We start from the raw sequence: 56,301 nt of genomic DNA on the forward strand, positions 1-56,301 counted from the left end.
CTGCGCGGGGATGTAGTTGAGGATCGGCGCCAGCCAGCGCTCGACCTCGGCCACCGTCATGCCCTTGCGCGCGGCATAGTCCTCGACCTGGTCGCGCTCGATCTTGCCGACGCCGAAATAGAAGCTCGCAGGGTTCGCGAAATAAAGCCCCGACACGCTACTGCCCGGCCACATCGCATAACTCTCGGTGAGCTTCACGCCGGCGCTATTCTCCGCATCGAGCAGCGCAAACAGCGTCTTCTTCTCGGTGTGGTCGGGCTGCGCGGGATAGCCGGGGGCCGGACGGATGCCCTGATATTTCTCGAGGATCAGCGCTTCCGGCGACAGCGCCTCGTCCGGCGCATAGCCCCAGAACTCCTTGCGCACGCGCTGGTGCATGCGCTCGGCAAAGGCCTCGGCGAGGCGATCGGCCAGCGCCTTGCACAGGATCGAGGAATAGTCGTCATTGGCGTTCTTGAAGCGGTCGGCCACGGCGTCCTCGCCGATCCCGGCGGTGACGACGAAGCCGCCGACATAGTCCGGCATGCCGGAAGTCGTCGGCGCGATGAAGTCCGACAGCGCGGCGTTGAAGCGGCCCTCGCGCTTCTCGAGCTGCTGGCGCAGCGTGTGCAGCGTCGCGATCTTCTGCTGGCGGGATTCATCGGCATAGAGCGCGATGTCGTCGCCATCGGCATTGGCCGGCCAGAAGCCGATGGTGGCGCGCGCCTTGAACCATTTTTCCCTGACGATCAGGTCCAGCATCTTGCGCGCGTCGTCATAGAGCGCGCGCGCGACCTCGCCGACCTTCGGGTCGTCGAGGATGGCCGGGAAGCGCCCGGTCAGCTCCCAGGTCTGGAAGAACGGCGTCCAGTCGATGTAGTCGGCCAGTTCCGCCAGATCGTAATCGTCAAAGCTCCTGATGCCGAGGAACGCCGGCTTGTTCGGCGGCACTTTTGCAAAATCCACCGGCACGGCGTTGGCCCGCGCGGCCGCCAGCGTCAGCCGCTTCTTGTCGGCCTGCGCCCGGAAATGCGCCGCGGAGATTTTCGCGTATTCGGTGCGGATGTCCGCCGCAAAGGCCTCGCGCCTGTCGGGCGACAGCAGCGAGGAGGCGACGCCGACGGCGCGGCTGGCGTCGTTGACATGCACCACCGGCCCGCCCTTGTAGTTCGGATCGATCTTCACGGCGGTATGCACGCGGCTGGTGGTGGCGCCGCCGATCAGGAGCGGCATCTTCATGCCGTTGCGCTCCATCTCGCCGGCGAGAAAGCTCATCTCGTCGAGCGAGGGCGTGATCAGGCCGGACAGGCCGATGATGTCCGCCTGCTCGGCCTTCGCCGTCTCGATGATCTTGGCCGCCGGCACCATCACGCCGAGGTCGATCACCTCGAAATTGTTGCACTGGAGCACGATGCCGACGATGTTCTTGCCGATGTCGTGGACATCGCCCTTGACGGTGGCGAGCACGATCTTGCCGGCGCCGCTGTTGCTGCCGGCGGTGACGCCGTTGGCGAGATTGCGCGCCTTCTCCTCTTCCATGAACGGCATGAGATAGGCGACCGCCTGCTTCATCACCCGCGCCGACTTCACCACCTGCGGCAGGAACATTTTGCCGTCGCCGACGAGGTCGCCGACGATGTTCAGGCCGGCCATCAGCGGGCCTTCGATCACGCCGAGCGGGCGATCGACGGTCTGCCGCGCCGCCTCGGTGTCTTCCTCGATGAACTCGGTGATCCCGTGCACCAGCGCGTGGGACAGCCGCTTCTCGACCGGCCATTCGCGCCAGGCGAGATCGGCTTCCCTGGTTTGCTTCTCCTTGCCGCGGAACTTTTCCGCCAGCGCTAGCAGCCGTTCCGAAGCGCCGGGATCGCGGTTGAGGATGACGTCCTCGCAAACTTGCCGCAGCTCGGGGTCGATGTCGTCATAGACGATCATCTGCCCGGCATTGACGATGCCCATGTCCATGCCGGCGTGGATGGCGTGATACAGGAACACCGAGTGCATGGCCTCGCGCACCGGCTCGTTGCCGCGGAACGAGAATGACAGGTTCGAGACGCCGCCGGAGATGTGCGCGCCCGGCAAATTCTGGCGGATCCAGCGCGCCGCCTCGATGAAGTCGACGCCGTAATTGTTGTGCTCGTCGAGGCCGGTGGCGATCGCGAAGATATTGGGATCGAAGATGATGTCTTCCGGCGCGAAATCGACCTGGTCGACCAGGATGTCGTAGGCGCGCTTGCAGATCTCGGTCTTGCGCGCAAACGTGTCGGCCTGGCCCTTCTCGTCGAATGCCATCACCACGACCGCCGCGCCATGGCGGCGCGCGATCTTCGCCTCGTGGATGAATTTCGCCTCGCCTTCCTTCATCGAGATCGAGTTCACCACCGGCTTGCCCTGCAGGCATTTCAGGCCAGCCTCGATGACGTGGAATTTCGAGGAGTCGACCATGACGGGCACGCGGGCGATGTCCGGCTCGGCGGCGACGAGGTTGAGGAACGTCACCATCGCCGCTTCCGAGTCGAGCAAGCCTTCGTCCATGTTGACGTCGATGATCTGGGCACCGTTTTCAACCTGGTCGCGCGCGACCTGCAGCGCGGCGGTGTAGTCGCCGGCGGTGATCAGCTTGCGGAAGCGCGCCGAGCCCGTGACGTTGGTGCGCTCGCCAATATTGACGAAGGGAATGGCCGGCGTCAGCGCGAACGGCTCGAGGCCGGAGAGCCGCAGCCGCGGCTCGATGACAGGCACCACGCGCGGCTTGTGCGGGGCGACGGCGGCGGCGATCGCCGCGATATGCTCCGGCGTGGTGCCGCAGCAGCCGCCGACGATGTTGACGAGGCCGTCGCGGGCGAATTCGCCGATCAGGCGCGACATGTATTCAGGGGTCTCGTCGTACTGCCCGAATTCGTTGGGCAGGCCGGCGTTCGGATAGGCGCAAACCAGCGTATCGGCGACGCGGCCGATATCGGCAATGTGCGCGCGCAGGTCTTCGGCGCCGAGCGCACAGTTGAAGCCGATGGTGACGGGCCTTGCGTGCCGCACCGAGTTCCAGAACGCCTCCGGCATCTGCCCCGACAGCAGGCGGCCGGACTTGTCGGTGATGGTGCCGGACACCATCACCGGCACGTCGATGCCGCGCTCTTCGGCGATCTCCGAGATCGCATACAGCGCCGCCTTGGCGTTCAGCGTGTCGAAGATGGTTTCGACCAGCAGCAGATCGACCCCGCCGTCCAGCAGTCCCTTGATCTGCTCGCCATAGGCCTGGCGCAGATCGTCGAAGGTAACGGCGCGGTAGCCGGGATTGGCGACGTCGGGCGAGATCGAGGCGGTGCGGTTGGTCGGGCCGATGGCCCCTGCAACGAAGCGCGGCTTGCCGTCTTCGGCCGAGACGCGCTCGGCCGCGGCGCGCGCGAGCCATGCGCCATCGCGGTTCAGCTCATAGGCCAGCTCCGACATGTCGTAGTCGGCTTGCGCGATCGACGTCGAGGAGAAGGTGTTGGTCGCAACGATGTCCGCGCCGGCGCGCAGGTAATCGGCGTGGATGTCCTCGATCGCCTCCGGCTGGGTGAGGATCAACAGATCGTTGTTGCCCCTGACGTCGCGATGGAAATCCGCAAAGCGCGCGCCGCGGAAGGCGGCCTCGTCGAACTGCAGGCCCTGGATCATGGTGCCCATGGCGCCGTCGAGCACGAGGATGCGCTCGCGTGCGGCGGCGAGCAGGGCGGTACGCTTCGGGGAAACCGGTACTTTCATCGATCAGGCCGCCTTCGCCGCGCCCTTTGGGCGGATGCCGAGCAGGTGCGCGATCGCGAACACGAGGTCGGCGCGGTTCATGGTGTAGAAGTGGAAGGTGTCGACGCCGTGTTTCGCAAGTTTCTGCACCTGCCCCGCCGCAACGGTCGCCGCGACCAGCTTGCGGGTCTCGGCATCGTCGTCCAGCCCTTCGAACTTCTCCGAAAGCCAGTTCGGCACGGTGGTGCCGGCGCGGGTGACGAAATTGCGCGCCTGCCTGAAATTGTGCATCGGCATGATGCCGGGAACGATCGGGATGTCGATGCCGCGCCCGCGGACGCGCTCGAGGTAGCGCAGGTACAGGTCGTTGTCGAAGAACACCTGGGTGATGGCGCGCGCCGCGCCCGCATCGACCTTGGCCTTCAGCGTGTCGATGTCGGCGTCGAGGCTTTGCGCGTCGGGATGCTTCTCGGGATAGGCCGACACCGACACCTCGATGTCGCCATGGCGCTTCTTGATCCCTGCGACGAGCTCGGCCGAGCTCTTGTAGCCGTCGGGATGGCCGACAAAGGTCGTGCCGAGACCGGTCATGGGATCGCCGCGCAAGGCCACGATGTGGCGCACGCCGATATCGTGATAGCGGTCGACGATCTCGTCGATCTCGCCGCGCGACGCGCCGACGCAGGTCAGGTGGGCAGCCGGGACGAGCGACGTTTCGGCGAGGATGCGGGCGATGGTCGAATGGGTGCGCTCGCGGGTCGATCCCCCTGCGCCATAGGTCACCGAGACGAAATTGGGCGCGAGCGGCGCGAGCCGATTGATGGTCTCCCAGAGGCTGCGCTCCATCTCCTCCGTCTTGGGCGGGAAGAACTCGAAGGAGATTTTGGGAGATTTGAGCACGCGCTGCCCATCGGGCGCGGGAATGGCAAACTCGGTCATGACGCTCGCAAAAACTCCGGAAAATGCGGACAACAGGCCTATCGCGTGGAAGCTAAAATAGGCCAAACGCCGCCAGTCAAATAGCCCATCTGGCTTGGGAAGTTGCCCAATCTTGGCAATAGTATGAGATTTGTAGCCTGATTTTTCTTCCGTTGGGCGGAGGTTAATCTGGGCCAATATTAACTAAAATGCAAATATTTCAATAACTTAAATCGTAATTGGAGCATCGCAGAAAGTTGGGCAGATGGTCTATTTTGTAAATGCAGCATGAGTTGTCCCATCCGAAGTGAGGTCGCCCCGGCGACCCTCTGCCTTTCCGCGCGGCCCTGATCTGCACCGTCAGGGCCTTTGTCGCTCAGGCGGCGCGCACTAGCTTAACCGCCATGATTCCGCTCTCCGTCCTCGACCTTTCCGTCGTCACCACAGGTACCAAACCTGCTGCGGCCTTGCGCAACAGCATCGACTTGGCGCGCCATGTCGACGGGCTCGGCTACGTCCGCTATTGGCTCGCCGAGCATCACAATCTCGCCTCCGTCGCGAGTCCCGCGCCGGACCTGATGATCGGGCAGATCGCGGCGGTGACGCAGGATATCCGCGTCGGCTCCGGCGGCGTGATGCTGCCCAACCATGCGCCGCTCGTCGTGGCCGAGCGCTTCAAGATGCTGGAGGCGCTGTTCCCCGGCCGCATCGATCTGGGCTTAGGCCGCGCGCCCGGCACCGACGGCGCCACCGCTTACGCGCTGCGCAGCCGGCTCGACCGCCGCGAAGGTGACGATTTCCTCGAGCGGCTGCACGAGCTGACCTTGTGGGAGACGCGCGATTTCCCGCCCGGCCATCCCTTCAACAACGTGGTGGCGATGCCCGACGACACGGCCTTGCCGCCGATCTGGCTGCTCGGCTCGTCCGATTACAGCTCCGAGCTCGCCGCCCAGGTCGGCATGGGCTTTGCGTTCGCGCATCATTTTGCGACCTATGACGCGATCGAGGCGATGACCCATTACCGCCGCCGCTTCAAGCCGTCGGGCTGGCGGCAGACGCCGCACGGCATTCTGGCGGTTGCAGCCGTTGTCGCGGAAACCGATCCGGAAGCCGATCGGCTCGCGACCTCGATGGATCTCAACCGCCTGCGCCGCGACCGCGGCCAGTATCTGCCGCTGCCGAGCGTCGAGGAGGCGCAGGCCTATCCCTACAGCGACGCCGAGCGCGCCTCGATCGCCCGCAACCGCTCGCGCCTGTTCGTCGGCAGCCCGGCGACGGTGATGAAGAAGTTGCAGCCGATGATTTCGGCGAGCGAAGCCGATGAGCTGATGGTGATCACCGCGGTGTACGATCACGAGGCGCGGAAGAAGTCGTACAGCCTGCTGGCGGATGCGTTCGGGCTGGCGAAGAAGGCGGCGGCGTAAAGCTTGTCGTCCCGGCCAAGCGAAGCGCGAGCCGGGACCCATAACCACCGTTCTGCGTTGGGTTCCGTGCTCGAGCTACAGCGAACTCAACAACTGCGCCCTGTGGTTATGGGTCCCTGCGTTCGCAGGGACGACAGCTACTCCTCCTTCTCGCTGAACGTCGCGCGGAAGGGGTGGGCCGGGTACACGCCGACGATGCGCAGCTCGCGCGAGAAGAATTTCAGCTCCTCCAGCGCAAACGCAAGCCCGCGGTCATCGGGATGGCCGTCGACGTCGGCATAGAACTGCGTGGCGAAGAAATTGCCGTCGACCATGTAGCTTTCGAGTTTCGTCATGTTGACGCCGTTGGTGGCAAATCCGCCCAGCGCCTTGTAGAGCGCGGCCGGCAAATTGCGCACGCGGAACACGAAGCTCGTGACCAGCGGGCCGGAGCCTTGTTTGGCCCAGTTCGGCTCGCGCGCCAGCACCACGAAGCGCGTGGTGTTGTGCGCCTCGTCCTCGACGTCCTCGGCGAGGATGTCGAGGCCGTAGATCTCTGCGGCCAGGCGCGAGGCGATCGCGGCGACGCTTCTGTCCTTGCGCTCGGCGACGTCGCGGGCGCTGCCGGCGGTGTCGGCGGCGACGATCGGCTTGATGCCGAGCTTGCGGATGATGCGCCGGCACTGGCCGAGCGCATGGACATGGCTCTCCACGGTCTTGATGTCGGAAAGCTTCGTGCCCTTCGGCGCCATCAGCTGATGGCGGATCGGCAGGAAGAATTCGCCGACGATGTAGAGGCCGGAGGCCGGCAGCAGGTGATGGATGTCGGCAACGCGCCCCGCCACCGAATTCTCGATCGGGATCATGCCGAGGTCGGCCTCGCCGCCGGAGATGGCGCCCAGCGCGTCCTCGAAGGTGGCGCAGGGCAGGGGTTTTGCGCCCGGATAGGCCTCGGCGATGGCGATGTGGGAGTTGGCGCCCGGCTCGCCCTGGAATGCGATTATCAGCTGTTTGGTCATGGTGCCTTGTAGCAGCGGTCTACGCTTTTGAAATAGCGTTTTCGAGCGAAGTGGGCACCGGTTCGCGTGAAGAAAACGCGTCCAAATCAAGGGCTAAGCCCTCGTTCAATTCGAACGAGGACTTAGCATCCGGCGGGCGGTTTCGAGGTCGGCCGGCGTATCCACCCCGCGCGGAACCGTGTCCACGATGGTGACGTCGATCCGCATCCCCGCCTCCAGCGCGCGGAGCTGCTCGAGCTTCTCCTGCTTCTCCAGCGGCGAGGGCGGCAGGGAAACGAACCGCTCCAGCGCGGCGCGGCGATAGGCGTAGAGCCCGATATGGTGGTAGCGCGGCCCCTCGCCGGTAGGCGCGGTGGCGCGGGTGAAATAGAGCGCGCGCAGCCGGCGGCCGCCGATCGGCGAGCCGACCGCCTTCACCACGTTCGGATTGAGCGCCTCCTCCTCGGTGTGGATCTCGGCGGCCAGCGTTGCGATATCGACGGCGGGGTCGTCGAGCGGCGGCAGCACGTCGCGAATGTTGTCCGGCGAGATGGTGGGGAAGTCGCCCTGCAAATTGACCACGATCTCCGCCGTGCCTTCAGGGTCGAGCAGCCGCATCGCCTCGTGGATGCGGTCGGAGCCGGACGGATGGTCCGCGCGGGTCATGACCGCTTCGCCCCCGCTCGCCCGCACGGCGGCGGCGATGTCAGGCGTATCGGTCGCCACCGCCACCCGGCCGATCCCAGCGGCTTCCGCCCGGCGCAGCACGTGGACGATCATCGGCACGCCGCCGATGTCGAGCAGCGGCTTGCCGGGCAGGCGGGTGGCCGCCATACGGGCCGGAATCAGCACCAGAACGCGGTTTTCGGGCATTGGGAACGGGCTGCCGGCGGGCGGAAAAACCGGCCGGAAATGATGGGGATCGGGCGAAAGCTGGCGCGTTTTACCGGGTTGCCAGAGGCGGGGCAAACCGATATCTGAACCCTGCTGAGGGGTGCGGCGCGAAAGCCTGATTCCTTCAGGCTATTTCATTTCCCGCGGGCCGCTTCTGCCGGCCCTGACCGACCTTCCGGCCCGGAGCCTGATCCCACTATGGACTCCTTCGAACTCAACAAAATTCTCGGCGCCGTCCTTGCAACCTGCCTCCTGGTGCTGGTGACGAGCTTTGCCGCCCAAGCCGTGTTCACGCCCAAGATGCCGGAGAAGCCAGGCTTCGAGATCGCGGTGAAGGAAGAATCCAAGGGTGGCGCCGCCCCTGCGGCCGCCCCGTCCGAGCCGATCGAAAAGCTGCTGCAGACCGCCTCCGTCGAGAAGGGCACCGCCGCCGCCAAGAAGTGCGCCGCCTGCCACACCTTCGAGAAGGGCGGCCCGAACCGCGTCGGCCCCAACCTCTACAACATCGTCGGCGAGAAGAAGGCCGAGGGCCGGGGCGGCTTCAACTTCTCCGCGGCCCTGAAGGCCAAGGGCGGCGAGTGGACCTACGACGATCTCAGCAAGTTCATCGCCAACCCGAAAGGCTTCGTCCCGGGCACCGCGATGGGCTTTGCCGGCGTCCAGAAGGACAGCGAGCGCGCCGACGTGATCGCCTACCTGCGCACGCTGTCGGACAAGCCGGTGCCGCTGCCCACGGCCTCGAAGTAGGGTTGCCGGCGTCAAACATGAGCTTTCGAACGGCCAGGCAATGCCTGGCCGTTTTGGTTTCAGGGGATCGCGCGCATTTTACCGGGGCCTTTCGCCGCAGCGGCCCGGGCTTCGGGCTGGCAAGATGAGGAAAAAGCAACATAATCGGCCGAAAGCTTGCCGTATAATGGGTCCTCGATTGATCGGGGCTTGAGGACTTGCTTGAGGACTTGGGGACGTCGACCGACTGCTCGTCCATCGCTCACAACAGGAATTCTCGTTTTGGCAATTACCCGACGACACCTTCTGCAAGGCGGCGCCATCGCCGCCGCGGCCCCGGCGCTGACGCGCCTTCCCCTCATCGACACCGCCCATGCGCAAACAGCCGCCGAGCCGGCCTTTCGCCACGCGCTGTCGCTGTTCGGCGACATCAAGTATCCCGCCGACTTCAAGCGCTTCGACTACGTCAATCCGACCGCGCCGAAGGGCGGCACCGCGCGGCTGATCTCGCTCGGCACCTTCGACAATTTCAACATCGCCGTCGCCGGCATCAAGGGCAACATCGCAGCCGCGGCGACCCAGATCTACGAAACCTTGATGTTCAAGTCGCAGGACGAGATCGTCACCGAGTACGGCCTGCTGGCGGAAGCCGCAGCCCATCCGGACGACTTCTCCTGGGTGGTCTACCGCCTGCGCAAGGAAGCGCGCTGGCATGACGGCAAGCCGGTAACCCCGGAGGACGTGATTTTCTCGCTGGAAACGCTGAAGAAGCTCAGCCCGTTCTACGGCGCGTATTACCGCCACGTGGTCAAGGCCGAGAAGAGCGGCGAGCGCGACATCAGGTTCACGTTCGACGGACCGGGAAACCGCGAATTGCCGACCATCGTCGGCGAAGTCCCGGTGCTGCCGAAGCATTGGTGGGAGGGCACCGACGAGCAGGGCCGCAGGCGCGACATCTCCCTGACCACGCTGGAGAAGCCGCTCGGCTCCGGTCCCTACCGCATCAAGGATTTCGTCGCGGGCCGTTCGGTCGTCCTCGAGCGCGTGAAGGACTACTGGGGCGCCAATCTGCCCGTTCGCATCGGCCAGAACAATTTCGACGAGATGCGCTTCGAATACTACCGCGACAACAACGTCGCGCTGGAGGCCTTCAAGGCCGACCAGGCCGACTGGATCGTGGAGAACTCGGCCAAGCAATGGGCGACGGCTTACGAATTCCCTGCGGTGGTCGACAAGCGCGTGGTCAAGGAAGAGTTCCCGATCACCGATTCCGGCCGCATGCAGGGCTTCGTACTCAACCTGCGGCGCGAGCAGTTCAGGGATGCACGGCTGCGCCGCGCCTTCAATCTCGCCTATGACTTCGAAGAGATGAACAAGCAGCTCTTCTATGGCATGTACAAGCGCATCAACAGCTATTTCGACGGCACCGATCTCGCCTGCTCGGGCCTGCCGAAAGGTCTGGAGCTGCAGCTTCTCGAAGCGGTCAAGGACAAGGTGCCGCCGGAAGTCTTCACCACGCCATACACCAATCCGGTCGGCGGCAATCCCGAAAACGTCCGCAGCAATCTGCGGGAGGCGACACGGCTCTTGAAGGAAGCCGGTTTCGAGGTGAAGGACCGCAAGCTGGTGGACGCCTCGGGCAAGCCGGTCACGGTGGAAATCCTGGTGCAGGATCCCTCTGCGGAGCGCATCGCGCTGTTCTACAAGCCGTCGCTGGAGCGTATCGGCGTCACCGCGTCGATTCGCGTCGTCGATGCCGCGCAATACGAGAACCGTACCCGCAGCTTCGACTTCGACATGATCACCGACGTGTGGGGCCAATCCCTCTCGCCCGGCAACGAGCAGCGCGAATTCTGGGGTTCGCAGTCGGCCGACGCGCCCGGCTCGCGCAACTCCGTCGGCGTCAGGAATCCGGCGGTCGACGCGCTGATCGAGAAGATCATCTTCGCCACCGATCGGCCGAGCCTTGAAGCCGCGACGCGGGCGCTCGATCGCGTGCTGCTGTGGAACCACTATGTGGTGCCGCAATTTACCTATCCGTTCGCCCGTTATGCCCGCTGGGATCGCTTCAGCCACGCGCAGCTGCCGAAATACGCCCGTTCGGGTCTGCCGTCGCTGTGGTGGTACGATACCGAGAAGGCTGCCCGGATCGGCAAGCGCTCGTGAGGGATGTTTTGCGCATGGCGGTTTTCTCTCGCCGGCATTTTCTCGGGGCTGGTGCCGGGGCGCTGGCCGCGCTGCGGCTGGCGCCGGCCGTTGCGGCCGATGAAGCCGCCGGCGCCGAGGTGCACGGCATCTCGGCGTTCGGCGATCTGAAATATCCCGCCGACTTCAGGAATTTCGACTACGTCAATCCCGCCGCGCCGAAGGGCGGGATGTTCTCCGGCATTCCGTCGTCCCGTGCCTACAACCAGTCGTTCCAGACCTTCAACTCGCTCAACTCGTTCATCCTGAAGGGCGAGGGCGCGCAGGGCATGGACCTCACCTTCACCGTGTTGATGGCGCGGGCCGGCGACGAGCCGGACGCGATGTACGGCCTTGCCGCGAGGTCGGTGCGGATTTCGCCGGACAAGCTGACCTACCGCTTCACGCTGCGCCCGGAAGCAAGATTCCACGACGGCTCGAGGATCACGGCGCACGACGTCGCCTGGTCCATCAACACCCTCAAGGCGAAGGGCCACCCGCTCATTCAGGTGCAGATGCGCGACGTCAAGGGCGCCGAGGCGCTGGACGATGCGACCGTCGCCGTCAGCTTTGCCGAGAAGCGCGCGCGCGACGTGCCGCTGTATGTCGCGGGCCTGCCGATCTTCTCGAAGAAATACTACGAGGCCCGCGCGTTCGACGAATCCACGCTCGACACGCCCCTTGGCTCCGGCCCCTACAAGGTCGGCAGGTTCGAGGTCAACCGCTTCATCGAGTTCGAGCGGGTGAAGGACTGGTGGGGCGCCGACCTGCCGGTCTGCCGCGGCCATTACAACTACGATACCATCCGCTACGAATTCTATCGCGACCGCGACGTCGCCTTCGAAGGATTTGCTGCCCGGAGCTATTTGTACCGCGAGGAGTTTACCGCCCGCATCTGGGCCACGCGTTACGACTTCCCCGCGCTGAAGGACGGCCGGGTCAAGCAGGAGCGGGTGCCCGACGAGACGCCGTCCGGCGGCCAGGGCTGGTTCATCAATACCCGCCGCGAAAAGTTCGGGGATCCGCGGGTGCGCGAGGCGATGATCAACGCCTTCGATTTCGAGTGGACCAACAAGACCATCATGTACAGCGCCTATGCGCGCACCCGCTCGCCGTTCCAGAATTCGGACCTGGTGGCGGAAGGCAAGCCTTCTCCGGAGGAGTTGAAGCTGCTGGAGCCCTTCCGCGGTCAGGTGCCGGACGAGGTGTTCGGCGAGCCTTACGTGCCGCCGGTTTCCGACGGTTCCGGCCAGGACCGCACGCTGCTGCGCAAGTCACAGCAGTTGCTGACGGCAGCGGGTTTGCCGGTGAAGGACAACAAGCGCGTTCTTCCGAACGGCGAGGTGTTCGCGATCGAGTTCATCATCGATGAGCCGTCGTTCCAGCCGCATCACGGCTCGTTCATCAAGAATCTCGGAACGCTCGGGATCGAGGCGAGCCTGCGAGTCGTCGATGCCGTGCAACTCCGGGCACGGGTCGAGGCGTTCGATTTTGATATCGCCATACAGCGGCTGACCATGTCGCCGACGCCGGGTGACGGCCTGCGTGCCTATTTCACATCGCACGCCGCCAAGACCAGGGGATCTTATAACTTTGCCGGGGTTGCCAACCCGGCGATCGACGCGCTGGTGGAGAAGGCCATGGCCGCCGAAACGCGCAGTGACCTGACCTTCGCCTGCCGCGCGCTCGACCGCGTGTTCCGTGCCGGCCGCTACTGGGTGCCGCAATGGTACAACACCAGCCATCGGCTGGCCTATTGGGACGTCTTTGGTCATCCGCCGAAGCTGCCGCGCTACACCGGCGTCGGCGAGCGGATCCTGTGGTGGCATGACGCCGCCAAGGCCGGCAAACTCGAGCAGGCGAAGCAATAATGGCAGCCTATATCGCCCGCCGCGTCCTGCTGATGTTTCCGACCCTGCTCGGCATCCTCTTCGTCGCCTTCGTCGTGGTGCAGTTCGCGCCGGGCGGCCCGGTCGAGCGGGTGATCGCGCAGCTCTCCGGCGCCGACACCGGCGGCTCCTCGCGCATATCAGGTTCTTCCCAAGGCGACTTTGCCGGCCGCACGCCGCAGGCCGGCGCCGGCGCCGATGCGGTCAATTCCAAATATCGCGGTGCGCAGGGCCTCGATCCCGAATTCATCAAGAACCTGGAAAAGCAGTTCGGCTTCGACAAGCCGGCGCCGGAGCGCTTTGCGCTGATGGTGTGGAATTACGCCCGCTTCGATTTCGGCAAGAGCTATTTCCGCGACGTCAGCGTGATCCAGCTGATCAAGGAGAAGCTGCCGGTCTCGATCTCGCTCGGCCTGTGGCTGACGCTGCTCACCTACATGATCTCGATCCCGCTCGGCGTGCGCAAGGCAGTCGCCGACGGCTCGCGCTTCGACACCTGGACCTCGGCGGCGATCATCGTCGGCTTTGCCATCCCCGGCTTCCTGTTCGCGATCCTGCTCATCATCCTCTTTGCCGGCGGCTCGTTCTTCAACTGGTTCCCGCTGCGCGGCCTCACCTCGGACGGCTGGTCGAACTTCCCCTGGTACTGGAAGATCATCGATTATTTCTGGCACCTCACGCTGCCGCTGATCGCGATGGGCCTCGGCGCCTTCGCCACCATGACGCTGCTGACCAAGAACTCGTTCCTCGACGAGATCAGGAAGCAATACGTCATGACCGCGCGCGCCAAGGGCTGCACCGAGCGCCAGGTGCTCTACGGCCACATCTTCCGCAACGCCATGCTGATCGTGATCGCGGGCTTTCCCGGCGCGTTCATCCACGCCTTCTTCTCCGGCGCGCTCCTGATCGAGACCATCTTCTCGCTGGACGGGCTCGGATTGCTCAGCTTCGAAAGCGTGCTCAACCGCGATTATCCGGTCGTGTTCGGCAATCTCTTCATCTTCTCGCTGGTCGGTCTCGTGATCGGCCTGATCTCCGACCTCACTTACATGTGGATCGATCCCCGGATCGATTTCGAGGCGCGGGAGGTCTGATGACGATGCTTGCGCCGCAGCCGGTCGAGACCTCGGCGCAGTCGCCGCTCGGCGCCGCCGTGCCGGTCACGCGGCATGCTTTTGCGCTGTCGACGCTCAACCGCCGCCGCTGGCAGAATTTCAAGGCCAACCGCCGGGGTTACTGGTCGCTGTGGCTCTTCCTCGCGCTGTTCTTGATTTCGCTGTTCGCCGAGTTGATCGCCAACGACCGCCCCTTCATGATCAGGTATGACGGCAAGCTCTACTGGCCGGCCTTCGTCAGCTATTCGGAGACGACGTTCGGCGGCGATTTCGAGACCGCGGCCGACTACCGCGATCCCTACTTGCAGAAACTGATCGCGGAGAAGGGCGGCTTGATCGTCTGGCCGCCGATCCGCTATTCCTACGGCACCCACAATCTAGACCTGCCGACGCCGGCGCCTTCGAAGCCGACCTGGATGCTGACGGAAGAGCAGTGCAAGGCCGTGGTGGAGAAGAAGGGCCTGAAGAGCTGCAGCGACCTCGAATACAACTGGCTCGGCACCGACGACCAGGGCCGCGACGTGGTGGCGCGGCTGATCTACGGCTTCCGCATCTCGGTGCTGTTCGGCCTCACCCTCACCATCCTGTCCTCGATCATCGGCATCGTTGCCGGCGGCGTGCAAGGCTATTTCGGCGGCTGGATCGATCTGTTGTTCCAGCGCTTCATCGAGATATGGACCTCGATCCCTTACCTGTATCTGCTGCTGATCCTCTCCTCGGTGCTGGTGCCCAGCTTCTTCGTGCTGCTCGGCATCCTCTTGCTGTTCTCCTGGGTTTCGCTGGTGGGCCTGGTGCGCGCGGAATTCCTGCGCGGGCGCAATTTCGAGTACATCCAGGCCGCCCGCGCGCTCGGCGTCTCCAACCGCGTCATCATGTTCCGTCACCTGCTGCCGAACGCGATGGTGGCGACCATGACGTTCCTGCCCTTCATCGTCTCCTCCTCGGTGATGACCTTGACGGCGCTGGACTTCCTCGGCTTCGGCCTGCCGCCGGGCTCGCCCTCGCTCGGTGAATTGCTGGCGCAGGGCAAGGCCAATGTGCAGGCGCCCTGGCTCGGCTTCACCGGCTTCTTTGCGGTGGCGATCATGCTGTCGCTCTTGATCTTCATTGGCGAAGCCGTGCGCGACGCCTTCGACCCGCGCAAGACGTTCCGATAGGCTTGTGGTAGTATGGTCACCAGAGGCGAGCCATGAACAGAATCGTCAAGGAGCACTATCCGGCGTCGAAGCTTCCGGAGGATTTGCGCGCCGGCGTGGATCCGGCGTCGACCGTTACGGTGACGATCGTCGAGGAAGAGCGGCCACCCGAAAAGGTGATGAGTCTCGACGAGATATTCGCTGCTCGGAAGCCGCCGTTCCGTTCGGCGGACGAGATTGACGCGGACTTGCGCCGTCAGCGAGACGAGTGGGATGACTGAATCTCGCGTCTATCTCGATGCAAATGTGTTCATCTATGCGATTGAAGGAAGTCCGGAGGTCGCCGAACCGCTTAGGCATCTCTTCGAACTGTTCCGCAGAAAGCGCGGTGCCGGTGTGACGAGCGAACTAACGCTTGCCGAAATCTTGCCCAAGGCGACGACAGAGCACCGAAGGATGTATCTCGACTTGGTCATCGGGAGCAGCACTTTCGATCTTCACCCAGTCAGTCGAGAGGTTCTCATTGAGACCGCCGATTATCGAAGAATTGCGCAGATGCCCAAACTTCCGGATGCCATTCACGCCGTGACTGCCATTCGAGCCGGTTGCCGTACCGTCCTTTCTGCAGACTCTCGGCTCAAGCTGCCTGAAGGGATTCGTGTACTCCCGCCGGCTCCCATCGGTGTATCTCGCATCGTCCAGGAGCTGTCGTAATGGACGCCAGCAACCAGCCCCTGCTCGATGTCCGCGACCTCTCGGTCGCGTTCGGCGAGACGCTCGCCGTCGATCGGGTCTCGTTCTCGATCGGCCGCGGGCAATGCACGGCGCTGGTCGGCGAGTCCGGTTCGGGCAAGTCGGTCAGCGCGCTCTCGATCCTGAAGCTGCTGCCGTACCCTGCGGCCTCGCATCCCTCCGGCACCATCCATTTCAAGGGTCGCGAGCTCCTGCGCGCCGGCGATCGCGAGATGCGCGAGGTGCGCGGCAACGACATCTCGATCATCTTCCAGGAGCCGATGACCTCGCTCAATCCGCTGCACACCATCGAGGCGCAGATCGGCGAGATATTGTCGCTGCATCAGGGCATCGGTGGATCGATGGCGCGGGCCCGCACGCTGGAGCTGTTGACGCAGGTCGGCATTCCCGATCCCGAGACGCGGCTCGGCTCCTATCCGCACCAGCTGTCCGGCGGGCAGCGCCAGCGCGTCATGATCGCGATGGCGCTGGCCAACGAGCCGGATCTGTTGATCGCGGACGAGCCGACCACCGCGCTCGACGTCACCGTGCAGGCGCAGATCCTGGCGCTGCTCGCCGATATCAGGCAGCGGCTCGGCATGAGCCTGTTGTTCATCACCCACGATCTCGGCATCGTCCGCCGCATCGCCGACATCGTCTGCGTCATGAACAAGGGCAAGATCGTCGAGCAGGGACCGGTCGAGCAGGTCTTCACCGCGCCGAAACATCCCTACACCCGCGATCTGCTCGCGGCGGAACCGAAGCCCGATCCGGCGCCGCCGCGCCCGACCGCGCCCGTGGTGATGCAGGCGGACGATCTGAAGGTCTGGTTTCCGATCAAGCGCGGCTTCCTGCGTTCCACCGTCGGCCATATCAAGGCGGTCGACGGCGTCAGCATTGCGGTGCGCAAGGGCGAGACGCTGGGCGTGGTCGGCGAGTCCGGCTCGGGCAAGACCACGCTGGGGCTGGCGTTGATGCGGCTGATCTCCTCGGACGGACCGATCGTGTTCCTCGGCAAGGACATCCAGGGCCTGCGCTTCAAGGAGATGCTGCCGCTGCGCAGCGACATGCAGATCGTGTTCCAGGACCCGTTCGGCTCGCTCAGCCCGCGCATGTCGATCGGCGACATCATCGCCGAGGGCCTCACCGTGCACCAGCCGCACCTCTCGGACGAAGAGCGCGACGCCCGCGTCGTCAAGGCGATGACGGATGTCGGCCTCGATCCGGAATTGCGCATCCGCTATCCCCACGAATTCTCCGGCGGCCAGCGCCAGCGCATCTCGATCGCGCGCGCCGCGGTGCTGGAGCCGAACTTCGTCGTGCTGGACGAGCCGACCAGCGCGCTCGACATGCTGTTCCAGGCCCAGATGGTCGACCTGCTGCGTGAACTGCAGCGCAAGCGCGACCTCACCTACATGTTCATCTCGCACGACCTGCGCGTGGTGGCCTCGCTGGCGAGTCATCTGATCGTGATGCGCCACGGCAAGGTGGTGGAGGAGGGCCCGGCGGCCGAGCTGTTCAGGAATCCCAAGAGCGACTACACCCGCGCGCTGTTCGCCGCGGCGTTCCGCATCGAAGCTGCGCCCGCGGGGACGGTGGCGACGTAAGACGGAATGAGATTGGATGCCCGGGTGGAGCGCCGAGCGCTCGTACCGCGAGCCGAAGGGCCCGACCTGCTTTTACGCCGCGATCGCTGTTCGCCTCTTGGATGATATTCTACGGGACAAAACAACAATGAATCCCCCCGTTACGTTTCCGTAACGGGGGTAATCCTTCGCATCGAAAACCGAAATCTTCGATGCTTGCCGTGGCTTTCCTGCCGATTTCCCGCCTCATGATTGCCGAATTACGAAAAGCGGTCAATAATCAATTTTAGGCTGTGCGTAACTTTCGGGTGGCGTGATGAACGTGCGTACTTCCCGGCGCATTCTGGGGATTGATCTCGGGATTGCATCCTGCGGATGGGGAATCATTGAGGTTGGCGAAGCTGTTGGGCGCATCGTCGCGGCCGGCGTTCGTTGTTTCGATGCACCCCTGATCGACAAGACCGGCGAACCAAAGAGCGCGACGCGGCGGACTGCGCGAGGTCAGCGGCGGATCGTGCGTCGCCGCCGGCAGCGAATGAGCGCCATACGACGGCTACTCGTCGAAAGCAATATACTTACCGATCAATCGCCGAATGCTCTCCGCGATGCGTTACGTCGGGCTTCTCCAAAATCGAGCGGTTCGCAAGTCACGCCGTGGACCCTTCGCGCTGCCGCGCACAATCGTCTTTTGTCCAATGACGAGCTTGCGGTTGTACTCGGTCATATCGCCCGCCATCGTGGCTTCCGCTCGAACTCAAAGAGCGAGGTTGGTGCAAACGCTGCGGATGAAACGTCCAAAATGAAGAAGGCGATGGAGGCCACACGCGAAGGTCTCGCAAAGTATCACTCGTTTGGCGACATGATCGCCAACGATCCGAAGTTCGCGGATCGCAAACGCAACCGCGACAAGGACTATTCGCATACTGCGAAGCGATCCGATCTCGAGGATGAAGTCCGCGCTATCTCGCGCGTTCAAGTCAGATTTGGCAGCAAGATCGCCGGTGAGACTTTCTTGCAAAAGTTTGCGGACGCCGCATTCTCGCAGCGCCCATTGCAAGACAGCGAAGACAAGGTGGGAGATTGTCCGTTCGAGCCGGGACACAAGCGAACTGCGCGGCGTGCCCCGTCGTTCGAACTGTTTCGCTTTCTCCAGCGCCTTGCCCATCTGCGCATCTCGGCCGGACGTGTCGAGCGTTCGCTAACGGCTGAGGAAACTGCACTTGCAACGCAAGGATTTGGTGAAGCAACCAAGACAATCTCATTCGCGTCGCTGCGAAAGACTCTCGACCTCGATCCGAACGCGCGTTTTGCGGGCGTCCCGAAGGAAAAGGAAGGCAAGCTGGATGTGGCCGCCCGCACTGGCGGCGCTGCTTACGGAACCAAAACACTTCGGGATGTCTTGGGCGACGCGCCATGGCGATCGTTGATCGGAACGCCGGAAAAGCTTGATCGCATTGCCGAAGTGCTGTCGTTTCGCGAAGATCTCAAGTCCATTGATGAGGGTCTCGCTGCAATAGGCTTGGATGCTCATATAGTTCAATGCTTGCGCGAAGCGGTGGCACGAGGCGAGTTCAAGGACTTCAACAAGGCCGCTCATATATCGGCTTTGGCCGCGCGCAATATCATTCCCGGACTTCGCGATGGGTTGGTCTATTCGGAAGCCTGCGCGCGCGTCGGCTACGATCATGCGGCGCGTCCGTCCGTTTCCCTGGAGCAGATCGGCAGTCCCGTCACGCGCAAGGCTTTCAGCGAAGCAATCAAGCAGGTCAGAGCGGTTGCGCGAGAATACGGACCCATCGATCTCGTTCACGTCGAACTCGCGCGGGAGGTGGGAAAGAGCGCTGAAGAGCGCAAGAAGCTCACGGACGGCATCGAAGCGAGAAACGTCGAGAAAGGCAAGCGCCGGAATGAAGCTGAGGAACTCCTCGGCCGCCTGCCCAGCGATGACGAACTGCTCCGATACGAACTCGCCAAGGAGCAGAACTTCAAGTGTATCTACTCCGGCGATCCGATTGACCCCGCCGGCATCTCGGCAAACGATACCCGGTACCAAGTTGACCACATCCTGCCATGGAGCCGTTTCGGCGACGATTCATATCTGAACAAAACCCTTTGTACGACGAAAGCCAACCAGGACAAGCAGGGGCGAACGCCGTTTGAGTGGTTCGAGGCGGACAAGACCGAACCCGAATGGCTCGAATATGTTGCTCGCGTCGAGGGGATGAAGGAGGTAAAGGGCCGTAAGAAGCGCAACTACAGCATCAAGGATGCGGCAGGCATCGAGGAAAAATTCAAGGCGCGCAATCTGACCGATACGCAATGGGCGACGAGGCTTCTCGCCGACGAACTGAAGCGAATGCTTCCGCCGCGCGAGAGCGAGCGTGTCGTCGTCAAACGTGCGTCTGGCGGTGGCGACGATGTCAGGGAGGAACGTCGGGTATTTACGCGTCCGGGCGCAATTACATCCAAGCTGCGGCGGGCGTGGGGTCTGGAAGGGCTGAAGAAGGAAGATGGCAAGCGGGTCGAAGACGATCGGCATCATGCGGTGGACGCGCTGGTTCTGGCGGCAACGACTGAGGGCCTTCTCAATCATCTGACCAGGGAGGTCCAGAAACGTGAGCGTGAAGGCCGGCAGGACGACATCTTCCACTGCAGCCAGCCGTGGCCGGGATTCCGGATTGACGTCGAGCGAACCATCTATGGTTTCGAAGCCGCGCCCGGCATTTTCGTCTCACGCGCCGAACGCCGCCGTGCTCGCGGCAAGGCCCACGATGCGACGGTGAGGCAGGTCCGTGGAGCCGATGGCAGAAAACTATTCAATGTGAAGCCTCACGAAATCGTCGGAGCAAGAATCGTCTACGAGCGCAAGGAAATCACTGACAAGAGTTTTAAGGAGAGCGATCTTGAGAAGATCCCCGTTCCTGCTCCCTATGGCAAGGTTTCCGACCCGAAGAAGCTGCGCGACGAAATGGTGGAAAGCCTGCGCGAGTGGATCAGAAAAGGTAAGCCGAAGGATAATCCGCCACGCTCGCCCAGCGGGGACGTTATCCGAAAAGTGCGTGTAGCGACTGATAAGAAAGTTGCGATCGAACTCAGCGGCGGCACCGTTGATCGCGGCGATATGGCGCGCGTGGACGTGTTCAGGAAAAAGAACAAGAAAGGTGCGTGGGAATTCTATGTGGTGCCGATCTATCCACACCAGATCGTTGCTTCCGTATCGCCGCCAAGTAAGGCCGTCATTGCGTACAAAGCCGAGAATGACTGGACGCCAATTGATGCCAACTTTGACTTCGCCTGGTCGTTGAACCCAATGAGTTACCTGGAACTGGTAAAATCGAATGGCGAGGTAATCGAAGGATATTACCGCAGCATGGATCGTACGACGGGGGCAATTAACCTGTCTCCGATGGCGACTAACTCGGAAACGATTCGAAGTATTGGGGTTAAGACACTCTTTAGCTTTCGCAAGTTCACTATCGACCGTCTCGGGCGCAAGTTCGAAGTACCGCGTGAGGTACGTACATGGCGTGGAGAGGCCTGCACCTGACGCAGGCGGCAAGGCTGTCGCTTGCCGACAGCCAGATTTGCGTGAAGCAAGACGCCGGCGAGGTTCGTCTCGCTCTTGAAGACGTTGCGTGGATCGTCATCGACACGCCGCAGGCAACGCTGTCGAGCGCGCTGATGAGCGCCTGCATGGAAGCGGGAATCGCATTCGTCTTCACGGACGAAAGGCACACACCTTCCGGCCTCAGCTTACCGTTTCATCGCCATCATCGGCAGGGCGCAATAGCCAAACTTCAAATTGACGCAAAAGACGGCGTGAAGAAGCGGCTGTGGCAAACCATCGTTCGGCGCAAAATACACAATCAAGCGGCATTGCTCTCGATTCTCGATCGTGAGAATGCCGAGACTCTGAAGGAAATCGCTCGGCATGTGGAACCGGGCGATCCGGGCAATGTCGAAGCTCGGGCGGCGCGTTTCTACTGGGGCCGCTTGTTTGCGGATTTTGTCCGCGATGACGACAGCGATCGACGCAACAAGATGCTGAACTACGGATACGCCGTCGTGCGTGCGGGCGTTGCCCGCGCGCTGGTTGCTTCCGGCTTTCTCCCTGCATTCGGGCTCAAGCACGACGGTGCGGCCAACGCCTTCAATCTCGCGGATGATCTCGTTGAACCGTTCAGGCCGTTTGTCGACGGCCTTACCTGGAAGACGTTTGGCGACAGCACGGAAAGGAATGGTGATCTCACCCTCGAAGATCGCCGCGCCATGGCTGGCGCGTTGCTTCTCAACTGCAAGACAGATGATGGCGAGGTATCGCTTCTGGTTGCTGCCGAAATGGCGGCTGTCGGTCTTTCCCGCGCTCTGGAATTTGAGAAGCCTGCGTTTCTTCAATTGCCCGAGCTGGAGCATTGCCCATGAAAAGCGAGGAGGTGCGATTCGTGTGGATGTTTGTGTTTTTCGATCTGCCGGTCGGGACCAAATCCGATCGACGCAACGCGACCCGCTTCAGAAAATTTCTGAAGGACGACGGGTTCATGATGCTGCAATGGTCAGTCTATTCCCGTGTCTGTCGCGGCGACGATGCCGTGGAAAAACATGGGCAACGGGTGACGAAGAACTTGCCGCCGCGCGGCAGTGTTCGTACCCTTCAAGTCACTGATCGTCAGTACGCGCGTATGAAGCTGTTGCTTGGGGAAGCAACGTTCAATGAGAAAAAAGCACCGCAACAACTGGTTCTGCTCTGATTTCCGCCTTGCGGGTCACGCGGAAATCAGAGCATTTTCAGTAGTTTGTGCCGCTCGTAGCCTACCACGGGGAAATCGGTAGGGAAGCCACGGCACAATTGTGGGCATGTACGCCAACAACGGTAGCCTACCACGGGGAAATCGGTAGGGAAGCCACGGCGAGATAGACCGGCAAGATTTGCTGCCTGTGAGCCTACCACGGGGAAATCGGTAGGGAAGCCACGGCCGGTCGCGAACGCGTACGCCCCGGCGTCTCAGCCTACCACGGGGAAATCGGTAGGGAAGCCACGGCGTCGGGGCAAAAACGTCATTCTACGAAGCCAGCCTACCACGGGGAAATCGGTAGGGAAGCCACGGCAAGACGAAGCCGCGGGCGTGGTCGGCAACGAGCCTACCACGGGGAAATCGGTAGGGAAGCCACGGCGGCCGCGACATGCGCGCTGTAGCCACCTGCAGCCTACCACGGGGAAATCGGTAGGGAAGCCACGGCCTTCAATGTTGAGGGGATGTTTTGAGGCTGAGCCTACCACGGGGAAATCGGTAGGGAAGCCACGGCCGACAGCCCGGTATTGCCGGCGGCCTTTTCAGCCTACCACGGGGAAATCGGTAGGGAAGCCACGGCATCAAGCCACGGCGCCGTCACAGATGAGCCAGGGTGGCGTCGTAACCTACTTTGCATGGGGTTGTTTTCGCGTTTTGTGTCCGGCGCGGTGCTGCACTGCGGATAAGGGCGCTGCGATAGGTTCTTACAGCCGCTTGATCGCGACTACTTCGCTGCCGCCAGCCTTGATCCGCGCGATGGCATCCTTTGTTTTCTCGATCACGGTCGCCATGTGATGCGCGTTGGCGTGCACGATGGTCTCGGCGTCGCGCGCGATGGCGACGTGGCCCTTCCAGAAGATCAGGTCGCCGTGCTTCAGGTGTTTCGATTCAGCCGCGCTCAACTCCCGGCCGAGACCGGCGCACTGCATGTCGCTGTCGCGCGGACAGCCGGTGCCGGCCGCCGTAAGCGACACCTGCACCAGGCCCGAGCAGTCGATGCCGAAGGCGCTCTTGCCGCCCCAGAGATAGGGCGTGCCGACGAAGCGTTCGGCGACCGCGACGAAATCGGCCGCGCGGGCGTCGAGCGGTCCGAGATGCTGCCGCGGCACGTAATAGCCGTCATCGATGACGGCGAAGGAGTCGTGCTCGCGACCGACCTCGACTACGGCGCCCATCGGCAATGAAAGCGCCGGCGGCGTCTTGATCGACGGGCCGGCGAAGGCGAACGTCCACAGCGCCGTGACCTTGTGCGTCGGCGTGGAAAGCCGCTTCGTCAGCGCGCTTTCCGGCAGCCAGCCGACATAGCCGTCGCTGCCGAGCTGGCCCCATGCAAAACCTTCGCCGTTGCGGTCGTAGACGGTGACGCGCTCGCCCCGCAGCGCCTGCGTCAGCTGCTCGGCATCCGAGGCGGGCGCGCGGCGCACCGGCGCGATCGCCTCCGTCACCTCGAGCATCTCGCCCTCGGCAAAGCGCGCGGCCGTGACCTTGCCTTCGAGATATTTCGCGGCGACCTCGGGCCGCGCGGGCGTCAGGCGCGGATCATCCATAGCGTTCGCTCAACAGCTTGTAGATCGCGCGCGCGGCCTGGCATTCGCCGCCTTCGGGACGGCCGGGCTTTGCCGACGGCGTCCAGCCGAAGATGTCGACATGCAGCCAGCTTTTCGCTGTCTCGACGAAGCGCTGCAGGAACAGTGCGCAGGTGATCGAGCCGGCGAAGCTGCCCGACGGCGCGTTGGTGATGTCGGCGACCTTGGAGTCCAGCCAGGAATCGTAAGCCGGCCACAGCGGCATGCGCCACAACGGATCGTTCTCCTGCCGCGCCAGCCGCGCGACGTCGGAAGCCAGCGTTTCATCATTGGTGTAAAAGGGCGGCAAATCCGGCCCGAGCGCGACGCGGGCCGCGCCCGTCAGCGTGCCCAGATCGACCAGCAGGTCCGGCTTCTCCTCGTCCGCCAGCGCCAGCGCGTCGGCAAGGACCAACCGCCCCTCGGCGTCGGTGTTGCCGATCTCGACCGTGATGCCCTTGCGCGACTTGAAGATGTCGAGCGGCCGGAAGGCGTTGCCCGCGACCGCGTTCTCCACCGCCGGGATCAGCACGCGCAGCCGCAGCTTCAGCTTCGCGTCCATTACCATCTGCGCCAGCGCCAGCACGTTGGCGGCGCCGCCCATGTCCTTCTTCATGATCAGCATGCCGCTCGACGGTTTGAGGTCGAGCCCGCCGGTGTCGAAGCAGACGCCCTTGCCGACCAGCGTCACCCTGGGATGGGCAGCATCGCCCCAGGTGAAATCGATCAGCCGCGGCGAGCGGGTCGAGGCCATGCCGACGGCATGGATCAGCGGGAAATCTTGCTTCAGCTCGTGGCCTTCGATGCAGCCGAACTTCGCGCCAAAGCGCTTTGCCACGTCGCGCGCGGCGGCTTCGAGTTCGGCCGGGCCCATGTCATTGGAGGGCGTGTTGATGAGATCGCGCGCCAGGAACGCGGCTTCCACGATCCGCGTCAGCTCCGCAGCATCCACGCCGTCCGGCGGCACCAGCCGGACATCGGGCTTGTCCGCCTTGCGATAGCGGGCAAACCGGTAGCTCCCCAGCGCAAAGGCAAGCGCGGCAAGCCGCGCATCGTGCGGCGCGTTGGCGAAGCGATAGGTGCCTGCAGGCAGCAGCCCCGGCAGCGCGCCGACGCGGAACGGATCGCGCGATTTCGCGCTCTCCTCCTCGAGGCCGAAGATCGCTTGCGCGATCGCGCCATCGGCTGCCGGCACAAGCAGGCATTTGCCGGGCTTGGCCGCAAAGCCGCTGGCCGCGGCGAATTTCTGCCCCTCGGCGGACAGCGTCTTCCTGGTCGCATCCCACGTTGCCTTGCTGGCGAAGGTGATGGGAATGGCAGAGGCGGCGGGAACGGTCTCGAATACGGAGGGCATGCTGGTCTCGGCGAATGGCGGGAGGCGGTAGGCTTCCCGCTACCTACACGCGTTTGGCCGGGCCCGGAAGCGGTGCGATTAACCGGACGTTAGGGTTAACAGTCTATTGCTGGCCCATTCGGTTCCGCCCCGAGAATGTGCCATGCGTCGTCCATCCCCTGTCCGGATATTGGGCTCCGTCGCGGTCGCCGCCTTGCTGGCCGGCGGCCTTGGCGGCTGCAAGACCATGGGCGACATCACGGGCTCGTTGACCTCGAAATCCGATGCCGCCGCCCCGGCCGATCCGCGCCGCACCGCGGAAGCCTACGGCGAGCGCTACCGCGCCAACCCCAAGGATGCCGAGGCCGCTCTCGGCTACGGCCAGGCGCTGCGCGCCACCGGCCAGCGCGCCCAGGCCGCCGCGGTGCTCGAGCAGGCCTCGCTGGCGCATCCCGGCAACAAGCAGCTGCTGGCGGCCTATGGCCGCGCGCTCGCCGACAACGGCAACTTCCAGATGGCGTTCGACGTGCTGAGCCGCGCGCATTCCCCCGATAATCCCGACTGGCGCATCCTCTCGGTGCAGGGCGCAGCGCTCGACCAGATGGGCAAGCATCAGGAAGCCCGCGGCTATTATGCGAGCGCGCTACGCATCGCCCCCGAGGAGCCGTCGGTACTGTCCAATCTCGGCATGTCCTACGTGCTGTCGCGCGAGCTGCCGAAGGCGGAGGAGACGCTGCGCAGGGCCCAGGCCACCGGCCGTGCCGATGCGCGCGTGCGGCAGAATCTGGCCTTGGCCGTCGGCCTGCAAGGCCGCTTTGCCGAGGCGGAAACCATTGCGCGCGCCGACTTGCCGCCGGACGAGGCCGCAGCCAACGTCGCCTATCTGAAGCAGATGCTGGTCCGCAAGGACGCCCCGCGCACGGCCGCCCGCGGCAAGCCGCCGGTGGTGGCGCAGGATCCGTCGGATTAATCACCGGATCGTCGTGGGCCGCAGGGTGGATCAGCCGATCCACGCCCGCCAAACTTTCCACGAGTGAGAAGGAAGGCGTAACCCACCGAACGCCGATAGATGGTGGGTTACGCCTCTCACCTACGTGCGCTTAAGCTTTTGCGCGCGTGGATCGGCTAACCCACCCCACAAACCTTACTGCATCGCCGAGATCTTGATGTAGGTCGGCCCGAGAATGACCACGAACAGCACCGGCAGGAAGAACAGGATCATCGGCACGGTGAGCTTGGGCGGTAGCGCCGCTGCCTTCTTCTCGGCCTCGTTCATGCGCATGTCGCGGTTTTCCTGCGCCATCACGCGCAAGGACTGGCCGAGCGGCGTGCCGTAGCGCTCCGACTGCTGCAATGCGAGGCAGACCGACTTGACGCCCTCGAGCCCGGTGCGCCGCGCCAGGTTCTCATAGGCGACCTTGCGGTCCTGCAGGTACGACAGCTCGGCCGTCGTCAGCGTGAACTCCTCCGACAGCGCCACCGACTGCTGCACGATCTCGCCCGCGACCTTGCGGAAGGCGACTTCCACCGACATGCCGGACTCGATGCAGATCAGCAGCAGGTCGAGCGCATCGGGAAAGGCCCGCTTGATCTGCAGCTGGCGCTTGCCGATCGCGTTCTTCAGGAACAGCATCGGCGCCTGCAGGCCGAGATAGGCGATGCCGACGCAGATGCCGATCTTGATCGGCATCGATTTTTCCATGTTCGAGATCACGAACACGTAGAGCACCGCGCCGATGAACAGCACGATAGGCGTCACCAGGCGGGCGAACAGGAAGGTGATGTAATGCGCCGGGCCGCGGTAGCCGGCCATCACCAGCTTCTCGCGTGCCGCTTCCTGGGCGAGGTACTTGGTCAGGTTGAAGTCTTCGACGACGCGGGACACGACCTGCTTCGGCGTCTGCCGCAGCGACACCTTCTCCGACTTGTTGAGGCGCTCGCGCTCGCGCTGGCGCATACGCTCGCGCTCACTCGCCACCGCCTTCATGCGCTTGGACATGTTCTCGCCGGCGAGCAGCGGCAACACCAGCGAGTAGACGGTCAGGCTCGCCGCGACCGCCGCGAGCAGCATGGTCATGAAGCGGACGTCGTGGAGTTTGGCAATCAGGAAATCGACCATGTCCGCACCATCAGAAGTCGAAGTTGATCATTTTCTTCATCACCATGACGCCGATCGACATCCAGATGACGCAACCCACGAGCATCAGCTGACCCATCGGATCGGTCCACAGCAGCGAGATGTAGTCCGGCGTGGTCAGGTAAACCAGGATCATCACGATCGGCGGCAGCGCGCCAATGATGCCGGCGGAAGCCTTGGCCTCCATCGACATCGCCTGGATCTTTTCGGCCATCTTCTTGCGGTCGCGCAGCACCTTGGAGAGGTTGCCGAGCGCTTCGGAGAGGTTGCCGCCGCTCTTCTGCTGGATCGCGATCACGATGCCGAAGAAGTTGGCCTCCGGCACCGGCATGCGCTCGTAGAGCCGCGCGCAGGCTTCGCCCAGCGGCATGCCGATCGCCTGGGTCTCTATGATGGCGTTGAACTCGCTGCGCAGCGGCTCCGGCGCGTCGGCTGCGACCACCTTGATCGATTCGAACAGCGGCAGACCCGCCTTGATGCCGCGGACGATGATGTCCACCGCGTCCGGAAGCGCGGCGAGGAATGCCTTCTCGCGCCGCTTCTTCAGGAAGGACAATAGCCAGCGCGGCACGCCGAAGCCGAAGGCGAAGCCCATGCCGATGGCGCCGGGCAGGCTGCCGGAAACCACGAAGGCGACGGCAGCACCGACGAAGCCGAGCACGCCGGAGAACATCCAGAATTTCTGCGTGGTCCAGCCGAGGCCGGCCTGCATCAGCCGCGAGCTGAGCGTGACCTTGCTCTCCCTGGCGCGCGCCTCGATCTCCTTCAGCGAGCCTTCGACCTGCTCGCGGCGCGACTTCTGCGCCTTGTTGTCGGCACGTCGCGCCGCCGGCTCTGGCTTTGCAATCAGATCGCGGCGGGCCGCAGCCTGCCGCTCGCCCGACAGCATCGGGTAGATGAAGACCCAGGCGAGCCCGCCGACCGCCGTGGCGGCGAGGAAGCCGAGTGCGAGGTTTTGCATGTTCATGAAGCGTCCCTCAGGTCTTCGGTCCCACTTCGGCGGCGTCGAGCGCCGCGGCGAGCCGCTTCTCCTCGTTGTAGTAGCGCGCACGCTCCCAGAATTTCGGTCGGCCGACACCGGTCGAGCGATGCCGGCCGATGATCTTGCCGTTGGCGTCCTCGCCCACCATGTCGTAGAGGAAGATGTCCTGGGTGATGATAGTGTCGCCTTCCATGCCCATCACCTCGGTGATGTGGGTGATGCGGCGGGAGCCGTCGCGCAGGCGAGCTGCCTGGATGATGACGTCGATCGAGGCGCAGATCATCTCTCGGATGGTGCGAGAGGGCAGCGAGAAGCCGCCCATCGTGATCATGGATTCGCAGCGCGACAGCGCCTCGCGCGGATTGTTGGCGTGTAGCGTGCCCATCGAGCCGTCATGGCCGGTATTCATGGCCTGCAGCAGATCGAACGCCTCGGGTCCGCGGACTTCGCCGACGATGATCCGCTCGGGACGCATGCGCAGGCAGTTGCGTACCAGCTCGCGCATGGTGACCTGGCCTTCGCCTTCGATGTTGGGCGGGCGGGTTTCCAGCCGCACCACATGCGGCTGCTGCAACTGGAGCTCGGCGGCGTCTTCGCAGGTGATGACGCGCTCGTCGTGCTCGATATAGTTGGTCAGGCAGTTGAGCAGCGTCGTCTTGCCCGAGCCGGTGCCGCCCGAGATCAGCACGTTGCAGCGGCAGCGGCCGATGATCTGCAAGATCTCGGCGCCTTCCGGCGTGATCGCGCCGAACTTGACCAGCTGCTCCAGCGTCAGCTTGTCCTTCTTGAACTTGCGGATGGTGAGCGCGGGGCCGTCGATCGCCAGCGGCGGCACAATAGCGTTGACGCGAGAACCGTCGGCAAGGCGCGCGTCGCAGATCGGCGAGGATTCGTCGACGCGGCGGCCGACCTGGCTGACGATGCGCTGGCAGATATTGAGCAGCTGCTGGTTGTCGCGGAAGCGGATGCCGGTGCGCTGGATCTTGCCGTCGACTTCGATGTAGACCGTGCCGGCGCCGTTGACCATGATGTCGGCGATGTCGTCGCGCGACAACAGCGGCTCCAGCGGGCCGTAGCCGAGCACGTCGTTGCAGATGTCGTCGAGCAGCTCTTCCTGCTCGGCGATCGACATCACGATGTTCTTGATCGCGATGATCTCGTTGACGATGTCGCGTATTTCCTCGCGCGCCGACTCGCTGTCGAGTTTCGCGAGTTGCGCGAGGTCGATCGCCTCGATCAGGGCGCCGAAGATGGTGGCCTTGACCTGGTAGTAGTTGTCCGACCGGCGCGTCTCCATTGCGGGCGCGGGCGGCGGCGGCTTTGCCGGGGAAAGCGGTGGAGAGGAAACGACGGGCGACGCCGCAGGCGCGGCCGGCGCAGCCGAAGGCGCCGGCACGGGGGCCGAGGGTTTTACGACCCGCTGGTCGCTATCTGTACGCTTACCAAACACGACGGCACTCCGGACGGCTTACTTGCCGCGCAGTTTCCCGATCAAGGGAGAGAGGAACGAATTCTTCGGCTTCTTGGTCTCGCCGCGGCCGGTCAGGCGCTGCGCGATCTGCAGGAACATCTCGGTGGTGCGGTGATTGGCGGAGATTTCCGCAATCATCTGCCCGTTGTTGGCGGCGGCGCCGAACATCTGCGGCTCGAACGGGATCGTTGCGATCGGCTGGCTCTCGATCGCCTTGGCGAACTCGGCTGCGGCGATCTCCGGGCGCTTGGGAACGCCGACCTGGTTGAGGCAGTAGAGCGGTGCGCGGTCGTTCGGCCGCGCCGCCTTCAACAGGTCGAAGATGTTCTTGGTGTTGCGCAGGCTGGCGAGATCCGGCGAGGCGACGATCAGGATGTCGTCGGCGCCGATCAGGGCGCGCTTGGTCCAGCCCGACCACTGATGCGGTACGTCGAGCACGATGCACGGCATCGAGCCGCGCAGCGTGTCGAAGATGGCGTCGAAGGCGTCGTCGCCGAAATCGTAGACCCGGTCGAGCGTCGCGGGCGCGGCGAGCAGGCTCAGATGGTCGGTGCATTTCGACAGCAGGCGGTCGATGAAGGCGGTATCGACGCGGTCCGGCGAGAACACCGCGTCGGCTATGCCCTGCGCGGGGTCCTGGTTGTAGTCGAGGCCGGCGGTGCCGAAGGCGAGGTCGAGGTCGGCGACCACCGAATCGAGCGCGAGGTCGCGGGCGATCGCCCAGGCGACGTTGTGGGCGATGGTGGATGCGCCGACGCCGCCCTTGGCGCCGACGATGGCGACGATGCGGCCGACCGCCTTGGCTTCGGGCGCGGAGAACAGGTTGCAGACCGAGCGCACCACGTCGAGCGCGGCGACCGGCCCGATCAGGTAGTCGCTGACGCCGCGGCGCACCAACTCGCGGTACAGTGCGACGTCGTTGACGCGGCCGATCACGACGACGCGGGTGCCGGCGTCGCAGACCGAGGCGAGCTGGTCGAGCCCGGTGAGCACGTTGTTGCGCGCTTCGGTCTCCAGAATGATCACGTTCGGCGTCGGCGCCGAGCGATAGGCCTCGATGGCGGCGGCCATGCCGCCCATCTGGATCTTCAGGTGCGCTTTGGCGAGGCGGCGGTCCTCGCCCGCCGACTGCACGGCAGCCGCGGTCTCGACCGTTTCGCAGAAGGCCTGCACCGACACCCGCGGCGCCGGCGCGATGTGATCATCGGCCGGCGGCGAGGTGGCTTCAGGCTGTTCTTCCTGGTTCTGGCGCGCGTAGCTGATCATTTGCCTGTGTCGCTGAGTTTGGCCTTTTCGGCCTCGGGATAGATGGTCGTGGTCGAGGTGCCCTTGCGATACTTCTCGAAGCCGACATTGCGCCGCATGGTGTAGGCCGGCGTCTCCGCGCGCGGCTGCACCAGATCGGACGGTTCGTCGATCATCGCAGCGAGGTTGCGCTGATGGGCGCAGCCGAAATTGTAGTACGACTTGTTCTCGAACCAGCTCGTGTTCCTGTAGGAGGGACCCGTGTCCTCCGGCCACAGGCCGCAGGGGCCCGCGGTCGCCGCGATCTTCGGATAGTTGAGCCGGATCGCCGCCATGTGACGCGGATCCTTCGGCTGGTACTGGCGAACGCTGACCGCGCGCGGCGGCACGCCGGCGGCCGCGATCATCGCCTGGATCTCGCGCAGGGTCTCGTGCGCGGCGCGCGCGTTCGGCGTGCCGGTCGGCATGTCGATGGTGATCCCGCCGGTGCCTTCGCGCAGCCAGGTCTGCGCCATCCCCATGACGTCGGCGCGCTGGGCGGCGGTCATGCCGCCCCGGCCGGTGCCGATGAATACGACGATGGAGCGGTCGGCTTCCGTCACCGCGATCGGGTGTCGCAGGCGATAGTCGTCCGGATAGGGTTCGGCCGCCACGATCGGTGCGTAGGTCTTGCAGGCGCCGAGCGTGATCGAAACGCCGAGCAGCGTTGCTGCAAGGCGCGCGGCCCGGCGGTGCCTGGCGGGTGGTTTGGCAGTCATGGTCATCGTCGTTGCCCGCCCTTAGTCCGTAATGAATCCATAGGTGCCGCGGTAATTCCTCGCCGGATCGACGCGGCCGGGCACGCCGTAGATGCGATTGATGCTGCCGAGCAGGTCCGCCTGCGGGTCGGTCGCATTGGCAAAGCCGTCATCCGGCCGCGACAGATCCTTCTGCGCCACCGCGCGCACGACATAGGGCGTCACCAGCACCATCAGTTCGGTCTGGCTGCTGACGAAGTCGCGGCTGCGGAACAGCGCGCCGAGGATCGGCAGCTGCGTCAGGCCGGGCAGTCCGTTGATCGCCTGCTTGGTCTGCTCGGCGATCAGGCCGGCCATCGCCATCGCGCCGCCCGAGGGGATTTCCAGCGTGGTCTCTGCGCGGCGGGTGCGGATCGAGGGAATGGTCAGCGAGCTGCCCTGCTGGTTCAGCGTGATCGCGTTGTCGTGCGACAGTTCCGAGACTTCCGTCATCACGCGCAGGCTGATGCGGCCCTCGGTCATCACGACAGGCGTGAAATTGAGCGAGATGCCGAACTTCTTGTACATGATCTGCGTCGTACAGACGCGCGTAACGGGATCGCAGGAATAGCCTGCCGGGATCGGGAATTCGCCGCCGGCAATGAAGGTCGCGGATTCGCCGGAGATGGCCGTGAGGTTCGGCTCGGCCAGCGTGCGCACCACGCCGGCGCTTTCCATGGCGCGGATCACGGCCTGCACGTTGGCCCCGCCGCCGAACGTGCCGGTGATGTTGTTGCCGGCGACCAGCGAGCGGCCATAGGCCGTGAACGGGTTCTGATTGTTGAAGCTCACGACCGAGGTGCCGTAATTCAGGCTGCCGTTGAGGTCGATGCCGAGCTGCTTGACGATGTTGCGCGCGACCTCGGCGACCGTGACCTTCAGCATCACCTGGTCGCGGCCGCGCACCACGATGGAATTGACGACCTTGTCCGGACCGCCGGCGAGCTTGGCGGCGAGGTCGCCGGCCTGCTGCGCCTCGATCGGGCTTGCGGCGGTGCCGGTCAGCACGATGCTGTCGCCGAGGCCGTCGATCTGGATCTCGGAATGCGGCAGGATCTGCTTCAGCGCGGCGCGCGCGCCGTTGAGATCGCGCTTCACCGCGATGTCGTAGGCGGCGATCTGCTGGCCCGCCGAATCGAAAAACACGATGTTGGTCTGGCCGACCGCGGCGCCGATGATGTAGGCGCGCTGCGCCGAGCGGACCACGGCGTTGGCGATCTTGGGATCGGCGACCAGCACGTCCTTGACGTCGCGCGGCAGGTCGATCACGACGGACTTGCCGACGCCGAGCGACAGGAAGCGCGCATTGGCCTGCCCGTCGGCGGAAGAGGGCGCAGCTCCGATGCGATAGTCGCCGGCGAATGCGGGCGCGACCGTGGCCTGGTTGAACATCAGCGCCGCGACCGCCGAAATCGACAGGGCGCGGGCCGTCAGGCTCCGCAACGTCGATCTGGTTCCCCTGCACTTCATTTCCGGTGTCCTCATCGTCACTTCTGCATCGTCGTCGGGCTGACGACGCCATAACGAACCACGTTGACGCTTTCGCCGCGCCGCGCCCGCTGGCCGTCCTCGTCGAGCTGCTCGACCATGTTGACGTCGGCGATGGAGCGCAGCGCCAGCGACAGCGTGCCGGTCTGGCGCGAGCGCGACAGCGTCTCGGTCTGCTCGGGCTTCAGCTCCAGCGTCACGGTCTTGCCGACCACCGCGTTCTGGCCTTCCTTCTCCTTCGGCGCCTGGTCGATCGCGAGCACACGCACGTTGGACAGGATGATCTCGGAGATGGCGAGGTCGGGTCCGCCCTTGCCGTCGGGATTCTTCTCGCGCCTGGTCAGGATGACGTCGACGCGATCGTTGGGCAGGATGAAGCCGCCCGCGCCCGTTTCCGGCGAGATTTCGGTGGAGACTGCGCGCATGCCGGTCGGCAGGATCGCGGCCATGAAGCCGGAGCCGTCGGCCTTCACCAGTTTGGGTTCGCGGATCGGCTCGCCGGCGATGAAGGGCGAGCGTGCGATCGAGCCCGTGATTTCCTTGGTGGCTTCGGGGCGTTCGGTCTTCTTGATGAAAGTGCCGCTGGCGGTCGCGGCCGGCCAGGTCTGCCATTGCAGATCGTCGGGCTTCACCGACTGGCCGAGGCCGATCTCGTTCTTGGCGACGAGAACGTCGACGGTCTGCAGTTGCGCGACCTGCTTGACGGGAGCCGGCTTGTCGTCCGATCCACTCGCCAGATATGCGGCAATGCCGCCGGCAACGATGGCAATGGCAAGGACTGCGATCCGTGCGGGATTCATACGCTTCACTTTCCACATTACGCTGCGACGCTTCCGCCGCTGTAACGGGAGTTGACCAGCTATTCGTCAAAGCATGGTTAATGGAGCGTGAGTAAATTGCCTTAACGCAGAGTTACTTGGCGGCTGTTGCGGAATTCAGCGCAGCGCGAGGCGGGCGAGATCGACCGCTTTCATCCATTCCGTCTCGGGATAGATCATCAGCGCGCCGATCGCGAGCGCAATGCCGTAGGGGATGCCGGTCTCCTTGGCATGAAGCCGGGCGAGCCAGGGCTGGCCGGCGAACGATACCGGCAGCGGCCATTGCCGGAACTGCAGCAGCAGCAGCGTCAGCGCCCCGCCGAACAGCGAGGCGTAGAGCAGGTAGTTCATCAGATGGGCAAAGCCGAACCAGAGCGCCGCGGCCGCCGCCAACTTGGCGTCGCCGCCGCCGACCCAGCCCATGGCAAAGCAGCCGAAAGCGATCGTCAGCACCAGTGCGCCCGCGGCGACATGCATCAGGAAGTCGTGGCCGCTCATCCCCGAGGCCACCGCCAGCACCGTGAAGCCCGCCGCCAGCGCCAGCGATACCCGGTTGGAGATCGTCATGGTGAAGAGGTCGCTCGCCGCCGCGAACGCCATCAGGGCCGGGAACAGCAGGAGGCGGGCGGTGTCGAGGATCATGAGTCTTGTGCCCGGAATTGACGCAGCTGAGGGGACGGTGCCCCCGAGTCTAGCTTGCAATGGTGAATGATCGGGAAATGGACCGGCGTCTCACCAGATGCTTGCGATGCGCGCCGCCAGCATCAGGACGGCCAGCAGCAGCGACAGGCAGACCAGCGCCGTCGACCGGTCGAGCCGGCTTGCCGCGGGAAGGGCCGCGGCGCTGATTGGCGGGGGCTTACGCATACGCAACGACAACGCTTCGAACGGGATGAACTCGAAAAAGGAAAGGCCCCGGGAACGCCCGAGGCCTTTTTGCAAGCAGCGCTCGCAACCCTCGCTTACTTGAGCGAGGTGTTGATCGAGGTGAACTTGTTGTTCAGGTTCGTGCCAAGGCCGTTGACCACCGCGATGATGGCCAGTGAAATGCCGGCAGCGATCAGGCCGTATTCGATCGCGGTCGCGCCGGATTCGTCCTTCACGAAACGGGCAAGCAGGTTCTTCATACTCAACTCCATGTACACGTGGCTGTCGAACTAAGGTTGGTCGAGCCGGCGTTCTCAGCACCGTGACCATGCGGCCACCCTAGGGTGCGACAATTGCGGCACGGTTAATTTGATCGCGCAAAACCCGGCGGAACCGGCTGTTCTCGAGCACAGTAAACGTGCCATTAAGGAAGCCGATAAAATGCGGGAAATATCTTGCAGCGACTTCTGTTCTGCGGCGCCCTCGTGATGGGCGCGAAGCACGCCGGCGTTCATGGCTCTTTAAGTACGCCCGCGTAACGCTCTCGATGGCGCTGCTGCCGGATGAGGCTCCGATGTCGAACCTGCCCATGGAAGTCGTCGAGATGCTCGGCCAGACGATCGCCAAGGTGGTCCCGGTGACGATTGCGCTGGCCCTGGTCTTCACCGCGCTGACGCACTTCTGGGCCTGCAATCCCGGAAAGCCCTGGTGGCGCAAGCGCGAGCTCGTCACCGACGTCTGTTACTGGTTCTTCGTGCCGCTGTTCGCGCGCGTGTTCCGCATCGGCCTCCTGGTGGTCGGCGCCGGCTTCTTCTTCAACATCCACGATGCGGACGAGCTGATCGCCTTCTACGACAACGGCCACGGCCCGCTGGCGACGCTGCCCTTGTGGGCGCAGGCGATCCTGTTTCTGGTAGCGGCCGACTTCATGCTGTACTGGCTGCACCGCATGTTCCATGGCGGCGGCTTCTGGAAGTATCACGCCATCCACCATTCCTCCGAGGACCTCGACTGGATCTCGGCGGCGCGCTTCCATCCCGTGAACCTCCTGCTCGGCACCATCGGCGTCGACGTGGTGCTGCTGCTGGCCGGCCTGTCGCCGAATACGATGATCTGGCTTGCCCCGTTCAACCTGTTCCACTCGGCCTTCGTGCACGCCAACCTGAACTGGACGCTCGGGCCGTTCCGCTATGTGCTGGCGACGCCGGTGTTTCACCGCTGGCATCACACTTCCCAGCAGGAGGGCGGCAACACCAATTTCGCCGGCACCTTCCCGGTCTGGGACCTGCTGTTCGGCACCTACCGGATGCCCGAGGGCCGGCTTCCGGACAATTACGGCATCGACGAGCAGGGCAGCTTCCCGAGCGAGATCGCGGGACAAATGGCCTATCCCTTCCGGCGCCAGGCCTCGGCCCCTCCCGCTTGAAATTGCAGGGAAATATCCGGCATTTTCGCGGGTCTCTTTGCGATTATTTCACACATTGCCGGCACCTTGGCTGACGTCGGGCGCCGGTTCGGCTTGCGTATCGCTTCTGCCGACCAGTCGACGCCCCGGAGTAGAGTATGGCGTACACCTTGCGTAACCGCGCTTTTGCGCGTTCCGGATTCCGATCCCTCGCGATGGGCCTGTTGTTGTGGCCGGCGCTGGCGCTTGCCGCGCCCGTGCCGCCGATGGGCGATTCCATCGCCGTCAATGTCGACCAGGCCAAGCTCGTCAAGCTGCCCGGCAAGGTCGCCACCATCGTGGTGGGCAATCCCCTGATCGCCGACGTCACGCTGCAGCCCGGCGGCATTATCGTCGTCACCGGCAAGGGCTACGGCGCCACTAACTTCATCGCGCTCGACCGCACCGGCGAGGTGTTGGTGGACCGCGTCATCCAGGTCGAAGGCCCGACCGACCAGCTGGTTACCGTCTATCGCGGCGTGGAGCGGGAATCCTACAGCTGCATGCCGATCTGCCAGCGCCGCATCACCCTCGGCGACGGCGGCGATTACTTCAAGGCGGCGATGGACCAGGCGGGCTCGCTCAGCAGTTCGGCCACGGGTCAGGCGGCCGCCGCGGCCAACAAGGCGCCGAACTAAGTCGAACATTGCGTCGAGGCCGCGCCGCGCGAATCGCGCCGCGCGGCTTTTGCTTGTCGCGACTGGTTAAGATTTCGTTGACGGCCGGGGCCCGACTGTTCGAAACGCCCGAAACATTTCAACAATCAGTTTCCGCTATTTCTGCTTCAGGTGACCGTCACCCAAGGGAATTCAAGGGATTTCAGGGATGCCCACGTCAGACGTCTCCGCCCCGCCGAAGCGATTTTTTCGCAGGTTTCGCAGGGATCGCCGCGGTTCGGCCGCGGTCGAGTTCTCGCTCGTCGCGGTTCCGTTCTTCGCGCTGCTGTTCGCCATCATCGAGACCGGCATGGTGTTCTTCGCCGGTCAGGTTCTGGAGACCGCGGTCCAGGACGCCGGGCGGAAGATCTATACCCACCAGTTGCAGGACGCCAACCTGTCCGCGGCGCAGGCGAAGTCGCAATTCCTGACCGATGTCTGCGGCGTCGCCGGGATCCTGATGAACTGCTCGGCGTCGGGCGGCGTCGGCTATGTCGACGTCGACGTGAAATATTATCCGGCCGGTACCGCCATCACGATTGCCGATCCGATCGACGCCGGCGGCAACTACGATCCGAGCGGCTTCACCTTCAGCATGCCCCCTGCCGGCTCGACCGGCACCGTGGTGGTGCGCGGGTTCTATCAGTGGCCGCTGTTCGTCACCGGCCTCGGCTACAACATCGCCAACATCAACCGCAACACCTCCAGCAGCAAGCGGCTGCTCGCCTCCACCATGGCCTTCCATGTCGAACCGTAAAGCCGCGGGATCAAACGCCATGCGCAAGCTTTCGTACCGGACCTGCAACCTGATCGGCCGCTTCGTCCGCGACCGCCGCGCCAACGCCGCGGTGGAATTCGCCGTCATCGTACCGCTGATGCTGACGATGTTCTTCGGCACGGTGGAGTTCTCTTCCGGCGTCGCGGTCAATCGCAAGGTGACGCTGGTGGCGCGCAACATGTCGGACCTCGTCTCACAGTCCTCGTCGGTGTCCGACACCGACATCACCAATTTCACCACGACCGGCAAGGCGATCATGACGCCTTACGATTCGACGCCGCTCAAGGCGACGGTGAGCGAACTCTACATCGATCCCGCCACGCTCACTGCCAAGGTGAAATGGAGCAAGGGATCGTCGCCGCGCGCCACCGACTCGACGGTGAGCATCCCGAGCGCGCTGAAGATCGGCGGCACCTATCTGATCTACAGCGAGGTCAGCTACAACTATGTGCCGGCGGTCGGCTATGTGATGGTAAAGAGCGGCATCAAGCTGTCCGATTTCACCTTTACCCGCCCGCGCCAGTCGCTCTGCGTGCTGTACAGCCAGACGGTCTGCCCGACCTGAAGCACGGCGCCGAACAACGAGACCTGCAAGAACAAGAACTGCAAATACAAAAAGGCCGCTGCATCGGGCAGCGGCCTTTTCGCATCACGATTGAGTTCCCGGCGTTCCCCGGAAGATGCGCGTCAGGCGACGCGGAGATTGTCGGCCGCAGACTTGCCGGAACGGCGGTCCGCCACGATCTCGTAGGAGATCTTCTGGCCTTCGCGCAGCGTGCCAAGGCCAGCGCGCTCGACGGCGCTGATGTGCACGAACACGTCGTTGCCGCCGTCATCCGGCTGGATGAAGCCGAAGCCCTTGGTCGCGTTGAACCACTTCACAGTTCCCATGCTCACGGGGATAGTCCTCTAGTAATAAAAGTTCGAAGCCCACTTTCGATAGGCTGGGTGAGATCGAATTTTTGGAAGGGTCGTCAGCGTCTGAACCGGCTGTGCACCGGTGGATAGCTAATGTCGTCCGGCCGAAACTCGATAAGTCAATAGTATTCGAACACAGGCCTCAAAACAATCCTGAGGCGAGCGAATTTTTGCTGCACGGCCTTTGTGCGTGCGGGTCGCGCATGCCACGAAAATGCCACGCGCGATCCCCTGTTTTGTCGCTACCTGCGGCCGCGGAACTGGCCGCCGCGCTGCGGGCCGCGCTGGGGTCCTGGACCTGCCGAGGCCGGCCGCTCGTCCTTGTGGCGGAAGATCAGGCGGCCCTTCTCGAGGTCATAGGGCGACATCTCGACGGTGACGCGATCGCCTGCCAGCGTCTTGATGCGGTTCTTCTTCATCTTGCCGGCGGTGTAAGCGACGATCTCGTGCCCGGCGTCGAGCTGCACGCGGTAGCGCGCGTCGGGAAGGATTTCGGTGACCAGTCCCTCGAACTGGATCAGCTCCTCTTTAGCCATGGTTCTCTCCAGGTCGTGGACGGTTAGGCTTGCGGACGCCGGTTGCGGTTGGGTTTGAATTTCGGCCGGCTTTCGCGATGCAAAAAGGCAACGCCCTGGATCCCGTCAGCCTGACCGCCCTGCGGGCGGGCCGACTCATGCCGGTCCCCTCGCGGAGCGGCGCCATGATTACCACCACCACGCCGTCTCCGGCGAGGGCCTTTCGAAGCTACCGCACCGTCATTGTTGCGATGCGGATGCACGCGGGGCGCAGGCCTGCCGGGGCGGTGCTGCGGGGCCGGCGCCGCGGCCTCGCGGCCGCCCTGGCTGCGGCGGTCTTCACGCGGCAGGCTGACGCGGATCAGCCGCTCGATGTCGCGCAGATATCCCATCTCCTCGGCGCCTGCGATCAGCGAGATCGCAATGCCCTCGGCACCGGCGCGGGCCGTGCGGCCGATGCGGTGGACATAGGTTTCCGGCACGTTGGGCAGGTCGAAATTGACGACATGGCTGATGCCGTCGACGTCGATGCCGCGGGCGGCGATGTCGGTCGCCACCAGCGTGCGGATCTGCCCGGAGCGGAACGCGCCGAGCACGCGCTCCCGGTGGTTCTGCGACTTGTTGCCGTGGATGGCGTCGGCAGCGATGCCGGCCTTGGCGAGGGCCTTCACCACCTTGTCGGCGCCGTGCTTGGTGCGGGTGAAGACCAGTGCGCGGTCCACCGGTTCCTGCTTCAGCAGTTCGGCGAGGTAGGCGTGCTTGGCCGCGAAATCGACCTGGATGATGCGCTGGTCGATCCGCTCTGCGGTGGAAGCGACCGGCGTCACCGCCACGCGGGCGGGATCGCGTAGCATGGACTGCGCAAGGTCTGCGATGTCCTTGGGCATGGTGGCCGAGAAGAACAGCGTTTGACGCCTGATCGGCAGTTTCGCGACGATCTTCCTGATGTCGTTGATGAAGCCCATGTCGAGCATGCGGTCGGCTTCGTCCAGCACCAGGAACTCGACCTGGGTGAGCTTCAGCGCATTGCCCTGCACGAGGTCGAGCAGGCGGCCGGGAGTGGCGACCAGCACCTCGACGCCGCCCATGAGCGCGCGGACCTGACGGCCCATCGGCACGCCGCCGATCGCCAGTGTCGAGGTCAGGCGGACGTGGCGGCCATAGGCATTGAAGCTGTCGAGGATCTGGCCGGACAGCTCCCGCGTCGGAGAGAGCACCAGCACGCGGCAGGTCTTCGGTTGCGGCCGGATGCGGCTCTCCAGCAAGCGGTTGAGGATCGGCAGCGCGAAGGCGGCCGTCTTGCCGGTGCCGGTCTGGGCGATACCGATCACGTCTCGGCCGGACAGCGCCAGCGGAATGGTTTGAGCCTGGATCGGGGTGGGCGTGTGGTAATTCTCTTCGAGAAGGGCACGCGAAATGGGATCGGCGAGGCCGAAATCCTGAAAGGAGGTCAAAGGTTTCTTTCTGTCAAAACAGCAAGCGCCCGGCGTCATGCCAGGAGCGCGCGAGGTCATCGGAGACACCCGCGTGTTTTGGGTATCGAGTTTCTGTTGGCTGATGGGGCAAGCCAGAACGCCGTGAGACGGATTCAACTACACGGGTTCAGAACACGCGGCTTGCAGTGGCCCGGTCATCACTGACGATTTCACTGATGATTCCTTGGGCCGCGCTGGATATGGCCCATGAAGCCGGCGGTTTCAAGGTGAACTTGGCCGGAATGGTTTCGCGTCGGCAAAAATTCCGCGTTGAATGAAGGACTTGGATTGCTATCCTCCGGGCCGTCCGGTGTTTACGCACCGGCAAGCTCTGCCGGAAAATTAGCCAAAAGGCCAATTTTGCTCATTGTTTAGACCGTCTGCCGTCAAAGCATACAATTTTCTTGCCCAAGAATTATGCAGGCGTGGCCGGTAATTATTTGCCGGATGCGGAATTTTATAACGATTTCAATGGTTTGGTCCGTGTCAGGCCCGTGGCACGAGTCTTGCGATTCCCTTAACGCAGGCGGCCGTGGGGCCGTTCTCGCAGCGTTTAACGCGTCTGCGTCAGGGAGATGACACCTCATGCTTACTCAATTGACTCACGATATGGCGACCATGAGCCGGCGCCGCTGGCTGGCGGCCACCGCCGGTCTGGTTCTCGGCCTCGCCGCATTTACCCAGGCCAAGGCCCAGGAAACCATCAAGGTCGGCGTGCTTCACTCGTTGTCCGGCACCATGGCCATCAGCGAAACCACGCTGAAGGATACCATCCTCTTCCTGATCGAGGAGCAGAACAAGAAGGGCGGCGTGATGGGCAAGAAGCTCGAAGCCGTCGTCGTCGACCCCGCTTCGAACTGGCCGCTGTTCGCCGAAAAGGCGCGCGAGCTCATCACCAAGAACAAGGTTTCGGTCGTGTTCGGCTGCTGGACCTCTGTGTCGCGCAAGTCCGTGCTGCCAGTCTTCAAGGAGCTGAATTCGATCCTGTTCTACCCCGTGCAATACGAGGGTGAGGAGAGCGAGCGCAACGTGTTCTACACCGGCGCGGCCCCGAACCAGCAGGCGATCCCCGCGGTCGACTACCTGATGAAGGACGAGAAGGTGAAGCGCTGGGTGCTGGCGGGCACCGACTACGTCTATCCGCGCACCACCAACAAGATCCTGGAAGCCTACCTGAAGTCGAAGGGCGTGGCGCAGGAAGACATCATGATCAACTACACGCCGTTTGGCCACAGTGACTGGCAGACGATCGTCGCCGACATCAAGAAGTTCGGCTCGGCCGGCAAGAAGACCGCGGTGGTCTCCACCATCAACGGCGACGCCAACGTTCCCTTCTACAAGGAGCTCGGCAACCAGGGCATCAAGGCCAAGGACATCCCGGTCGTGGCGTTCTCGGGGGGTGAGGACGAGCTCGCCGGCATCGACACCAAGCCGCTGGTCGGCCATCTCGCCGCCTGGAACTACTTCCAGTCGATCAAGTCGCCCGAGAACGAGAAGTTCATCAAGTCGTGGCAGGCCTACAAGAAGGATCCGAAGAAGGTGACCAACGACCCGATGGAAGCCCACGTCATCGGCTTCGACATGTGGGTCAAGGCGGTCGAGAAGGTGAAGTCGACCGACGCCGACAAGGTGATCGACGCTCTCCCGGGCATCGAAGCCAAGAACCTGACCGGCGGTACCTCGAAGATGCTGCCGAACCACCACATCACCAAGCCCGTGCTCATCGGCGAGATCAAGGGCAACGGCCAGTTCGACGTGGTCTGGAAGACCCCGGGCCTCGTTCCCGGCGATGCCTGGTCGAAGGAGCTCGAGGGCTCCAAGGACCTGATCGGCGACTGGGTCGGCAAGAAGTGCGGCAACTACAACACCAAGACCAACAAGTGCGGCGGTCAGGGCTCCTGATCCTGGAAGGCTCCTGATCTGAAGCGCACTCGCAAAATACCGACGACAACGGAGAAGGCGGCGATGCCGCCGCCTTCTCCAAATCTCCTGCCGGGGAACTCCAGTGTCTGTCTCACTCTTTGACCGCCTTCGCGCGGCGATCCTTTCATTGTGCCTGATCGCGGCCTTCGCGGTGCCAGCTCACGCCGGCGCATTCGAGGACGCGGTCGCCAAATTCGCCAACGACGAATTCTCCGATACCGCCGAAGCGATCGACGCGGTGGCGGCGTCCGGAAACAAGCTTGCCTTCCCGATCATCAGCGCGCTGAACGAAGAGCGCCTGTTTGCCGATCCCGAGAGCAAGAAGGTCTTCATCAAGCAGGCCGATGACAAGATCCTCGACGCGGCGACGGGAGCTGCCGTCGGCAAGCTGCCGGACGGCGCCAGCGAGGTGCGGCTCAACAACCGCCTGCGCCGCGCCGTGGATGCCGCGCTCGGCAGCCTGACGCTGATGTCGCCGGATCCCGTCAAGCGCATCGCTGCCGCGCAGGCGGTGTTCAAGTCGCATGACGAGAACGCACTGTCCGTCATCGACGAGGCGCTGGCCAAGGAAACCAACGCGGCGGCGAAGGTCGCCTTCACCGAGGCGCGCGCCGCCATTGTGCTTTTCAAGTCGGATGCTTCCGAGGCCGACAAGCTCGACGCCATCGCGGTCGTCAAGGCGAAGGGCGACCAGGAGGCCATGGCGGTCCTGATCAGCCTCGGCGCCGATCAGCCGCCGCTGGTTGCGAAAGCGGTCGCGGCCGCCATTTCCTCGATCCAGGGCAACCTGGCGATGTGGTCGATGGTGCAGAACGCCTGGTACGGCCTGTCGCTGGGCTCGGTGCTGCTGCTGGCGGCCATCGGGCTAGCCATTACCTTCGGCGTCATGGGCGTCATCAACATGGCCCATGGCGAGATGGTGATGATCGGCGCCTACACCACCTTCGTGGTGCAGGAAGTGATCCGCACCCGCTATCCCGGCTTGTTCGACTATTCGCTGTTCATCGCCGTACCGCTCGCCTTCATGGTCGCCGGAGCCATCGGCGTTGCGATCGAGCGCGGCATCATCCGCTTCCTCTACGGCCGGCCGCTGGAGACGCTGCTCGCAACCTGGGGCCTCTCGCTGGTGATCCAGCAGGCGGTGCGCACCGCATTCGGCCCGACCAACCGCGAGGTGGGAAATCCCTCCTGGATGAGCGGGGCCTTCGAGCTCGGCCAGATTACCATCACCTACAACCGGCTCTGGATCCTCGTCTTCACGCTCGCCGTCTTCGCGATCCTGCTCGCCATGCTGCGCTACACCGCGCTGGGGCTGGAGATGCGCGCCGTGACGCAGAACCGCCGCATGGCGGCTTCCATGGGCATCGCCACCTCGCGCGTCGATGCGCTGACCTTCGGCCTCGGCTCCGGTATCGCCGGCATTGCGGGCGTGGCGCTTTCGCAGATCGACAATGTCAGCCCCAATCTCGGCCAGAGCTACATCATCGACAGCTTCATGGTCGTGGTGTTCGGCGGCGTCGGCAATCTCTGGGGGACGCTGGTTGGCGCCTTCACGCTCGGCATCGCCAACAAGTTCCTGGAGCCGGTGGCCGGCGCCGTGCTCGGCAAGATCGCGATCCTGGTGCTGATCATCCTGTTCATCCAGAAGCGGCCGCGCGGCCTGTTCGCGCTCAAGGGCAGGGCGGTGGAAGCATGATGCCCCACATCCTCACCCGCTCGCTCGATCGCGCCTCGACGCTCTTCATCCTTGTTGTCGCTGGCATCGGCGTCCTGGTTCCGCTGTCGAATCTGCTGTTGCCGGAAGGCTCCTTCTTCCAGGTGCCGACCTATCTGGTGGCGCTGTGGGGCAAGTATGCTTGCTACGCCATCCTCGCCCTCTCGATCGACCTGATCTGGGGTTATTGCGGCATCCTCTCACTCGGCCATGGCGCGTTCTTCGCGCTCGGCGGCTACGCCATGGGCATGTACCTGATGCGGCAGATCGGCAGCCGCGGCGTCTACGGCAACCCGATCCTGCCCGACTTCATGGTGTTCCTGAACTATCCGAAGCTGCCCTGGTACTGGCACGGCTTCGACATGTTCTGGTTCGCCGCGCTGATGGTGGTGCTGGTGCCGGGCCTGCTGGCGTTCCTGTTCGGCTGGTTCGCCTTCCGCTCACGCGTCACCGGCGTGTACCTGTCGATCATCACGCAGGCGATGACCTATGCGCTGCTGCTCGGCTTCTTCCGCAACGATTTCGGCTTCGGCGGCAACAACGGCCTGACCGACTTCAAGGACATCCTCGGCTTCAACGTGCAGGCCGAGGGCACCCGCTGTGCGCTGTTCTTCCTGAGTTGCGCCGTGCTGATTGCCGCCTTCCTGATCTGCCGCGCAGTCGTCACCTCGAAGCTCGGCAAGGTGCTGGTCGCGATCCGCGACGCGGAATCGCGCACCCGCTTCCTCGGCTACCGCGTCGAATCCTACAAGCTGTTCGTGTTCACGCTGTCGGCCTGCATGGCCGGCGTGGCGGGCGCGCTCTACGTGCCGCAGGTCGGCATCATCAACCCCAGCGAATTTGCGCCGGGCAACTCGATTGAAGCGGTGATCTGGGTCGCCGTCGGCGGCCGCGGCACGCTGACCGGCGCTGCGCTCGGCGCCGTCGTGGTCAACTACGCCAAGACCTATTTCACCTCGGGCCCGCTCGCGCCCTACTGGCTGTTCATGCTGGGGGCGCTGTTCATTCTGGTGACGCTGTTGCTGCCGAAGGGCATCGTCGGCACCTTCAACGCGTGGTGGGAGCCATGGAAGGCGGGCGCCAATGCCGATACGGCCTCCGCTGTGCGCGCAGACGGCGCCGAGCCCAAACCGAATCCGGCGGAGTGAGCGCATGAACGCCATGAACCTCCGCCAGACTTCCGCGCTGCTCTACCTCGACGGGGTGCACGTCTCCTTCGACGGCTTCCACGCCATCAACAATCTGTCGCTCGCGCTCGAGCCCGGGGAGATGCGCGCCATCATCGGTCCCAACGGCGCCGGCAAGACCACGATGATGGACATCATCACCGGCAAGACCAGGCCGGACGAGGGCGTGGTGCTGTTCGACGGCTCTGTCGATCTCACCCGGCTGGACGAGACCCGCATTGCCGAGCTCGGCATCGGCCGCAAATTCCAGAAGCCGACGGTGTTCGAGAGCCAGACCGTGGAGGACAATCTGCTGCTCGCGCTCAACGTCGATCACAGCGTCAAGGGCACGCTGTTCTGGCGCGGCAATGCGGACGAATCCGGGCGCATCGACAAGGTTCTGGAGACCATCCGCCTGGCCGACGCGCGCCGGCGCCTCGCCGGCAGTCTGTCGCACGGCCAGAAGCAGTGGCTGGAGATCGGCATGCTGCTGGCGCAGGACCCCAAGGTGCTGCTGGTCGACGAGCCCGTCGCCGGGATGACCGACGTCGAGACGCACCTGACCGCGGAGCTGCTCAAGGAAATCAACCGCAACCACACCGTCATGGTGGTCGAGCACGACATGACCTTCGTGCGCGAGCTCGGCGTCAAGGTCACCTGCCTGCACGAAGGCTCGGTGCTGGCGGAAGGCACCATCGACGAGGTGTCGTCGAACGAGCGGGTGATCGAAGTGTATCTGGGTAGATAACTGGTAGGGGCGAATGGCGAATGGGGAGTAGCGAATAGGGAAGTATGGCTTTGATATCTCCATTCGCTATTCGCCATTCGCTACTCGCCAAGAGGCACCAAAGATGCTGGATGTGAAAAATATCAATCTCTACTACGGCGCGGCTCAAGCCCTGCGCGGGGTATCGCTGACGGCCGAGCCCGGCAAGGTGACCTGCGTGCTCGGGCGCAACGGCGTCGGCAAGACCTCGCTGCTCCGCGCCCTCGTCGGGCAATACCCGATCTCGTCGGGCAGCATCGTCTTCGACGGCGAAGATCTCAATCCGCTGAAATCCTACGAGCGCGCCCGCCGCGGCATCGGCTTCGTGCCGCAGGGCCGTGAGATCTTCCCGCTGCTCACCGTGGAAGAAAACCTCAAGACCGGCTTCGGGCCGCTGAAGCGCGACCAGCGCAGCATCCCCGACGACGTGTTCTCGCTGTTTCCGGTGCTGGAGAACATGCTCGGCCGCCGCGGCGGCGACCTCTCGGGCGGCCAGCAGCAGCAGCTCGCCATCGGCCGCGCGCTGGTGATGCGGCCGAAGCTGCTCCTGCTCGACGAGCCGACCGAGGGAATCCAGCCCTCGATCATCAAGGACATCGGCCGCGCGATTTCCTATTTGCGCAATCTCGGCAACATCGCCATCGTGCTGGTCGAACAATATCTCGACTTTGCCTGCGAGCTCGGCGACAATTTCGCAGTCATGGACCGGGGCGCGGTGAAGTATACGTGCCATCGCGAAAACCTCGATCCGGCCGAGATCAGCCGCCAGATGGCTCTGTGATAATGTTCTGACGCGGCCATTTCCGGCCGCTTCCGGGGGATGGATGCGGACCGAGACACGCGAGGCTTCTGCGATCTTCGCGGCCAACCGCGCGCAAGGCGCCGTGCGTTTCGACGTGCGCTGCGAGGACGGCGTGACCCGCCGCGGTGCCTTGCATGAATCCGGATCGCTGCGCGTTCGCTTTCCGTCGCCCGAAGACGACGGCCTCTCGGCCGTCTTCGTCAACACGGCGGGCGGTGTCGCCGGCGGCGACCGCTTTGAAATCGCGATATCCGCGCGCGAGGGTGCGCGCCTCACCCTGACCACGGCGGCAGCCGAAAAGGTCTATCGCGCACCGGACGCTGCCGCGCAGCTCGACATTTCGCTGAAGGCCGCAAGCGGCGCCCATCTCGCCTGGTTGCCGCAGGAAACCATCCTGTTCGACCGCGCCAGGGTATCCCGGCGGATCGAGATCGATCTGGCGGAAGACGCCTCGCTTCTGCTCTGCGAAATCGTCGTGTTCGGCCGCGCCGCCATGGGCGAGCGGATGCAGGAGGGCGAATTCGTCGACCGCTGGCGCCTGCGCCGCGGCGGCAAGACCGTCTTTGCCGAGACCGTCCGGCTCGACGGCGACATCGGCGCCAAGCTGGCGCGGCCGGCGGTCGCCAAGGGCGGCGCTGCCGTGGCCACCGCACTGATCGTGCCGGGAGACGAAGCGCTCGTGGAGCGTATCCGCGAGGCCGGCGATTCCTTCAGCGGGGAAGTCGGCATCTCCGCCTGGAATGGCTTTGCAATGGCGCGGTTCTGTGCCCAAGATGCGGCGGCGCTGCGCGCCGACATGATGACGGTGCTCGGCCGCGCCTCGCCATCGCCGCTGCCCCGCCTGTGGCTGAACTAATTATTAAAGCAGAGTGCTCGCATGAATCTTTCCCCCCGCGAAAAGGACAAGCTTCTGATCTCGATGGCCGCGATGGTGGCGCGCCGCCGGCTCGAGCGCGGCGTCAAGCTCAACCATCCCGAGGCGGTTGCGATCATCTCCGATTTCATCGTCGAGGGCGCCCGCGACGGCCGCACCGTGGCCGACCTGATGCAGTCCGGCGCGCAGGTGCTGACGCGCGACCAGGTGATGCCGGGGATTGCCGAGATGATCCACGACATCCAGGTCGAGGCGACGTTTCCGGACGGCACCAAGCTCGTCACCGTCCACGAGCCGATCCGGTGAGGTGCGCAGAACCATCAACGTCGTCATGCCCGGGCAAAGGCGCGAAGCTCGTCTTCACCCGAATGTCGCGGGCATCCACGACCTTCGGAGTGGGCATCTAGACGTGGATGGCCGGGACAAGCCCGGCCATGACGCGCGGAGAAATACGAGGTACCAAACATGATCCCCGGTGAACGCTTCATCAAGGACGGCGAGATCGAGCTCAATGCCGGCCGCAAGACTGTGACGCTGTCAGTCGCCAACACCGGCGACCGTCCCATTCAAGTGGGCTCGCATTACCACTTCTTCGAAACCAACCCCGCTCTGAAATTCGACCGCAAAAAGGCTCGTGGCATGCGCCTCGACATCGCCGCCGGCACCGCCGTCCGCTTCGAGCCCGGCCAGACCCGCGACGTGCAGCTGGTCGCGCTGGCGGGAAAGCGTACGATTTACGGCTTCCGCGGCGACGTGATGGGTAAGCTGTGAGAAATGCCGGAATTGTCTGGAGCTGAATGATGTCCGTGAAGATCAAGCGTTCCGTTTATGCCGACATGTTCGGCCCGACCACCGGCGACAGGGTGCGGCTGGCCGACACCGACCTCATCATCGAGGTCGAGAAGGATTTCACCACCTATGGCGAGGAGGTCAAATTCGGCGGCGGCAAGGTGATCCGCGACGGCATGGGCCAGTCCCAGGTGACCAACAGGCAAGGCGCTGCGGATACCGTCATCACCAATGCGCTGATCGTCGACCACTGGGGCATCGTCAAGGCCGATGTCGCCATCAAGGAAGGCATGATCAGCGCCATTGGCAAGGCCGGCAATCCCGACATCCAGCCGAACGTGACCATCGTCGTCGGCCCCGGTACCGACGTGATCGCCGGCGAAGGCAAGATCCTCACCGCGGGGGGATTCGACAGCCACATCCATTTCATCTGCCCGCAGCAGATCGAGCACGCGCTGATGAGCGGCGTCACCTCGATGCTGGGCGGCGGCACCGGTCCCTCGCACGGCACCTTCGCGACCACCTGCACGCCCGGCCCGTGGCACATCGCGCGGATGATCCAGTCGTTCGACGCCTTCCCGGTCAATCTCGGCATCTCCGGCAAGGGCAACGCTGCGCGGCCGGCCGCGCTGGTCGAGATGGTCAAGGCGGGCGCCTGCGCGCTGAAGCTGCACGAGGATTGGGGCACCACACCCGCCGCGATCGACAACTGCCTTGCGGTCGCCGACGACTACGACGTCCAGGTGATGCTGCATTCCGACACGCTGAACGAATCCGGCTTCGTCGAGGACACGGTGAAGGCGTTCAAGGGCCGCACCATCCACGCCTTCCACACCGAAGGCGCCGGCGGCGGCCACGCGCCGGATATCATCAAAATCGCCGGCCTGAAGAACGTGCTGCCGTCCTCCACCAACCCGACGCGGCCGTTCACCCGCAACACCATCGACGAGCATCTCGACATGCTGATGGTGTGCCACCACCTCGATCCCTCCATTGCGGAGGACCTCGCTTTCGCGGAGAGCCGCATCCGGAAGGAGACCATCGCTGCGGAAGACATCCTGCACGACCTCGGTGCGCTCTCGATGATGTCGTCGGACTCGCAGGCGATGGGCCGGCTCGGCGAAGTCATCATCCGCACCTGGCAGACCGCGGACAAGATGAAGAAGCAGCGCGGATCGCTGCCGCAGGACAAGGGCAAGGACAATGACAATTTCCGCGTCAAGCGCTACATCGCCAAATACACCATCAATCCCGCGATCGCGCACGGCGTCTCGAAGCTGATCGGCTCGGTGGAGAAGGGCAAGCTCGCCGACCTCGTGCTGTGGTCGCCGGCCTTCTTCGGCGTCAAGCCGGACTGCATCATCAAGGGCGGCTCGATCGTGGCGGCTCCCATGGGCGATCCCAACGCCTCGATTCCGACGCCGCAGCCGGTGCACTACCAGCCGATGTTTGCCGCCTTCGGCAAGTCGCTGACGGCGTCCTCGGTGGTGTTCACGTCCAAGGCCGCCATCACCGCCGGCCTTGCGCGCAAGCTCGGCATCGACAAGACGCTGTATGCCGTGAAAAACACCCGCGGCGGCATCTCAAAAAAGAGCATGATCCACAACGACGCGACGCCTGACATCGAGGTCGATCCCGAGACCTATGAGGTGCGCGCAGACGGCGAGCTCCTGACCTGCGAACCCGCAGAGGTGCTGCCCTTGGCACAGCGCTATTTCATGTTCTAAAACCGCCCGAGACTGAAGCAAGAACAACAAGGGAGAAGCATGATCTACGTCGTCGCCACCACGCAGGTGAAGCCGGACCAGCGCGATGCCTTCATCGCGGGCCACAAGAAATGCATCGCCGAGACGCTGAAGGAGAAGGGCTGCATCGCCTACGCCGGCCATACCGCCATCGACGATCCCAACAGCTATGTCGTGGTGGAGCGCTGGGAGAGCCGCGACGATCTCAACGCGCATGGGCGTGCGCCGCACATGAAGGTATGGCGCGAATATTCCGCGCAGCTCAAGGCGGGGCCGACGGTGATCGAGATCATCAGCGCCGACAAGGTGGATACCATCAAGGCATGATCACATGCTCCCAGGGCTAGAAGCATGATCCGCGCGACCGAAGTTCTGGGCCAGTATCGCTGGGCGGAAGCGCCCGCCGATACGGTGGTGCTCGATTTCGACGACCGGCACCGGCGGCGGATGGCGATGACCGGCACGCGCGGCCTCGAATTTCTGCTCGATCTCGAAAACGCCGTCGCCTTGCGCGGCGGCGATGCGCTGGTGCTGGAAGACGGCAGGCTGGTCGAGGTGGTGGCCGCGCCCGAGCCGCTGGTCGAGATCAGGGGCGCCGATCCTCAGCATCTGGTGCGCATCGCCTGGCATCTCGGCAACCGCCATCTGCCGACGCAGATCGCAGGCAAAGGCCTGCGCATCCGCAGGGATCACGTCATCGAGGCGATGGTGAAGGGGCTGGGCGCGCGCGTCATCGAGATCGAGGCTCCGTTCGATCCCGAAGGCGGCGCCTATGCGGCCGCGCACGGCCACACCGGTCACGATCACCACCATGACCACGCGGATCATGGCGATCCCCGTCATCACCATGACGATCATCACCATGACGAGCATTGCGAGCACGAGCATCATCACGGCGACACCCATGCTCATGACCGCAAATAGCGCGGAGCTGCCGCCCGCGCGCACCATGAGCGAGAGCGAGCTTGCTGCGCTGTACCGGCTGATGACCTGGCTGTCGCCGTCATTCCCGGTCGGCGCTTTCTCCTATTCCAGCGGCATCGAATGGGCGGTTGAGGCGGGCGATATCACGGACGCCGCCACCTTGCGCGATTGGCTCTCTGCCATGCTCACCGACGGCTCGGGGTTTTGCGACTCGGTGTTCGCAGTGCAGACCCATCGTGCCGTCACTTCTCATGATGATCCCGCGCTTCGCGCCATTGCCGAGCTCGCGGCCGCCTTCGTGCCATCGCGCGAGCGCCAGCTCGAAACGACGACGCAAGGCCGCGCCTTCATCGACACGTCGCGCGCGGCATGGCCGTGCGAGGGGCTCGATGAAATCATCGCAGCCTGCGGCGGGCCGATCGTCTATCCGGTCGCGGTCGGCCTCGTCAGCGCAGCGCATGGCATTCCGCCGGAGCCCGCGCTGCATGCCTTCCTGCATGCGGTGGTTTCCAACTGGATTTCAGCGGGCGCCCGTTTGGTGCCGCTTGGCCAGACCGACAGCCAGCGCGTGCTGGCTCAGCTCGAGGCGGATGTAGCCGCGACAGCGAAACGTGCCATGGCCGCCTCGCTCGACGATCTCGGCAGCGCCACCTTCCGCGCCGATCTTGCGAGCTTGCGGCATGAGACACAATATACGCGGTTGTTCAGGTCGTGAATTCAAACGCGCCGTCGTCCCGGCGAAAGCCGGGACCCATAACCACGAATGGTAGTGGTGGTGCAAGGCTGGAGCTCCAGCTCGGCGCAACGATTGGCTTCGGTGGTTATGGGTCCCGGATCGCGCTCGCTCCGCTCGCTTGTCCGGGACGACAATGGAGAGACAATCATGCCTAAATCCCACGGTCCCCTGCGGGTCGGCGTCGGCGGTCCGGTCGGATCGGGCAAGACGGCGCTGATGGACCTGCTCTGCAAGAACATGCGCGAGCGCTACGACATCGCCGCGATCACCAACGACATCTACACCAAATGGGACGCCGAATTTCTGGTGCGCTCGGGCTCGCTGACGCCGGACCGCATCGCGGGCGTCGAGACCGGCGGCTGCCCGCACACCGCGATCCGCGAGGACGCCTCGATGAATCTCGCCGCGGTGGCCGACATGCGCGCCAAGTTTCCCGCTCTCGACCTGGTGTTGATCGAATCCGGCGGTGACAACCTGGCGGCGACATTTTCGCCGGAGCTGGCCGACCTCACCATCTACGTCATCGACGTCGCCGCCGGCGACAAGATCCCCTCCAAGGGCGGGCCCGGCATCGTCAGGTCCGACCTGCTCGTCATCAACAAGATCGATCTGGCACCCCATGTCGGGGCCTCGCTGGAGAAGATGGACACTGACGCCAGGCGCATGCGCGGCGAGCGGCCCTTCGTAATGACCAACCTCAGGAAGGGCGAGGGGCTCGACCGCATCGTTGCCTTCATCGAGACCAAGGGCGGCTTGCGACGTTAACGAAGATTAACGGCGGCCCCCTGCGCGACGAAATTCCGAACGAGACTGGAACCAAACGGCTGCGCCGCGGTTGAAATCCTCTGGTCCCGCGGTGACCAAGGCTGTGGTGCCCGGTGTGACTGTCCGCGTCGACCGACTTCAGTTGCGCCCCGATGACAGCTCCGCCAATATCCCGCGCAATTTGCTGCCAGGCTTTTCACTGCTGTCGTCGTCTTTCGGATGATCCGGATGCGTCGTCTGCTTCATTGCGATCCCCTCACTTCCGGGTAGGCGTGTGGTTCGGCTGGGTTTCATCGTCGGTCTGATCGGATTGATCGGGGTGCTGCTGTCCGGCGCCGCGGCCTGGCGCGTGTACCAGCAGGAGCTTGCGATCGACGGCATTGCGTTCGCGCGCGCCGTCGACGTGCATGCGAGCCTGGTGCAGGATCGCCTCACCGAGCGCGAGCTGCTCGCCCGCGTCGCGTCCGGGCTTTTTCGCGCGCCGGGCGCGGTGAGGGCCAACATGCTGCAGCCGCTGCGCTCGGCGATCTACGCCTTCAAGACCGATTTCGTCGTCGCCGCCTGGATCGCGCGACTGAAGCCGCCCGAGCTCGCCGCCGCCCAGCGCGAGCTCGCCGACGAGAGCTTCGCCAATCCGAAGATCCGCGATTTCGACGACCAGCCGCTCGACATCGCGACCATCGACAAGCCGGTCAATGTGCTGATGGACATCGAGCCGCGCAATCCCGAAACCGTCACGCTGCCCGGTCGCGTGCTGGACGGTCATTCAATCGTGGGGCCGACTCTCGCCAGAGCCATGGTCGAGGGCAGGCCGGTCGCCTCCGATCCGATCGAGTTGCTGCGCAAGCACGGTCCGATCGGCATCGTGCTTGCCGCGCCGGTGCTGCAGGAGGGCGCGGACCCCGCCGGCTTCGTCAGCTTCTCCTACGAGCTCGGCCCCCTGATGCTGGCCAACGACGATCGCTCGCTGTTCTCGGTGGTGCTGCGCAATCCGCAGGAGCCGAGCAGCGAGCTGATCGCCAACGAGCAGGGCGCGGTCACTGCGCGCGCGATTGCCGAACAGCATCCCGCGCCGTCGATCGCGCGCACCGTCACCTTCGGCGGCCGCGACTGGTCGCTGGCCTATTACGCCAGGAACAACGCCGTGCAGCGCGCGCAGCAGACCGCCGCCATCGTGGCGGCGATCGGGCTCGCCATCACCGGCATCATCTGCGGCCTGTTCGGCTACGTCGCCTACAACAATCTGCGGCTCAGCCGCGAGATCGAGGTGCGCATCGGCTTCGAGCGCCGGCTCACCGCCGTGATCGACGAGCTCAATCACCGGGTCAAGAACATCCTGGCCGTGATCCAGTCCATCATCACCCGCACGCTGCGGCACGGCTCGGACGTCGACGTGGCGCGCGAGCTGCTGATCGGCCGCATCCACGCCATGTCCAACGTCGTGACGCTGCTCAGCGAGAGCCAGTGGCAGGGCGTCAACCTCAAGGGCCTGTTCGAATCGCGCTCGATACCGAACGCCGACCGCATCGCGGTGTCAGGTCCCGACATCACCGTCAGCGCGCGCGCCGCGCAGAGCCTGTCGCTGCTGTTCTTCGAGCTGGCCTCGCATTCCGACGAGGGCCTGTCGCTGGTCGGCAAGCACCCGCACATCGTCGCGCATTGGGAGATCGCCGGCGAGAAGCCCGACAACCGGTTCAATTTCCGCTGGGAAGAGTTCAACACCTCGGAAGCGACGCGCCGGCCCGACAGCGATTTCGGGCTGATCCTGCTCGATCGGGTCGCGCCGGAAGCGCTCGGCGGAACCGCCAAGCGCTACTTCACCGACGTCAGCTACGTCTACGAGCTGTCGGCCCCGATGGAGACCGTCGTCGACATGAACGAGCGCGACCGCACCGAGCAGATTTCTGCGCCGGTGCGGCCGGAGCGGTAGGCGGAACAACTCCATTTCGCTCGGATTCAGTTCCGATCCTGCTCTTGATCTGGGCGTTCGGCGGACTGAGCTGACCATGCCGTGGATTTGTAGGGTGGGCAAAGACGCGTGAGCGTCGTGCCCACCTTCACGAGCACGATCGTGGAGGTGGGCACGCTTCCGCCTTCGCTCTTCGAGCTACGGCGGACAAGTCGCTTTGCCCACCCTACATTTTCGGCGATCGAATTCGCGGTGCCTGCGTTATTCGATAGACAAAAAAGGCGGCCGTCTCGGCCGCCTTTTCAGTCTGCTCCCTCTCTTCTCTTATCCATTGCCGCCGATCACCGCGCGCACGGTGTTGTCGGGACCGAAATCCTCCGCGCCCTCGACATAGAGCAACGCGGAGAGTTTCGAGCGCGCGCGGTTGACGCGGCTCTTGATGGTGCCGACGGCGCAGCCGCAGATCGCGGCGGCGTCCTCGTAGGAGAAGCCGGAGGCGCCGACCAGGATCAGCGCCTCGCGCTGGTCCTGCGGCAGCTTGTCGAGGGCGGCGCGGAATTCCTCGAATTCCAGATGCGCGCCTTGCGAGGGCTGCGTCTTCAGCGTCTTGGCATAGTTGCCTTCCGAGTCCTCCACCTCGCGCCGCCGCTTGCGATAGTCGGAGCGGAACAGGTTGCGGAGAATCGTGAACAGCCAGGCCGGAAGGTTCGAGCCGGGCTGGAACGAGTCGATATTGGCGATCGCCCGCAACAGCGTCTCCTGCACCAGATCGTCGGCACGATCGCCGTTGCCGGAAAGCGAGATCGCGAACGCGCGCAGGCTGGGGACCGACGCCAGAATGTCGTCGCGGAGTTGATTGGTGAGAGGCATCAGTCCCTCCCGTCGTTCTTGTCGGTGCCGCCCCCGCCCTGAGCCCCGGGCTGGTCGAGTTTGCGGATCAGCTCCGCAAAGCGGTCCGGCACGCCTTGCCGCACCACGTCGTCGTACATGGCGCGGAGTTGATGGCCGATCCTCGCCTGGATTTCTGCGTTGAGGCCGCCCTGCTTGCGGGGGGCTCCTGCCTGGCTTGCTTGTGACTTTACTTCCTTCATGATCCGATCCACGCTTCCCGGAGAGTTAAGCCATTGAATTCTCGAAAAGTTCCTTCGTTCGGAAACTCTGGGTTCCGGCCGCACTAGTGGGGAGTAATGCGATGTTCGGCCATTGGTTCCAGGAATCAGGAACTTTAATTGGGAACTTTTTTGCTGCCCTAGCGTTAATGCGCGCAGAAACCGGGTCATCCCGTCAGGGTTGTTGACCCAAAGACAAGATTGGAGTGGGGATGTCCCGTTCTCAGGTCGTTGCCGAACACCTGCCGCTGCTGCGGCGCTACGCCCGCGCGCTGACCGGAAACCAGTCCTCCGGCGATGCCTACGTCGCCGCCATGCTGGAAGCGCTGCTTCAGGATCCTTCGCTGCTCGACGAGCGCCATGGCCCACGCGCCGGCCTGTTCCGGCTGTTCACCCAAATCTGGAATTCGGTCTCCGTCAACGACAAGAGCGACGTGACGCCGCTGCCGCTGCCGTCGGAGCGGCGGTTGTCCAACATCACGCCGCTGCCGCGTCAGGCCTTCCTGCTGCTGTCGCTGGAAGGTTTCTCGGAAGA

The 56,301-nt window shown here is 64.1% G+C and carries 53 protein-coding genes and 1 CRISPR repeat array (1 of these 54 only partly in view); of the genes, 32 read left to right on the forward strand and 21 right to left on the reverse strand.

Annotated features, from left to right (window positions below; all coding sequences use genetic code 11):
• Positions 1 to 3,726, reverse strand: a 3,726-nt coding sequence (metH, locus tag ACT4OC_RS23060) for a methionine synthase (RefSeq protein ID WP_444841344.1), incomplete at its 3' end; no start/stop codon positions are given.
• Positions 3,727 to 3,729: 3 nt separating this feature from the next.
• A complete protein-coding gene (gene metF / locus ACT4OC_RS23065; RefSeq protein WP_444841345.1) occupies positions 3,730 to 4,644 on the reverse strand; it encodes a methylenetetrahydrofolate reductase [NAD(P)H] in 915 nt (304 codons plus the stop codon).
• A 383-nt stretch (positions 4,645 to 5,027) separates the two neighbouring features.
• Between metF and ACT4OC_RS23070 the strand changes: the two genes are divergently transcribed.
• Positions 5,028 to 6,047 (forward strand): LLM class flavin-dependent oxidoreductase, encoded by a 1,020-nt coding sequence (locus ACT4OC_RS23070; protein WP_444841346.1) that lies wholly within the window; start codon positions 5,028 to 5,030, stop codon positions 6,045 to 6,047.
• A gap of 137 nt (positions 6,048 to 6,184) precedes the next feature.
• Here the strand turns inward: ACT4OC_RS23070 and ACT4OC_RS23075 are convergent, their stop codons facing one another.
• Both ACT4OC_RS23075 and ACT4OC_RS23080 read right to left on the reverse strand, forming a co-directional pair.
• Entirely contained in the window at positions 6,185 to 7,045 is an 861-nt protein-coding gene (locus ACT4OC_RS23075; RefSeq protein WP_444841347.1) for a prephenate dehydratase, read from the reverse strand.
• Positions 7,046 to 7,150: 105 nt separating this feature from the next.
• On the reverse strand, positions 7,151 to 7,897 hold the full coding sequence (locus tag ACT4OC_RS23080; RefSeq protein WP_444841348.1) for a 3-deoxy-manno-octulosonate cytidylyltransferase: 747 nt from the start codon (positions 7,895 to 7,897) through the stop codon (positions 7,151 to 7,153).
• Between the two features lie 219 nt (positions 7,898 to 8,116).
• Here ACT4OC_RS23080 and ACT4OC_RS23085 point away from each other — a divergent pair, with 219 nt between their 5' ends.
• From ACT4OC_RS23085 to cas2, 11 genes are all read left to right on the forward strand, one after another.
• Positions 8,117 to 8,665 carry a c-type cytochrome gene (locus ACT4OC_RS23085; RefSeq protein ID WP_444841349.1) on the forward strand — a complete coding sequence of 183 codons (549 nt, stop codon included), beginning with the start codon at positions 8,117 to 8,119 and terminating at the stop codon, positions 8,663 to 8,665.
• A gap of 261 nt (positions 8,666 to 8,926) precedes the next feature.
• Positions 8,927 to 10,810: an extracellular solute-binding protein gene (locus ACT4OC_RS23090; RefSeq protein WP_444841350.1), complete on the forward strand. Its 1,884-nt coding sequence runs from the start codon at positions 8,927 to 8,929 to the stop codon at positions 10,808 to 10,810.
• Positions 10,811 to 10,824: 14 nt separating this feature from the next.
• Positions 10,825 to 12,699: an extracellular solute-binding protein gene (locus ACT4OC_RS23095; RefSeq protein WP_444841351.1), complete on the forward strand. Its 1,875-nt coding sequence runs from the start codon at positions 10,825 to 10,827 to the stop codon at positions 12,697 to 12,699.
• Entirely contained in the window at positions 12,699 to 13,811 is a 1,113-nt protein-coding gene (locus ACT4OC_RS23100) for a microcin C ABC transporter permease YejB (RefSeq protein WP_444841352.1), read from the forward strand. Before ACT4OC_RS23095 ends, ACT4OC_RS23100 begins: the two co-directional genes overlap by 1 nt.
• Positions 13,811 to 14,989, forward strand: a complete 1,179-nt coding sequence (locus tag ACT4OC_RS23105) for an ABC transporter permease (RefSeq protein ID WP_444841353.1) — start codon at positions 13,811 to 13,813, stop codon at positions 14,987 to 14,989. The genes ACT4OC_RS23100 and ACT4OC_RS23105 overlap by 1 nt, the downstream gene beginning before the upstream one ends.
• Before the next feature lie 32 nt (positions 14,990 to 15,021).
• Positions 15,022 to 15,249: a hypothetical protein gene (locus ACT4OC_RS23110; protein ID WP_444841354.1), complete on the forward strand. Its 228-nt coding sequence runs from the start codon at positions 15,022 to 15,024 to the stop codon at positions 15,247 to 15,249.
• Positions 15,242 to 15,682 carry a type II toxin-antitoxin system VapC family toxin gene (locus tag ACT4OC_RS23115; RefSeq protein WP_444841355.1) on the forward strand — a complete coding sequence of 147 codons (441 nt, stop codon included), beginning with the start codon at positions 15,242 to 15,244 and terminating at the stop codon, positions 15,680 to 15,682. The genes ACT4OC_RS23110 and ACT4OC_RS23115 overlap by 8 nt, the downstream gene beginning before the upstream one ends.
• Positions 15,682 to 17,307: an ABC transporter ATP-binding protein gene (locus ACT4OC_RS23120; protein WP_444841356.1), complete on the forward strand. Its 1,626-nt coding sequence runs from the start codon at positions 15,682 to 15,684 to the stop codon at positions 17,305 to 17,307. Before ACT4OC_RS23115 ends, ACT4OC_RS23120 begins: the two co-directional genes overlap by 1 nt.
• A gap of 295 nt (positions 17,308 to 17,602) precedes the next feature.
• Entirely contained in the window at positions 17,603 to 20,833 is a 3,231-nt protein-coding gene (cas9, locus tag ACT4OC_RS23125) for a type II CRISPR RNA-guided endonuclease Cas9 (protein ID WP_444841357.1), read from the forward strand.
• Positions 20,809 to 21,708: a type II CRISPR-associated endonuclease Cas1 gene (gene cas1 / locus ACT4OC_RS23130; protein WP_444841358.1), complete on the forward strand. Its 900-nt coding sequence runs from the start codon at positions 20,809 to 20,811 to the stop codon at positions 21,706 to 21,708. Before cas9 ends, cas1 begins: the two co-directional genes overlap by 25 nt.
• Complete coding sequence (gene cas2 / locus ACT4OC_RS23135; RefSeq protein WP_444841359.1) at positions 21,705 to 22,034, forward strand: CRISPR-associated endonuclease Cas2; 330 nt, start codon at positions 21,705 to 21,707, stop codon at positions 22,032 to 22,034. The genes cas1 and cas2 overlap by 4 nt, the downstream gene beginning before the upstream one ends.
• Before the next feature lie 58 nt (positions 22,035 to 22,092).
• Positions 22,093 to 22,656: a CRISPR direct-repeat array (repeat unit 36 nt; unit sequence AGCCTACCACGGGGAAATCGGTAGGGAAGCCACGGC).
• 124 nt (positions 22,657 to 22,780) lie between these two features.
• Here cas2 and ACT4OC_RS23140 read toward each other — a convergent pair.
• Together ACT4OC_RS23140 and ACT4OC_RS23145 are read right to left on the reverse strand one after the other, a co-directional pair.
• Positions 22,781 to 23,623, reverse strand: coding sequence for a C40 family peptidase (locus tag ACT4OC_RS23140; protein ID WP_444841360.1), 843 nt, complete (start codon positions 23,621 to 23,623; stop codon positions 22,781 to 22,783).
• Positions 23,616 to 24,995: a leucyl aminopeptidase family protein gene (locus tag ACT4OC_RS23145; RefSeq protein WP_444841361.1), complete on the reverse strand. Its 1,380-nt coding sequence runs from the start codon at positions 24,993 to 24,995 to the stop codon at positions 23,616 to 23,618. The genes ACT4OC_RS23140 and ACT4OC_RS23145 overlap by 8 nt, the downstream gene beginning before the upstream one ends.
• 142 nt (positions 24,996 to 25,137) lie before the next feature.
• On the opposite strand from ACT4OC_RS23145, the gene ACT4OC_RS23150 reads away from it, so the two are divergent.
• The gene (locus tag ACT4OC_RS23150) at positions 25,138 to 25,944 is read left to right on the forward strand and encodes a tetratricopeptide repeat protein (protein WP_444841362.1); all 807 of its coding nucleotides are present in this window, start codon (positions 25,138 to 25,140) and stop codon (positions 25,942 to 25,944) included.
• 174 nt (positions 25,945 to 26,118) lie between these two features.
• Here ACT4OC_RS23150 and ACT4OC_RS23155 read toward each other — a convergent pair whose 3' ends face one another.
• The 10 genes from ACT4OC_RS23155 to ACT4OC_RS23200 all read right to left on the reverse strand — a co-directional run bounded on the left by ACT4OC_RS23155 (position 26,119) and on the right by ACT4OC_RS23200 (position 35,018).
• Complete coding sequence (locus ACT4OC_RS23155) at positions 26,119 to 27,093, reverse strand: type II secretion system F family protein (RefSeq protein ID WP_444841363.1); 975 nt, start codon at positions 27,091 to 27,093, stop codon at positions 26,119 to 26,121.
• A gap of 10 nt (positions 27,094 to 27,103) precedes the next feature.
• Complete coding sequence (locus ACT4OC_RS23160; RefSeq protein ID WP_444841364.1) at positions 27,104 to 28,078, reverse strand: type II secretion system F family protein; 975 nt, start codon at positions 28,076 to 28,078, stop codon at positions 27,104 to 27,106.
• Between the two features lie 10 nt (positions 28,079 to 28,088).
• The gene (locus tag ACT4OC_RS23165; protein ID WP_444841365.1) at positions 28,089 to 29,543 is read right to left on the reverse strand and encodes a CpaF family protein; all 1,455 of its coding nucleotides are present in this window, start codon (positions 29,541 to 29,543) and stop codon (positions 28,089 to 28,091) included.
• Between the two features lie 18 nt (positions 29,544 to 29,561).
• Entirely contained in the window at positions 29,562 to 30,830 is a 1,269-nt protein-coding gene (locus ACT4OC_RS23170) for an AAA family ATPase (protein WP_444841366.1), read from the reverse strand.
• Positions 30,827 to 31,567 carry a CpaD family pilus assembly protein gene (locus ACT4OC_RS23175; protein WP_444841396.1) on the reverse strand — a complete coding sequence of 247 codons (741 nt, stop codon included), beginning with the start codon at positions 31,565 to 31,567 and terminating at the stop codon, positions 30,827 to 30,829. Before ACT4OC_RS23175 ends, ACT4OC_RS23170 begins: the two co-directional genes overlap by 4 nt.
• 21 nt (positions 31,568 to 31,588) lie before the next feature.
• Positions 31,589 to 33,055, reverse strand: a complete 1,467-nt coding sequence (locus ACT4OC_RS23180) for a type II and III secretion system protein family protein (protein WP_444841367.1) — start codon at positions 33,053 to 33,055, stop codon at positions 31,589 to 31,591.
• A gap of 17 nt (positions 33,056 to 33,072) precedes the next feature.
• Positions 33,073 to 33,873, reverse strand: a complete 801-nt coding sequence (cpaB, locus tag ACT4OC_RS23185) for a Flp pilus assembly protein CpaB (protein WP_444841368.1) — start codon at positions 33,871 to 33,873, stop codon at positions 33,073 to 33,075.
• A gap of 135 nt (positions 33,874 to 34,008) precedes the next feature.
• Positions 34,009 to 34,533, reverse strand: a complete 525-nt coding sequence (locus ACT4OC_RS23190) for an A24 family peptidase (RefSeq protein WP_444841369.1) — start codon at positions 34,531 to 34,533, stop codon at positions 34,009 to 34,011.
• Positions 34,534 to 34,623: 90 nt separating this feature from the next.
• Positions 34,624 to 34,833, reverse strand: a complete 210-nt coding sequence (locus ACT4OC_RS23195; protein WP_444841370.1) for a hypothetical protein — start codon at positions 34,831 to 34,833, stop codon at positions 34,624 to 34,626.
• Positions 34,834 to 34,853: 20 nt separating this feature from the next.
• Positions 34,854 to 35,018, reverse strand: coding sequence for a Flp family type IVb pilin (locus tag ACT4OC_RS23200; RefSeq protein ID WP_444841371.1), 165 nt, complete (start codon positions 35,016 to 35,018; stop codon positions 34,854 to 34,856).
• Positions 35,019 to 35,332: 314 nt separating this feature from the next.
• On the opposite strand from ACT4OC_RS23200, the gene ACT4OC_RS23205 reads away from it, so the two are divergent.
• From ACT4OC_RS23205 to ACT4OC_RS23220, 4 genes are all read left to right on the forward strand, one after another.
• Entirely contained in the window at positions 35,333 to 36,184 is an 852-nt protein-coding gene (locus ACT4OC_RS23205; protein ID WP_444841372.1) for a sterol desaturase family protein, read from the forward strand.
• A gap of 194 nt (positions 36,185 to 36,378) precedes the next feature.
• Entirely contained in the window at positions 36,379 to 36,840 is a 462-nt protein-coding gene (locus ACT4OC_RS23210) for a pilus assembly protein N-terminal domain-containing protein (RefSeq protein WP_444841397.1), read from the forward strand.
• A gap of 187 nt (positions 36,841 to 37,027) precedes the next feature.
• Positions 37,028 to 37,615: a TadE/TadG family type IV pilus assembly protein gene (locus tag ACT4OC_RS23215; RefSeq protein ID WP_444841373.1), complete on the forward strand. Its 588-nt coding sequence runs from the start codon at positions 37,028 to 37,030 to the stop codon at positions 37,613 to 37,615.
• A gap of 19 nt (positions 37,616 to 37,634) precedes the next feature.
• Complete coding sequence (locus ACT4OC_RS23220) at positions 37,635 to 38,201, forward strand: TadE/TadG family type IV pilus assembly protein (RefSeq protein WP_444841374.1); 567 nt, start codon at positions 37,635 to 37,637, stop codon at positions 38,199 to 38,201.
• Positions 38,202 to 38,323: 122 nt separating this feature from the next.
• On the opposite strand, the gene ACT4OC_RS23225 is transcribed toward ACT4OC_RS23220, so the two are convergent.
• The 3 genes from ACT4OC_RS23225 to ACT4OC_RS23235 form a co-directional block, all read right to left on the reverse strand.
• Positions 38,324 to 38,533 carry a cold-shock protein gene (locus ACT4OC_RS23225; RefSeq protein WP_444841375.1) on the reverse strand — a complete coding sequence of 70 codons (210 nt, stop codon included), beginning with the start codon at positions 38,531 to 38,533 and terminating at the stop codon, positions 38,324 to 38,326.
• Positions 38,534 to 38,796: 263 nt separating this feature from the next.
• Positions 38,797 to 39,090, reverse strand: a complete 294-nt coding sequence (infA, locus tag ACT4OC_RS23230) for a translation initiation factor IF-1 (protein WP_291614096.1) — start codon at positions 39,088 to 39,090, stop codon at positions 38,797 to 38,799.
• A gap of 23 nt (positions 39,091 to 39,113) precedes the next feature.
• A complete protein-coding gene (locus ACT4OC_RS23235; protein ID WP_444841376.1) occupies positions 39,114 to 40,523 on the reverse strand; it encodes a DEAD/DEAH box helicase in 1,410 nt (469 codons plus the stop codon).
• A gap of 606 nt (positions 40,524 to 41,129) precedes the next feature.
• Here ACT4OC_RS23235 and urtA point away from each other — a divergent pair.
• The 14 genes from urtA to ACT4OC_RS23305 all read left to right on the forward strand — a co-directional run bounded on the left by urtA (position 41,130) and on the right by ACT4OC_RS23305 (position 54,678).
• Entirely contained in the window at positions 41,130 to 42,446 is a 1,317-nt protein-coding gene (urtA, locus tag ACT4OC_RS23240) for an urea ABC transporter substrate-binding protein (protein WP_444841377.1), read from the forward strand.
• A 103-nt stretch (positions 42,447 to 42,549) separates the two neighbouring features.
• Entirely contained in the window at positions 42,550 to 44,163 is a 1,614-nt protein-coding gene (urtB, locus tag ACT4OC_RS23245) for an urea ABC transporter permease subunit UrtB (RefSeq protein ID WP_444841378.1), read from the forward strand.
• Complete coding sequence (gene urtC, locus ACT4OC_RS23250) at positions 44,160 to 45,329, forward strand: urea ABC transporter permease subunit UrtC (RefSeq protein WP_444841379.1); 1,170 nt, start codon at positions 44,160 to 44,162, stop codon at positions 45,327 to 45,329. The genes urtB and urtC overlap by 4 nt, the downstream gene beginning before the upstream one ends.
• Before the next feature lie 4 nt (positions 45,330 to 45,333).
• On the forward strand, positions 45,334 to 46,095 hold the full coding sequence (urtD, locus tag ACT4OC_RS23255) for an urea ABC transporter ATP-binding protein UrtD (RefSeq protein WP_444841380.1): 762 nt from the start codon (positions 45,334 to 45,336) through the stop codon (positions 46,093 to 46,095).
• Positions 46,096 to 46,198: 103 nt separating this feature from the next.
• Complete coding sequence (gene urtE, locus ACT4OC_RS23260; protein ID WP_444841381.1) at positions 46,199 to 46,894, forward strand: urea ABC transporter ATP-binding subunit UrtE; 696 nt, start codon at positions 46,199 to 46,201, stop codon at positions 46,892 to 46,894.
• 43 nt (positions 46,895 to 46,937) lie between these two features.
• Positions 46,938 to 47,771, forward strand: coding sequence for an urease accessory protein UreD (locus ACT4OC_RS23265; RefSeq protein ID WP_444841382.1), 834 nt, complete (start codon positions 46,938 to 46,940; stop codon positions 47,769 to 47,771).
• A gap of 21 nt (positions 47,772 to 47,792) precedes the next feature.
• Positions 47,793 to 48,095: an urease subunit gamma gene (locus ACT4OC_RS23270; RefSeq protein WP_444841383.1), complete on the forward strand. Its 303-nt coding sequence runs from the start codon at positions 47,793 to 47,795 to the stop codon at positions 48,093 to 48,095.
• A 159-nt stretch (positions 48,096 to 48,254) separates the two neighbouring features.
• Positions 48,255 to 48,560 carry an urease subunit beta gene (locus ACT4OC_RS23275; protein WP_291614113.1) on the forward strand — a complete coding sequence of 102 codons (306 nt, stop codon included), beginning with the start codon at positions 48,255 to 48,257 and terminating at the stop codon, positions 48,558 to 48,560.
• A 29-nt stretch (positions 48,561 to 48,589) separates the two neighbouring features.
• Entirely contained in the window at positions 48,590 to 50,305 is a 1,716-nt protein-coding gene (gene ureC / locus ACT4OC_RS23280; RefSeq protein ID WP_444841384.1) for an urease subunit alpha, read from the forward strand.
• Between the two features lie 39 nt (positions 50,306 to 50,344).
• Positions 50,345 to 50,650: a putative quinol monooxygenase gene (locus ACT4OC_RS23285; RefSeq protein WP_444841385.1), complete on the forward strand. Its 306-nt coding sequence runs from the start codon at positions 50,345 to 50,347 to the stop codon at positions 50,648 to 50,650.
• Positions 50,651 to 50,674: 24 nt separating this feature from the next.
• Entirely contained in the window at positions 50,675 to 51,247 is a 573-nt protein-coding gene (ureE, locus tag ACT4OC_RS23290; RefSeq protein WP_444841386.1) for an urease accessory protein UreE, read from the forward strand.
• Positions 51,228 to 51,962 (forward strand): urease accessory protein UreF, encoded by a 735-nt coding sequence (locus tag ACT4OC_RS23295; protein WP_444841398.1) that lies wholly within the window; start codon positions 51,228 to 51,230, stop codon positions 51,960 to 51,962. The genes ureE and ACT4OC_RS23295 overlap by 20 nt, the downstream gene beginning before the upstream one ends.
• Positions 51,963 to 52,130: 168 nt before the next feature.
• Positions 52,131 to 52,748, forward strand: coding sequence for an urease accessory protein UreG (gene ureG / locus ACT4OC_RS23300; RefSeq protein WP_444841387.1), 618 nt, complete (start codon positions 52,131 to 52,133; stop codon positions 52,746 to 52,748).
• Between the two features lie 274 nt (positions 52,749 to 53,022).
• A complete protein-coding gene (locus ACT4OC_RS23305) occupies positions 53,023 to 54,678 on the forward strand; it encodes a CHASE domain-containing protein (RefSeq protein WP_444841388.1) in 1,656 nt (551 codons plus the stop codon).
• 303 nt (positions 54,679 to 54,981) lie between these two features.
• On the opposite strand, the gene ACT4OC_RS23310 is transcribed toward ACT4OC_RS23305, so the two are convergent.
• Positions 54,982 to 55,527 carry a sigma-70 family RNA polymerase sigma factor gene (locus ACT4OC_RS23310; protein WP_444841389.1) on the reverse strand — a complete coding sequence of 182 codons (546 nt, stop codon included), beginning with the start codon at positions 55,525 to 55,527 and terminating at the stop codon, positions 54,982 to 54,984.
• Positions 55,527 to 55,748 (reverse strand): NepR family anti-sigma factor, encoded by a 222-nt coding sequence (locus ACT4OC_RS23315; protein WP_444841390.1) that lies wholly within the window; start codon positions 55,746 to 55,748, stop codon positions 55,527 to 55,529. Before ACT4OC_RS23315 ends, ACT4OC_RS23310 begins: the two co-directional genes overlap by 1 nt.
• A 230-nt stretch (positions 55,749 to 55,978) precedes the next feature.
• Here ACT4OC_RS23315 and ACT4OC_RS23320 point away from each other — a divergent pair, with 230 nt between their 5' ends.
• Positions 55,979 to 56,301, forward strand: the 5' portion of a protein-coding gene (locus ACT4OC_RS23320) for a response regulator (protein WP_444841391.1). Its footprint extends 484 nt past the window's final position; the window shows 323 of its 807 coding nt (coding positions 1-323); the start codon lies at positions 55,979 to 55,981; the stop codon falls past the right edge of the window.

The organism is Bradyrhizobium sp. (assembly GCF_052389815.1).
Classification (GTDB): domain Bacteria; phylum Pseudomonadota; class Alphaproteobacteria; order Rhizobiales; family Xanthobacteraceae; genus Bradyrhizobium.

Excerpts from the sequence above, each read along its gene's own strand:
- metF (WP_444841345.1), bottom strand. The coding sequence starts at position 4,644 with ATGACCGAGTTTGCCATTCCCGCGCCCGATGGGCAGCGCGTGCTCAAA.
- ACT4OC_RS23070 (WP_444841346.1), top strand. The coding sequence starts at position 5,028 with ATGATTCCGCTCTCCGTCCTCGACCTTTCCGTCGTCACCACAGGTACC.
- ACT4OC_RS23075 (WP_444841347.1), bottom strand. The coding sequence starts at position 7,045 with ATGACCAAACAGCTGATAATCGCATTCCAGGGCGAGCCGGGCGCCAAC.
- ACT4OC_RS23080 (WP_444841348.1), bottom strand. The coding sequence starts at position 7,897 with ATGCCCGAAAACCGCGTTCTGGTGCTGATTCCGGCCCGTATGGCGGCC.
- ACT4OC_RS23085 (WP_444841349.1), top strand. The coding sequence starts at position 8,117 with ATGGACTCCTTCGAACTCAACAAAATTCTCGGCGCCGTCCTTGCAACC.
- ACT4OC_RS23095 (WP_444841351.1), top strand. The coding sequence starts at position 10,825 with ATGGCGGTTTTCTCTCGCCGGCATTTTCTCGGGGCTGGTGCCGGGGCG.
- ACT4OC_RS23100 (WP_444841352.1), top strand. The coding sequence starts at position 12,699 with ATGGCAGCCTATATCGCCCGCCGCGTCCTGCTGATGTTTCCGACCCTG.
- ACT4OC_RS23105 (WP_444841353.1), top strand. The coding sequence starts at position 13,811 with ATGACGATGCTTGCGCCGCAGCCGGTCGAGACCTCGGCGCAGTCGCCG.
- ACT4OC_RS23110 (WP_444841354.1), top strand. The coding sequence starts at position 15,022 with ATGAACAGAATCGTCAAGGAGCACTATCCGGCGTCGAAGCTTCCGGAG.
- ACT4OC_RS23115 (WP_444841355.1), top strand. The coding sequence starts at position 15,242 with ATGACTGAATCTCGCGTCTATCTCGATGCAAATGTGTTCATCTATGCG.
- ACT4OC_RS23120 (WP_444841356.1), top strand. The coding sequence starts at position 15,682 with ATGGACGCCAGCAACCAGCCCCTGCTCGATGTCCGCGACCTCTCGGTC.
- cas9 (WP_444841357.1), top strand. The coding sequence starts at position 17,603 with ATGAACGTGCGTACTTCCCGGCGCATTCTGGGGATTGATCTCGGGATT.
- cas1 (WP_444841358.1), top strand. The coding sequence starts at position 20,809 with ATGGCGTGGAGAGGCCTGCACCTGACGCAGGCGGCAAGGCTGTCGCTT.
- cas2 (WP_444841359.1), top strand. The coding sequence starts at position 21,705 with ATGAAAAGCGAGGAGGTGCGATTCGTGTGGATGTTTGTGTTTTTCGAT.
- ACT4OC_RS23140 (WP_444841360.1), bottom strand. The coding sequence starts at position 23,623 with ATGGATGATCCGCGCCTGACGCCCGCGCGGCCCGAGGTCGCCGCGAAA.
- ACT4OC_RS23145 (WP_444841361.1), bottom strand. The coding sequence starts at position 24,995 with ATGCCCTCCGTATTCGAGACCGTTCCCGCCGCCTCTGCCATTCCCATC.
- ACT4OC_RS23150 (WP_444841362.1), top strand. The coding sequence starts at position 25,138 with ATGCGTCGTCCATCCCCTGTCCGGATATTGGGCTCCGTCGCGGTCGCC.
- ACT4OC_RS23155 (WP_444841363.1), bottom strand. The coding sequence starts at position 27,093 with ATGGTCGATTTCCTGATTGCCAAACTCCACGACGTCCGCTTCATGACC.
- ACT4OC_RS23160 (WP_444841364.1), bottom strand. The coding sequence starts at position 28,078 with ATGAACATGCAAAACCTCGCACTCGGCTTCCTCGCCGCCACGGCGGTC.
- ACT4OC_RS23170 (WP_444841366.1), bottom strand. The coding sequence starts at position 30,830 with ATGATCAGCTACGCGCGCCAGAACCAGGAAGAACAGCCTGAAGCCACC.
- ACT4OC_RS23175 (WP_444841396.1), bottom strand. The coding sequence starts at position 31,567 with ATGACTGCCAAACCACCCGCCAGGCACCGCCGGGCCGCGCGCCTTGCA.
- ACT4OC_RS23180 (WP_444841367.1), bottom strand. The coding sequence starts at position 33,055 with ATGAAGTGCAGGGGAACCAGATCGACGTTGCGGAGCCTGACGGCCCGC.
- cpaB (WP_444841368.1), bottom strand. The coding sequence starts at position 33,873 with ATGAATCCCGCACGGATCGCAGTCCTTGCCATTGCCATCGTTGCCGGC.
- ACT4OC_RS23190 (WP_444841369.1), bottom strand. The coding sequence starts at position 34,533 with ATGATCCTCGACACCGCCCGCCTCCTGCTGTTCCCGGCCCTGATGGCG.
- ACT4OC_RS23200 (WP_444841371.1), bottom strand. The coding sequence starts at position 35,018 with ATGAAGAACCTGCTTGCCCGTTTCGTGAAGGACGAATCCGGCGCGACC.
- ACT4OC_RS23205 (WP_444841372.1), top strand. The coding sequence starts at position 35,333 with ATGTCGAACCTGCCCATGGAAGTCGTCGAGATGCTCGGCCAGACGATC.
- ACT4OC_RS23210 (WP_444841397.1), top strand. The coding sequence starts at position 36,379 with ATGGGCCTGTTGTTGTGGCCGGCGCTGGCGCTTGCCGCGCCCGTGCCG.
- ACT4OC_RS23215 (WP_444841373.1), top strand. The coding sequence starts at position 37,028 with ATGCCCACGTCAGACGTCTCCGCCCCGCCGAAGCGATTTTTTCGCAGG.
- ACT4OC_RS23220 (WP_444841374.1), top strand. The coding sequence starts at position 37,635 with ATGCGCAAGCTTTCGTACCGGACCTGCAACCTGATCGGCCGCTTCGTC.
- infA (WP_291614096.1), bottom strand. The coding sequence starts at position 39,090 with ATGGCTAAAGAGGAGCTGATCCAGTTCGAGGGACTGGTCACCGAAATC.
- urtA (WP_444841377.1), top strand. The coding sequence starts at position 41,130 with ATGCTTACTCAATTGACTCACGATATGGCGACCATGAGCCGGCGCCGC.
- urtC (WP_444841379.1), top strand. The coding sequence starts at position 44,160 with ATGATGCCCCACATCCTCACCCGCTCGCTCGATCGCGCCTCGACGCTC.
- urtD (WP_444841380.1), top strand. The coding sequence starts at position 45,334 with ATGAACGCCATGAACCTCCGCCAGACTTCCGCGCTGCTCTACCTCGAC.
- urtE (WP_444841381.1), top strand. The coding sequence starts at position 46,199 with ATGCTGGATGTGAAAAATATCAATCTCTACTACGGCGCGGCTCAAGCC.
- ACT4OC_RS23265 (WP_444841382.1), top strand. The coding sequence starts at position 46,938 with ATGCGGACCGAGACACGCGAGGCTTCTGCGATCTTCGCGGCCAACCGC.
- ACT4OC_RS23270 (WP_444841383.1), top strand. The coding sequence starts at position 47,793 with ATGAATCTTTCCCCCCGCGAAAAGGACAAGCTTCTGATCTCGATGGCC.
- ACT4OC_RS23275 (WP_291614113.1), top strand. The coding sequence starts at position 48,255 with ATGATCCCCGGTGAACGCTTCATCAAGGACGGCGAGATCGAGCTCAAT.
- ureC (WP_444841384.1), top strand. The coding sequence starts at position 48,590 with ATGTCCGTGAAGATCAAGCGTTCCGTTTATGCCGACATGTTCGGCCCG.
- ACT4OC_RS23285 (WP_444841385.1), top strand. The coding sequence starts at position 50,345 with ATGATCTACGTCGTCGCCACCACGCAGGTGAAGCCGGACCAGCGCGAT.
- ureE (WP_444841386.1), top strand. The coding sequence starts at position 50,675 with ATGATCCGCGCGACCGAAGTTCTGGGCCAGTATCGCTGGGCGGAAGCG.
- ACT4OC_RS23295 (WP_444841398.1), top strand. The coding sequence starts at position 51,228 with ATGCTCATGACCGCAAATAGCGCGGAGCTGCCGCCCGCGCGCACCATG.
- ureG (WP_444841387.1), top strand. The coding sequence starts at position 52,131 with ATGCCTAAATCCCACGGTCCCCTGCGGGTCGGCGTCGGCGGTCCGGTC.
- ACT4OC_RS23310 (WP_444841389.1), bottom strand. The coding sequence starts at position 55,527 with ATGCCTCTCACCAATCAACTCCGCGACGACATTCTGGCGTCGGTCCCC.
- ACT4OC_RS23315 (WP_444841390.1), bottom strand. The coding sequence starts at position 55,748 with ATGAAGGAAGTAAAGTCACAAGCAAGCCAGGCAGGAGCCCCCCGCAAG.